Raw genomic sequence first — 56,870 nt, forward strand, 5'->3', positions numbered from 1 at the left:
CCGAAAAGGGCTATGGCATCGATCGCGCGACGGGCGGCGCGGACCTGTCGCATCCCGCGATCGCCCACGACCTCGCTTATCCCGATGCGCCCACCGGCCTCGCAGGTCTCTTGGTGCGGGCCCTGGCCCGCCGCCGTGACGCAGGTGTGGAACCGTTCACGGTGCTGAGTTGCGACAACCTTCCCGGCAATGGCGCGCTGACCCGCGGGCTGATCCTTGATTTCGCGGGGCGGCGCGATGCCCGACTTCGCGACTGGATCGCCGGCACGGTGGCTTTCCCTTCGTCGATGGTCGATCGCATCACACCGGCGCCCGGCGACGACCTTCCGGTGCGGGTTCGCCGGATGTTGGGTTGCGACGATCACGCCGCTGTCGAAGCCGAAACGTTCTCGCAATGGGTGATCGAGGACCGCTTTCCTGCCGGTCGTCCAGCCTGGGAGGCTGGCGGCGCCCTGTTCGTCGAGGACGTCGCCCCGTACGAAAGGATGAAACTGAGGATGCTGAACGGCACGCATTCGATGCTGGCCTATGGGGGCTTCCTTACCGGAAAGACCCATGTTCGGGACGTCATGCGGGATCCGGCGCTGTCCGCGATGGTGCGCCGGCATCTGGACGCGGCGGCCAGGACGCTCGATCCCCTCGATGGCATCGACTTTCACGAATACGCGCAGGAACTGGCCCGCCGGTTCGAGAACCCGAACCTCGCGCACGAGACCTATCAGATCGCGATGGACGGGACCGAAAAGCTCCCCCAGCGCATCCTTGCGCCCGCGATGGACGGACTCCGCACCGGAGGCGATCCGCGACCCTTCGCGCATGCGACGGCCTTGTGGATGCGGTACTGCCTGGGACGACATGACGACGGAGCGCGCTACGCCCTTCGCGATCCGCGCGAGAGCGAGATCGCACGCAAGCTCGAAGGCCTGGGCGATGCCGACGCGATCGCAGGCGCCTTGTTCGATCTGCCGGCGCTCTTCCCGAAGGGGTTGAGGCAGAGTGCGCCGTATCGCCATGAGGTGCGAAAGACCCTGAGCGAAATGATGGCGCAATCCGTCGCCGGCTGGCTGGCGCATCAGTGAATGTTATCCACCGAAGCTGGGCAGTATGGCCCCCGCATGAGAAAAATCGCCGTTCTATCGTGATCATCGGTCTGGCAAGTCACGCATAGGAGGAGACCTTTGCGCTGGTCCAGTGCCGTGGTCTCAATGAACCATCCCGGGCTGCACCTTGGCCCGCCGGCGCGAAATCGCGTCGGATTGCTTTCGGTGACCATGGGCGTCGCGGTCAAACCCGCGCGGTGCAATCGGTCCGGCCGCCGCCCCGGAACAGCGGCTCAGGTTCCTTCGCTCGTGGCTTATCGGCCCTCTTCGGCGGGTGGCGTGCCGCGGCGGCCCAACGCACGCTCCAGCGCCGGGCGGTCCCAGCCGGCGGTGTCGGCTGCCGCGTCATAGGTCGATTGCAGGAATGCCAAGAGCGTGCCAGCCGGATCGTCGGCCGTTCGCACGGCGTCATAGGGCAGAAGGAACTCGCCCAGTTCGGCGTTCCAGACCGCGGCCTTCGGCGTCACAGGTCGGTCCGACATGCCGCTCGGCGTCGGATAGGCGTAGGAATAGAACATCGCCTCGCCGGCGCCGGCGCCGGGCCAGAATCCCGCCGACGAGACTTCGTGGCTGTAGGCCTCGCGCGTGATGATGTCGGGAAGATAGGGCATGCCGCCCGGATGCGGCGGGGCCCTGCGACCCGAAAACCGCGTCACGGCAAGATCGAAGGACCCCCAGAACAGATGCACGGGCGAGACCTTGCCGTGAAACCCGGTTCGGAACCGCTCGAAGACGTCTTGGACGCAGAGCAGCGCCCGATGAAACCGCTGCACCGCCTCGGCGTCATAGGGCCGGGTCGCGGTGTCCTCCGCGAACGGGATCGGGTCGGGCAGTTCGTTCGGACGCCCGTGAATGTCGCAATCGCCGCCAAGCGCCTCGACCGCCGCCCCGAAACGGGCGCGGAATTCAGCGACGCTCATGGCCTCGAGGTCGAACGCGGACCTTTGCCCACCGGCCGCCTCGACGACCAGGTGATGATCGCAGAAATCGAAGGAGACCGTGACGGGAACTTGGCGGTCGGGGATCGGCCCGGTCGTCAGGCCCCGCGACGTGACATAGAGCGTGGCATGCCAAGAATGGTTGACCCAAGGGGCGTGCCGCAGCCGGTACTTGCCGACGATCTGACACCATAGGTGCAGCGCGCCGCAAGTCTCCTGCCATGCGTCGTACGGGATATCCGGCCACGGAGCGACAGCGTTCATCAATGGCTCCCCTTCTTCCGATCCACAGGCTGATGGGCGGGACATCGTCGTCACCGTATCACGTCACCCGCCCATTCGCCCATCGACACGCGTCACAGCACCCTGCCTCCGCGCGCCCGGCTTCGATTAAGTCACCGAGGCGGCGATCAGATCCCGGGTATACGGATGCGACGGCGTCATGTTGCGTAGCTGCGCGACGTCCATGACCTCCACGATCTCGCCGCCGCGCATGACCGCGAGTTCGTCGCACATGTGCCCCACCACCGGCAGGTCGTGCGAGACCATGAGGTAGGTCAGCCCCCGTTCCGCCCGCAGGTCGGTCAGCAGGTTCAGGACCTCGGCCTGCACTGACACGTCGAGGGCCGAAGTCGGCTCGTCCAGCAGCAGGATATCCGGCTCGCCGGCCAGGGCACGGGCAATGGCCACGCGCTGGCGCTGCCCACCGGAGAGCTGGTGCGGATAGCGGAACCGGAATCGGGGCCCGAGCCCCACATCGTCCAAAAGCTTCGGAACGCGACGGTCGATATCGGCGATGCCGTGCAGGTGCAGCGTCTCGGACAGGACCTGGTCGACCGAATGGCGGGGATGCAGCGAGGCATAGGGATCCTGGAACACCATCTGTACGCGCTTGTAGAAGTCCCGGTTTCGACGGGCGCCCGACAGCACAATCCCCTCGATCCCGATCCGCCCCGACCAGTTCGGCGCCAGGCCGGTGATCGCCCGCAGGATGGTGGACTTGCCCGACCCGCTTTCGCCCACCAGGCCGAAGCTGCGCCCCTCCGCCACCGTGAACGTGGCGCCTCGCACGGCATCGACGCGGTCGCGCCCCTCGCCGAACCAGACGTTCAGCCCGTCGATCTCGATCGCGGTCACGACGCCACCGACGGCGCGTCGGCCCAGGCCGCGTCGCGTTCCAGCACCGACAGTTTCGCAACCGGCCGATCCAGCCGCGGCAGGGCGTTCAGCAGGCCGCGCGTATAGGGATGCGTCGCCTCGTGCAGGTGGTTCGCATCGCAGGTTTCGACCACGCGACCGGCATACATGATCAGCACGCGGTCGCAGAAATCGGCGACCAGGTTCAGGTCGTGGCTGATGAAGATCAGGCCCATGCCCCGGTCGCGCACCAGATCGTCCATGATCGTCAGCACCTGCCGCTGGACCGAGACGTCGAGCGCGCTGGTCGGTTCGTCCGCGATCAGGATCTGCGGATCGGGGATCAGCATCATCGCGATCATGATGCGTTGGCCCATCCCGCCCGAGACCTCGTGCGGATAGGCACGCATGACGCGGTCGGGATCGTTGATCGACACCGCCTCCAGCATCTCGACGGCCTTGGCATGGGCGTCGCGACGGCTGCCACGCGCGTGCAGGCGGTAGGCTTCGATCAACTGGTCGCCCACCCGCATCACCGGATTCAGACTGAATTTCGGGTCCTGCATGACCATGCTGATGCGCTGACCGCGCACGCGGCGCATCTCGGCCTCGGACAGGTCCGGCAGGTTCATCCCTTCGAGTGCGATGCGGTCGGCCTCGACCCGGCCCGGCGGACGGATCAGGCGCAGGATGGCGCGACCGGTCATGGATTTTCCCGACCCGCTCTCGCCGACGATGCCCAGGCGCTCCCGCCCCAGCGTGAAGGAGACCCCCCGGACGGCGTCGAACAGTCCCTGACGGGTGGGAAAGCGAACGCGGAGGTTCTCTACCTCCAGCAGCGGATCGGCGGTCATGAATGCCCCCCGCTCTTGGGATCCAGGACGTCGCGCAGGCCGTCACCCAGCAGGTTGAAGGCAAGGCTGACCGTGAAGATGGCGAGCCCCGGCATGGTGGCCACCCACCAATGATCGAGGATGAAGCGCCGCCCCTCGGCGATCATGGCGCCCCATTCGGGGCTGGGCGGCTGCGCGCCGAGGCCGAGGAACCCGAGGCCGGCCGCGGCCAGGATGATCCCCGCCATGTCCAGCGTCACCCGGATGATCAGCGACGAGACGCAAAGCGGCCAGATATGCTTGGTGATGATGCGAAGCGGCCCCGCGCCCTGCAGACGGATCGCGCTGATGTAGTCCGACGACCGGATCGTCAGCGTCTCGGCCCGCGCGATGCGGGCATAGGGTGGCCAGGCGGTCAGTGAGATGGCGATCACGGCGTTCTCGATCCCCGCCCCCAGGGCCGCGACGAAGGCGAGCGCCAGCACGAGGCGCGGAAAGGCCAGGAAGATATCCGTGATCCGCATCAGCACGGTGTCCGTCCACCCGCCGACATACCCCGCGACGGTGCCGACCAGCAGCCCCGCGACCGGCGCGATCAGCGCGACCAGCGCGACGATGTAGAGCGTGATCCGGCTGCCGTAGATCAGGCGGCTGAGGATGTCGCGCCCCAAGCTGTCTGTGCCCAGCGGGTGGCCTGGCGTGCCCAGCGGCTGCAACCGGTTGCCCAGGTCCTGCGCCATCCAGTCATGCGGCGCCAGAAGCGGCGCGAAGGCCGCGACAGCCAGCAACAGGACAAGGATGCCCAGCCCGATCATGGCCAGCGTGTTCGACCGGAAGTTCAGCCAGCCCTGGTAGATCGCCGCCGCCTTCGCCTGCCTGCGCGAGGCGGGCGTGTCGGTCGTCAGCCAGGCACGCCATCCGGTATGGATCGTGGATACGTCGCTCATTTCGACCTCGGATCGAAGACCCGGTAGAGCAGGTCCGAGAAGATGTTGAGGCAGATGAAGATCAAACCGACCACGACCGTCCCGCCGAGCACCGCGTTCATGTCCGCCGACAGAAGCGCGGTCGTGATGTAGCTGCCGATGCCGGGCCAGGCGAAGATGATTTCCGTCAGGACCGACCCTTCCAGAAGGTTCGCATAGCTCAGCGCGATGACGGTGATCAGCTGGACGCGGATGTTGCGGAAGGCGTGGCCCCAGATGACGGACCATTCCGACATGCCCTTCACGCGGGCCGTCGTCACGTATTCCGCGCTCAGCTGCTCCAGCATGAAGGACCGCGTCATACGGCTGATATAGGCCAGCGAGTAGTAGCCCAGCAGCGATGCCGGCAGGACGATGTGGCTAAACGCGTTGCGGAAAACGTCCCAGTTTCCGGCGATGGCGCTGTCGATCAGGATCATGCCGGTCCGGTCGGGGACGATGCCCTGATAGAAGATGTCGAGCCGCCCCGGCCCGCCGACCCAGCCCAGGATGCCGTAGAAGATCAGCAGACCGATCAGGCCCAGCCAGAAGATCGGCATCGAATAGCCCACCAGCGCCACGACGCGTGCGATCTGGTCGATCCAGCTGCCTTGGCGCACGGCCGAGATCACGCCCAGCGGGATGCCGAAGACGATGCCGATGAGGACGCCGATCGTCGCCAATTCCAGCGTGGCGGGAAAGACGCGGGCGATGTCCTCAGCCACGGGGCGCGCGTTAAGGAGCGACATGCCGAATTCGCCGCGCACCACGTCCCAGATGTAGTAGGCGAACTGCACGATCATCGGCTGGTCGAGGCCCAGTTGCCGATAGACCTGGTCGTAGGTCTCCTGCGAGGCGCGCTCGCCCACGATGGCGAGGACCGGATCGATGGGCATGACGCGCCCGATGAGGAACGTCACGAAAAGCAGCCCCAGCATCGTCGCCGCGATGGATCCCAGCGTCCGCAACGCGCCGGTGAACCAGGGGGCGAGGGGCGCGCGCCTGCGTCGCGGGGCGTCGGGGGTGGCGGTCATGGGGCTCCGTCCCAATGGCGTCGGGAAAGGGGCGCGGACGCCCCCTTCGATGTCTGGAGTGGCGGGGGCCCCACGGCCCCTGCCCACGGGATCACTTCTCGATCACCCAATAGCTGACGGCGGTGGTCGCGCCGCCGAGGTTCACGTTCTCGACGTTGTCACGCATCGCGGCCTGTTCGATCTTCTGGAACATAATCGCGAAGGGCGAGGTCTCCCGGAACTCGGCCTGAATGTCCGCGTACATCTGTTGGCGCATCTCGCGGTCGTTCTCGACCACGGCGGCCTCGACCTTCTCGGTCAGCCCGCCCGTGTCCCAGGCGTTGCGCCAGGCCAGCAGGCCGGTGGCATTGGCCTCGTCGCTGTTGTCGGGATTGTAGGCGAAGGTGCCGGCATTGGTGTGCGGGTCCGGGTAATCCGGCCCCCAGGCGCCGAGATAGACGTCGAGTTCGCGTGCCCGGTAGCGGCCGAGGATCTGCTTGGCCGTCCCAACCGTGATGTTCAGCGTGATGCCCGCCTGCGCGAAGGTGTTCTGCAGCGTCTGGGCGATCTCGATCCGCTCCTGCGCCTCGCGAACGCCGACCTCCAGCTCCATGCTTTCGACGCCGGCCTCGGCCAGCAGTTCCTTCGCGCGCTCGACATTCAGGCTGAACGGGTTTTCGTCCACCGCGCCCAGAAAGGTCTGGGGCAGGAAGTTCTGGTGGATCGTGTACTGCCCGTCGAGGAAGCTGCCCTCCATGCCCTCGTAGTCGATCAGGTACTTGATGGCCTGGCGCACCTCGGGCTTTGACAGCTCGGGATGCTTCTGGTTCAAAGCCACGTACATCAGACGACCGCGCAACTCGTCGTGGATCTTGACGCCCTCGGCCTCGCGGGCGCCGGCGATGTCCTCGGGGTTGAGGTTGCGCGCCATGTCGATGTCGCCCCGCTCCAGCAGCAGACGCTGTGACGCGCTTTCCTGGACGTGGCGCACGATGACCCGCTCCATCGAGGGCGAGCCGAGGTAGTAATCGGGATTGGATTCGAGCGTTACGCTCTCGTTCGGGGTCCAGGAGACGAGCTTGTAGGCCCCCGACCCGGCGGAGTTGGTCTTGAGCCAGTTGTTGCCCAGGTCGCCGTCCTGCTCGTTGGCCAGCACCAGCTCCTTGTCGACGATACCGCCGATGGTCGCGGTCAGGCAGTTGAGCACGAACGACGTCGCGTAGGGCTTGTCGGTGACGATTGTCACGGTGTTGCCGTCCGCCACGATCGTCTCCTCGACGTTGTCGGCGGTGAAACCGAACTGCGTGAGGATGAAGGCCGGCGTCAGGTTCAGCTCGACCACCCGGCGCAGCGAGAACTCGACATCCTCGGCCCGGACCGGGTTGCCCGAATGGAAGGTCAGCCCGTCGCGGATGGTGAAGGTGATGGTGCGGCCGTCCTCGCTCACCTCCCAGCTCTCGGCCACCTCGGGCTGGTAGCCCGCGTCCAGGTCGCCGGGATCGAAGTTCACCAGCTTCTGGTAGATGTTGCGGCTGACGTCGGAGCCGGCGAACTCGAAGCTCTCGGCCGGGTCGAGCGACGTGATGTCGTCGATGCGGTTGGCGATGACCAGCATGTTGTCGGGCGTCTGCGCCAGCGTCAGCGTGGCCGTTCCCGTCAGAAGCGTGGCCGCCAGGCCGACCCCCGCGAGTGTGCGTGTGAAGAACGTCATTCTCTCTCTCCTTGTTGTTGGTCGCGTCCGGGGTCTTCGGTGCCCCAGGTCCGCGCGAGCAGCCGCAGCCAGTTGCCGTGGCAGATCTTCTCGATAAGGTCCTCGCCGTATCCGTGGTCGCGCATGGCTCGCCGCAGGATGGGCAGCGTCGAGACGTCGTCCAACGCCTCCGGCACCATCGCCCCGTCATAGTCCGAGCCGAGGCCGACCCGGTCTTCGCCCAGCCCGTCCAGCAGATGGTCGAGATGGCGCAACATCGTCTCGACCGGCGTGTCGGCGATCTTGCGGCCGTCCTCCCGCAGGAACGACACGGCGAAGTTCAGGCCCACCATGCCGTCGCTGTCGCGGATCGCGGCCAGCTGACCGTCGGTCAGGTTGCGCGAATGCGTGCACAGCGCGTGGGCGTTGGAATGGGTCGCGACCAGCGGCTTCGTCGAATGGCGTGCCACGTCCCAGAACCCCGCCTCGTTCAGGTGGCTGAGGTCGACCATGATCCCCAGCTCGTCGCAGCGGCGCACCAGGCGCAGGCCGTGATCCGTCAGGCCGGTGCCGATATCGGGGCCTGACGGGTAGCGGAAGGGCACGCCGTGGCCATACATGGTCGACCGCGACCAGACCGGCCCCAGCGACCGCAGCCCCGCGGCATGGAACACGTCCAGCGCGTGCAGGTCCACGTCGATGGCCTCGGCCCCCTCCATGTGCAGGATCGCCGCCATGACGCCCTGTGCCCGCGCCGCGCGGATGTCGGCGACGCTTCGGCAGACCCGCACGACGCCCTTGCGTTCCAAGGCGAACAGCACGGCCATCTGGCCCAGGACGACGGGCAGCGCGTCTTCGCATTCGACCGGGTCGGGCAGCGCGATATCGTAGGAGGGCTGGCGCATCAGCTCGAACAGGGCTTCGAGGTCCATCGCCGCCGGCGAAGGAACCCAGACGGCGAAGAACCCTCCGCCGAACCCGCCGGCGCGTGCCTTGATCGCGTCGATGGCGCCGTCACGCCCCGTCGACACCTCGTCGAGTGCCGCCATGCTGCCCGCGCGCCACAGCTTGGACAGCAGGTCATTGTGGCCGTCGAAGATGAATGGCGCCGTGTCGTCCATGGAATCCCCACCCCTCGGAGAGAGCCTAGACGACATTCGCCGCATAACGTCATAGTAAATGCCATGAGTTTTTATCATTGACCTAGTCGCCATGCCCGATCGTCACGACACGTCCGCCCCCCGTCGCTGGCACAGTCTGCGCGAATACGACGCCCTGCGCGCCGTTCTTCAGACCGGAACCACGGCCGAGGCCGCGCGTCGTCTGGGCCTGTCGCAATCGGCGGTGAGCCGGTCCATCTCGAACCTGGAGGCACGCCAGTCGGTGACGCTGTTCACCCGCGAGGCCGGCCGCCTGCAGCCCACGCAGGAGGCGGTGCGCCTGAACCTTCGGCTGGATCCGCTCTTCGAGGCGCTGTCGCGGATCGACGGCCCCGAGGAGAACGTGCAGGAGACGCTCCGCCTCATCGCGCCACCGAGCTATGCCCACCGCTTCCTGGTCGAGCAGATCGGGACCTTTCTGAAGGCCAACCGCAGCTTCTTCGTAAGCCTGGAGGTCGCCTCCTCGGACGATCTCGCCCGCGAGATCATCGCCGACCGCTTCGACCTCGGGCTGATCGGCACGGAACTGACCCGTGCCGACCTCAAGCAGGTGCCCTTTCGCCAGAGCAGCGCGGTCTGCGTGATGGCCGCCGGTCATCCGCTCGCCGGCCGGTCGGTCGTGACGCCCGCCGACCTCGACGGGCAGGACCTGATCGCGCTCGCCGCCCGTCACGCCCGCCGCGGCCAACTCGAACGCGTCCTCGCGCGCGCGGGCGCCACCCCCCGGATCGTGGCCGAGGTCACGACATCCTTCGCCGCCGCCGACCTGGCCGGCGCGGGGCTTGGCCTGTCCGTGGTCAACCCGTTTCCCCTTCACCTCTACCGCTCGCGGGACCTGGCCTTCGTGCCCTTCGACAGCCCGATCCGCTATCGCACCCATTTCGTCATCAGCAGTCGCCGCCCCCTGCCGCGGATCGCGCGCGCCTTCATCCGCCACCTCCGACTCCACACACCGACGGACCCGTATTCGCGACAGGTCGAACGGACGGAGGATCGCGACTGACCGGGCGTCGGGTCGCATCGGCATAGGGACCGGCATGCCATCGCGCCGGGCCGAACCTTGACGCTGCCGTCCGTCCGGGCCGTCCTGCGCCTGTCGATCATCCCCACGTGTCGTGCCGCTGCGGTTGTTCCCGGCCGGCCCGTTCGAACATACTGCATCCGTAATATCGCCCTGAACGCGTGGGGCCAATCGCGGAAGGACCGCCGTGCCGCAGCCAATCGACCTCTCGCCCGCCGAACGCGACATCTATGAACCGCTCGCCAATCTGCCGATCGTGTCGCCGCACGGCCATACCAACCCGGCCTGGTTTGCGCGCGATGCCCCGTTCGGCGATCCGGCCAGCCTGCTGGTGACGCCGGACCACTACGTGTTCCGCATGCTCTACAGCCGGGGCGTCGATCTGGCGGAGCTCGGCATCGGCGGCGCCCCGTTCGAGCCGCGGCGTGCCTTCGCCCGCTTGGCCGAACACTGGGACGCCTTCCTCGGCACGCCCAGCCGAAGCTGGATGGAACACGCCCTGCGCCAGTGCTTTAACGTGGATCAACCGCTGACCCCGGCGACTGCAATGGATATCTACGACCAGATCGACGCGCGCCTGAAGGATCCGGCCTTCCGCCCGCGCGCGCTCCTCGACCGGTTCGGGATCGAGATTCTGGCGACGACCGACGGCGCACTCGACGACCTGCAACACCACCGCGAGTTCGCCAGCACGGGCCACGCGACCCGGCTGATCCCGACCTTCCGGCCGGACGCCGTCCTGAACCCGGCACGGCCGGGCTTTGCCGAGGGGATCGTGCGGCTCGGAGAATGCGTCGGGCAGGACATCACGGACTACGACGCCTATATGGATGCGCTGCGCGAACGGCGGCGCCAATTTATCGAAGCCGGCGCCACAGCCACCGACCATGACGTGCCGGTCCTCGCGACCCGCTGGCTTTCGTGTGCGGACGTCACGGCGCTGTTCGACGACGCGCGCCGCGGCACGATCGATGCGAACGGGGCCGCCCGTTTCTACGGCCACGTGTTGATCGAGATGGCGCAGATGTCTTTGGACGACGGGCTTGTCATGCAGATCCACGCCGGATCGCGCCGATCCACCAACCATGCACTGCGCGACCGGTTCGGTGCCGACATGGGCGCCGACATTCCGCAGCGGACGGATTGGGTCGGGGGCCTGGACGCGCTGTTGAACCGCGTCGGCAACGACGCATCCCTGACGATCATCGCCTTCACCCTGGACGAAACCGCCTATGCGCGCGAACTGGCCCCGATGGCGGGGCATTGGCCGGCACTCCGGCTCGGTCCGCCATGGTGGTTCCACGACAGCCTGAACGGCATCCTGCGCTACTTCGACCAGGTCGTCGAAACGGCCGGCTATCGCAACCTCGCAGGGTTCAACGACGACACGCGGGCTTTCCTGTCGATCCCGGCGCGTCACGACCTGTGGCGGCGCGCGGTTGCAATCCACCTGGCCCGCCAGGTCGGGCGTGGCTTGTTCGATCGCAGGGACGCCGCACGATTGGGGCAGCTTCTCGCCCGCGACCTGGCCGTCGAGGCCTATCGCCTGGGGTCGCGCGCATGATCGCCTCAAAGGCAAGCGGGCGCGGACCGGATCGGCAGGTTGCGCGCGGAGGACGGACTCCCTGACACGGCGCCTCGCCGCAAGTCGGCGCGATAACCGCGCGACGCTCATCGTCCTGCTGGATGCGGTCCACGGGCGGGAATGGCCTGAAACCATCGTCGCCGGGATCGCGGATGCCCGCCCTGACCGCGCGCCATGCCCGATGCGTTATCCCGGCCGCCACGACGCATAGAGCGGATGCGCCGGCGTGATCGGCAGTGCGTGCGGAATGCCGTCGCGATGCGAGGCATAGGCCGCCGTCACCAGCTCCATCGAGGCGCGCGCATCGGCGATGGTCACCGGCGGCGGGCGGCCCCCGGCCAGCGCCTCGGCCAGAAGTTCGAACTGACGTGTATAGCCGTCTTCCTTCGCCTCGTACGTCGCCAGCGCGGCATCCACGCGTTCCTGATGCGCCGCATCGCCGCAGACGAAGGTCCAGGGATCGCGCTGCGCATGATAGGGCGCGCGGATGCTCTCGGCGGTCAGGTCGCGAAAGGCAAAGCGCAGGCGGCTGACCTCCTCGCGCGAGCCCAGTGTCATCGACAGCGCCGCCAGCGAGCCGTTCGCCATCCGGATCGACAACGCGGCGGTATCTTCCACCTCGATCTCATTCACCAGCGTCGCGACGTGTGCGAACACCTGATCGCACGGCCCGTGGATATAGGTCAGCATGTCATGTGCATGGATCGCGTGGCCCAGCAGCCCGCCCCCCAGCTCGCCCGCCCAATGGCCACGCCAGTCGACGGCATAGTAATCGGCGTCGCGCCACCAATGGGTCTCGATCGTGGTCAGGAAAGGCTGGCCCGTCAGACCCGCTCGGACCAGCATCCGCAGCTTCTGCAACCCGCTGCCGTAGCGGTACTGGAAGATCGGCATCAGGCGCCGTCCGCTCTCGCGCTCGATCTCGGACATCCGGTCGCATTCGGCCACCGATCCGAACAGCGGCTTTTCGCAGATGACGTGCTTGCCTGCGCGCAGTGCCTTCTCGCACATCGCGAAATGGCGATCGGGGGGCGTGCAGATGTCGATGACATCGATATCCGCACGCGTCAGAAGGGCGTCGAAATCCTCCACATGCTCGGGGATCCCGTATTCCTGCATCAGGCCGCCCGCCCGGGGGTCGTCGCGCGTGCACAGGACCCGCACGTCGAAGAACCGCTCGGTCCAGCGGAACGCGGCCAGGTGCAGCGCGGCGATGCCCGCGCCGACGACCGCGACGTTCAACCTGTCGGTCATGGAATCCCTCCGGTGATGACCTGCGCGCGGGCCTGCGCCTCCAGCGCGATGCGGCAGACGTCGAAGACGTGCCGCTGGGTCATCGCCGTTTCGGTCCGATCGCGCACATCGGCCAGAAAGGCGTCGAAATACTCCAGCGGGGTGTCCGCGCAATCCACGCGGTCAACACCTTCGGCATCGACGAGGAAGAGGTGATCGCCCCCTGCCCGCCCGCCGATATCGACGTATTTGCGCATCTCGATATACCCCTCCGTCCCAAGAATCGTCAGCCGCCCGTCGCCCCAGACCGACAGACCCGCAGGTGTGTACCAGTCGACGCGGACGTATCCCGTCGCGCGATCCGACCGCAGCACGAAATCCCCGAAATCCTGGAACCCCGGATGGTCCGGCGTGGCAAAGTTGCCGACCTGGGCCGTCACGACTTCGGCATCGTCCGAACCGGTGTAGTGCAGGAACTGGTCCACCTGGTGGCTGGCGATGTCGTTGATGATGCCGCCGATGGCGTCCATGTCCCAGAACCAGTCGGGCCGGGCGTTCATCGTGGCCTTGCGGTGGGGGCCCAGTCCGACGGTCTGGACCACCCGGCCGATCCGTCCCTCGGCCACCAGATGCCCGGCCTTCACCGCCGCGCGCACGCAGTGCCGCTCCGAAAAGCAGACCGAGAAGATGCGCCCCGTCTCGGCGACTGCCGCGCGCGCCTGGTCCAGATGGACGAAGGTGGTGACGGCGGGCTTGTCCAGCATCACGTCCTTGCCCGCCCGCATGGCCCGGACCGCTAGCGCCGTCCGATCGCGCGGTACGGCGCAGATGCTGACCACCTCGATCCCCGGATCGGCCAGCAGGGTCTCCGCATCGATCTGCGGCACGTCGGGATAGGCCTGCGCCAGCGCCGCGATCAGGTCGGGCGCCGTGCTGACCGGGTCGTAGCCCGCGAAGGTGGCCCCCGCCGCGACCAGGCCCGCGATATGGTTGAAGACGTGGCCGTGGTCGATGCCGATGGCGGCGAAACGGGTCATGTGATGTCCTGCCTTCGAAATGCGATCACCGGCGCCATGCGGGCCACCGTCATCTGGAACCTTAGCCAGCGAAGCCGCATGGACGCAAAGCATGCGTCGCGGCCCGGGCCGCACGATTGCCGCGTCCGGGCCGCACGGCTAATATGCTAGCATGTCGCGCGCGCCTCCCGCCTTCGATCCGACCGCGCTGCGGCGGTTGGACCACTATGACGGAACGCTTGCGCGTCGGACCTACCTTGCCCTGCGCGAGGCGATCGTGGCTTTGCGCATCGCACCGGGCAGCGCCCTTCGGAAGGAGGAAATCTGTCGACAGCTGGGCGTGTCCCGCTCGCCCGTCAGCGAGGCCGTCACCCGCCTCGCGGCCGAGGGCCTGATCGACATCGTTCCCCAGGCCGGCAGTTTCGTCGCCCGCCTGTCCATGCGCGAGATCCGCGAGGGCGCCTTCCTGCGCGAGGCGATCGAGGTCGCAGCGATCGAACACCTCGTCCCGATCATCAAAGAGGACCAATTGCGCACGCTGCGCCGCAACCTGTCGATGCAGGCGGTGATCCTCGACGATGGCGATATCGCGGGGTTCTACGAACTCGACGGCCGGATGCACGCGCTCCTGCTGGATTTCACCGGCTTCCGGCGCATCGCCCGCATCGCCGAGAGCGCTTGGGTCCATGTCGACCGCGCGCGTCAACTGATCCTGCCGATGGGCGACCGCGTCCGTCGCACGCTGGACGAACACCGCGCCATCCTGACCGCGCTCGAAGCCCGCGATGCCCCCGCGGCGCGCGAGGCGATGCGCAGCCATCTTCGGCAATTGATGACCGTCCTGGCCCCGCTGGAGATGGAACGCCCCGATCTATTCCACCCGGAGGACTACGGATGACCCTTGCAAATCGCCCGCGATACGCGGCGCGGCTCAACGCATTCAAGCCGCTGGCCGAGGCGCGGGGCGGCGGCATCGCGGGCATGATCGCCGCGGCGGGCGAGGTCAGCGGGCTGGACGCGGCCGACCTGAACTATCCCGACCATTTCCGCGATCACGATCCCGCCCGGATGTCAGACATGCTGGGCAGGGCGGGCCTGTCGCTGAACGGGCTCGCCATGCGTTATTATACCGAGCCGGCCATGATGATCGGCGCCTTCACCAACCCCGATATCGACATCCGCCGGAAGGCCATCGACCTGACGCGCCGGGGCATGGATGCCTGCCGCGCGATGGGCGGCACGGTCATGACGCTGTGGATGGGGCAGGATGGCTTCGACTACGCGTTGCAGGCCGACTATGCCCGGATGTGGGACGACACGATTGGGGCGCTGCGCGAGGTGGCCGACCACGACCCCGGACTGGACATCGCCGTCGAATACAAACCGAACGAGCCGCGCGCCTATGCCTTGATGCCGGATGTCGGCACCACGCTGCTGGGCGTGCGCGAGGCGGACCGCCCGAACCTCGGCGTGACGCTGGACTTCGCCCATGTCCTCTATGCCGACGAGATGCCGGCCCACGCCGCGCATCTGATCGCGCGGCATTCCCGGCTTCTGGGGGTTCACCTGAACGACGGCTACGGCAAGCGCGACGATGGGTTGATGGTGGGCACCGTCCACCCGGTCGCAACGGTGGAGCTGTTCGCGGAGCTGGACCGGATCGGCTATGACGGCGCGATCTATTTCGACACCTTCCCCGATCATGGCGGCCTCGACCCGTTGGAGGAAGCGCGCACGAACCTCGCCCTGGTCGAACGCCTGCGCACGCTCGCCGGCGAGTTGGGCAGGGACCCCGTCCTTCACGCCGCGATCGACCGGCAGGACGCAGCGACGTCGCAGCGGATCGTGGCGCGCGCCCTCTACGGCCTGTGACGGTTCTCGTCTTCGGATCGCTGCATTGGGATGCGATCGTCGCCGCCCCGCGCCTGCCCGCGCCGGACGAGACGCTGATGGGCACGGATGCCACCTACCGCTTCGGCGGCAAGGGCGGCAATCAGGCGCTCGCCGCCGCGGCGGCCGGCGCACGGGTCGCTTTCGCGGGCGCCGTCGGCACCGACGAGGCTGCACCGCGCCTTCTTGCGCGACTGGACGGGGCCGGCATCGATCGCAGTCGGGTGGCCACCGTCAACGGTCCGTCAGGCATGTCGGTCGCCATCGACACCGGCGCGGATTACGGCGCGGTGGTGGTGTCCGGCGCCAACCTGCACGCGACGCCCGGCGACCAGCCCACAGACCTGCGCGTCGCGCTGATCCAGAACGAGGTGCCGGCAGCCGCGAACCTCGCACTCGCCCGCGCCTTGCCTGCGCATGCGACGCTGATCCTCAACGCGGCCCCCTTCCGCCCGCTCGACCCGGCCCTACTGGCCCGGGTCGACATCCTGGTCGTCAACCGCGTCGAGGCCGCGCAGATGGGCGCCGACGCGTTCGGCGACCATGTCACCGTTGTGACCCGCGGCGGCGACGGCGCGGACCTGCATCGCGACGGCACCACGACATACCATCCCGCCGAAAAGGTCGAAGTATTCTCGACCCACGGCGCCGGCGACGTCTTTTGCGGAGTGCTGGCCGCCGGTCTCGCCATCGAACAATCGTTGCCCGACGCCATCGCGCGGGCCCAGACCGCGGCCGCGGTTCACGTCTCGAACCGGCGACGGTGACCCTTGCCTCATCTTGCCGGAAATACCTCGGGGTCCGGGGCAGCGCCCCGGTCGTCAGATCCGGTAGAACACCGCCGCCGTTCCACCGAATATCCGGTCGCGGTCCACCTCGGACAGATGCGCCGTCAAGTCCTCCGTCGCGCGCATCCAATCCCCGTATTCCGCCCGCAGACGGCAGACCGGCCAATCCGAACCCCACATCATCCGTTCCGGCCCGAAATGCGCGATCAGGTGGTCGACATAAGGCTGCAGGGCATCCGGCGACCAGTCGGGCGCGGCCTCCGTCACAAGCCCCGAAAGCTTGACGCAGGCGTCGGTATCGCGGGCCAGGCGCGCCATTCCTTCGGCCCATTCATCAAGAGCCTGCGCCGCAACGTCGGGCTTCATGCAATGGTCGATGACGGCGCGCATCCGGTGCCGCGTCAGGATCGTGTGAAAGTTGTCGAGGTGGCGCGGGAAGCCGAGCGCGTCGAAAGCCAGGTCCAGGTCGGCGACGGCCTCGAACCCCCATTGAACGTCGTCGCGCAGCATCCAGTCGGTGTCGACGATGTCCTGGATCATCGGGCGCACCCCACGAAACTTCGGATGACCGGCGAGACGCTTCAGCGTCGCGCGGTCGGACGGATCCTCGAAATCGATCCAACCGACCACTCCGGCGATCCAGGGCGTGGCATCGGCGAGGCCCAGCATGTATTCCGTCTCGGCCACGCTGGGGGCGGCCTGTACGATCACCGTTTTTTCAATTCCGTGCTCGCGCAGTGTGTCCGCCAGATCGCCGGGCCCATAGGCGCGGTTCAGGATCGGCTCGTCCTTCGGCATCCAGCCATAATCGCCCCGCCCCGGGTGCCAGAGGTGATGATGTGCATCGACCTTCACACCGGCGCGTCCTGCCGCAGAAGCCCTTCGGCCTTCAGATCGGACCACAACGCCGCCGGGATGTCCGCATCCGCTGCGGCGATGTTGCCTTCCATCTCGGACACGCCCTGCCCGCCCGGGATCACGCTGACGGTGCAGGGATGGAGCAGCGGGAAACGGAACGCCGCGTCGACGAGCTTCACGCCATGGCTGTCGCAGACCCGCTCGATCCGGGCGACGCGGTCCAGCACGTCCTGATCCGCCACCTCGTAATTATAGTAGGCACCCGCCTTCGGACCGGTCGCGAGGATGCCCGAGTTGTAGGGCCCGCCCGTCACGATGCCGATGCCCCGCGCCTCGCAAAGCGGAAGGAACGAGGTCAGCGCCTCCTGTTCCAGGAGCGTGTAGCGGCCCGCCAAAAGGAACAGGTCGTAATCCCCGCGCTCCGCCAGTTGCTGGCAGACCTCCCATTCGTTGACCCCGGCGCCGAAGGCCTTGATGGCCCCCTCCCGCCGCATCCGCTCCAACGCGTGATAGCCGCCGGCCATCAACTGATCGACCTTGGCGTCCACATTCGCGCGCGATCCCTGGTTCGGCACGTCGATGTCATGGGCGAACAGGATGTCGATCCGGTCGACGCCCAGCCTCTCGAACGACGCCTCGAGCGAACGCATCACGCCCTCATAGCTGTAGTCGTAGACCTCGCGCCGATTGGGCACTTCGAACCATTTGCCGTGGCCGTCGCGGGTTTCTGCCGTCGCGCGCGCCAGGTAGCGCCCGACCTTCGTCGACAGGACGTATTCGTCGCGCGGCTTGTCGCGCAGGAATCGGTTCAGCCGCGTCTCCGACAGGCCCAGCCCGTAGAGCGGGGCCGTATCGTAGTAGCGCACCCCCGCCGCCCAGGCCCGATCGAGGATCGCGTCGGCCTCCGCATCGGTGATGGCCCGATAGAGGTTGCCGAGCGGCGCCGTGCCGAAGCCCAGCTCCGTGAAGGTCAGCCCGCCATTGCCAAGCCTGTCCCAATGTCGCGTCGCCAGCATCCTGCATCCCCCTGCCCTGATGGCGACATGCTAGAATGTCGCGCGTCCCGGCGCTAGCGTCGCAGTCGGGGGGATCAATCGCGATGACCTATCTGCTCGGGATCGATATCGGCACGTTCGAGGGCAAGGCCACGCTGACGCGCCCCGACGGGGAAATCGTGGCACGGGCCACCCGCCCGCACCAGATGGACGTGCCGCATCCCGGCTGGGCCGAACACGATGCCGAAGCCGTCTGGTGGGACGGTCTGACCGCGCTTTGCCGGGACGTGCTGTCTGGGGTCGATGCGGACAAGGTGGCGTGCCTTGCCGTCAGCGGGATCGGCCCTTGCGTCCTGCCGGTCGACGCGGCGGGCGATCCGCTGGCGCCGGCCATCCTCTACGGCGTCGACGCGCGCGCAACGGCCGAGATCGCGGAGATGACCGAACGGTTCGGTGCCGATGCGATGCTGGCCAACTCGGGCAACGTGCTGACGACGCAGTCGGTCGGGCCCAAGGTCCTGTGGCTGGTCCGCAACCGGTCGGAGGTCTGGGCCCGGACCGAGGCGATCGAGACCTGCACGACCTTCCTCGTTCGGCGACTGACCGGGGCGCGGGTGCTCGACCACCATTCCGCCGGCCAATGGACGCCCTTCTACGACGCACGGGCGAACGCCTGGTCGCCGGCGATGTGCGACGGCATCGTCGATCCCGCGATGCTGCCCCGTCTGGTCTGGACGACCGATATCGCCGGCACGGTCACGCCGGATGCCGCCGCGCGCACCGGCCTCGTCCCTGGCACGCCGGTCACCGCAGGCACGATCGACGCGGCGATCGAGGCGGTCAGCGTGGGCGTGCGCGATCCGGGCGACATGATGCTGATGTACGGGTCCAGCACCTTCATGATCCAGGTCACGCCCGACCGCCTGGTCGATGCGTCGCTCTGGTCGGCGCCGTGGCTGACACCCGGCAGCTGGTGCAGCATGGCCGGTCAGGGCACGGCGGGCACGCTGACCCGCTGGTTTCGCGACACCTTCGCCCGCGAAATGGGCGACGACGCCTTCGCGCGCCTGACGGCCGAGGCACGGGACGTGCCGCCGGGGGCGCGGGGCCTTCTGTGCCTGCCTTACCTTTCGGGCGAGCGCACGCCGATCCAGGACCCGAAGGCCAAAGGCGCGTTCTTCGGCCTCGACCTGCGGCACGACCGGGGCGCGATGTTCCGCGCGGTCTGCGAAGGCGTGGCCATGGGGACGGTCCATATCGTCGAGGCATTCCGCGCCGGCGGCGCCGACCCTGCCCGGGTGCTGGCCGTCGGCGGCGGCGTCCAGAACGACGTCTGGTTGCAGGCGACGTCGGATCTGGCGGGGGTGGCGCAGTCGGTCTGCCGGTCCAGCGTCGGCGCGTCGTTGGGCGATGCGTTCCTGGCCGGCTGCGCCGTGGGCCTTTGCGCGCCGGGGGACATCGCGAACTGGAATCCGGTGGACCGGGTGGTGGAGCCCGTGGCGCGCAACGTCTACGCCCGGCAATACCCCCTCTGGCGCGCCCTCTACGAGACGACGAAGGACATCGCGCACGACCTCTGACGGCTCATTTCACCGCGCCCGCCGCCATCCCCTTGATGATGTAGCGTTCCAGCAGGATCCCGATGACGATCAGCGGCAGGATGGCCGCGAAGCTGAGCGCCGCCATCGACCACCAGGAAATGCCCTGCGACCCGGTCTGCGACGCCACCATCACCGGAAGCGTGTTCGCGTGGGTCGAGGTCAGCAGCGCCGCGAAGAAATATTCGTTCCAGGTCAGAACCAGCGCCAGGATGAAGGCCGCCACCATCCCCGGCAGCGCGATCGGCAGGATGATCGTCAGGAACGCGCCCCAGATGCCCAGGCCGTCGACCATCGCCGCCTCCTCCAGCTCGGTCGGAATGGCGCCGAACTGGTCGCGCATGATCCAGATGACGATGGGCAGCACGGTGAGGGTATAGAGGAGGATCAGGCCGATCCGGCTGTCGAGCAGGGCAAGCGACTTGTAGAGGACGAGGAACGGCAGCGCGAGCACCACCGGCGGCAGGATCAACTGACTGAGGAAGAAGAACGAGATGTCGCCGTTCTTCATCGGCCCGAAGCGATAGTCGAACCGCGACAGGCCATAGGCCGCGCAGGCGCCCAGCATCGTCGCCAGGATCGAGGCCGAGACCGAGATGATGGTGGAGTTCCAGAACCGCTTGAGGAACTCGTCGCGCACGGTGCTGACCTGGCCGATCGTGTCCGGCGACAGGCCGAGCGCGCGCCAGCCCAGGCGCTTCGGCTCGAAATCGACGTAAGGAATCATGTTGCCCTGCATCACGTCGGGCGCCGCCTTGAAGCTGGTGGTGACGGTCCAGTAGATCGGAAACAGGCAGACGACGGCCCAGGCGATCAGCAGGGCGTAGATGCCCAGCTTGCCCAGCACGAAGCCGGGGCGGAAGGCGCGGTCTACGGGATGGTCGTGGAATATCTGCGTCTCGGTCGTCACGGCATCCTCAGGTCTGGGGTCGGGTCCAGCGTTCGGTGACCTTCATCAACACGGTCATCGCGATGACGATCAGGATAAGGTAGATGAAGGCCAGCATCGTGCCATAGCCCACGTTCGAGCGGTCGCGGTATTCGCGGAATATGAAGCTGGTCACCGTGTCGGTCGCGCCGCCCGGCCCGCCCGAGGTGATGTTGATGATGATGTCCGCGAGTTTCAGCTTGAAGATGATGCGGATCAGGATCGCGGTGATCGACACCGGCAGCATCAGCGGAAACGTCACTTCCCAGAAGCGCCGCCAGCCGCTCGCGCCGTCGACCTTGGCCGCCTCGATCAATTCGCGCGGCACGGCCTGGAGGCCGGCCAGCAGCATGATCATCATGAAGGGGATGAAGGTCCAGGCGTCCATGACCATGATCATCAGGCGCGCGATCTCGGGCGATCCGAAGAAGCTGGGCGTGTCCCAGCCCAGTTCGCGCGCGAGCCGGGCCATCGGGCCGAAGCGCGGCTCGAACATCGATTTGCCAACCATCCAGGACACGGCGACGGGGCTCAGCATCAGGGGCAGCAGGAACGCCACGCGAAAGAACTTCCGCGCCCGGATCTCGGCGTTGAGCAGCAAGGCCAACCCGAAGGCGATCACGTATTCCACCAGGATGGCAGCGGTATAGAGGACCATGTTCCAGAGCGCGTTCAAATAGAACGGGTCCCGCCATGCCTGCCGAAAGTTGTCGAGCCCGTTGAACTGCCGCCCGTCGGGCGAGGCCAGGTTCCAGTCGCTGAGCGCGATCCCTACGCCGAAGATCAGCGGGAACACCACCATCGCGCCCACGAACAGCGCCGCCGGCAGGACGAACAGCGCGCGCTTGCCCTGCTCGCCGCGTCGCACCACCTGCGCCCAGCAAAGCAGCGTGGCGAAGACCATGAAGGCATAGAGCGTCGGGCGCCATGTCGTCAGGCCCAGGTCCAACCGGCCGGTCTGGTCGAGATATTGCGCCCCCGCCACGACGACCAGCAGCGCCAGCCCGCCCCAGACCATCGCCCGACCCGCCCGCATCCGCGCGGGCGTGATATTGTCATCGGTGACGATGTGAAGGCTCATGCGCGGCGGTCCGGTCCTGTATCGCGCCGCCCCACGGGGGACGGCGCGGCGTCTCTGGCGCGGGTCACATGCCCAGCGACGCCTTATAGAGCGCGATTTGACTGTCGCGGCCGATCTGATCGGTGATCTCCTCCCATGCGGCGGCGATGGCGTCGGCCGTCTCCTGCGCGCTGCCGTATTGTCCGGCATAGCCCTTGGCCAACTCGTCCTCGGCCACGGAATAATACTGGAAGATGCCGGGGATCCGCGGCTCGATGGCGCCGTTGGGGTGATTGTAGCTGTCGAGGTTCGCGCCCAGGAAGTCCTCGATATATGCGCGGTCGTAGCCCGCCGCCTCCCATTCCTCGTACTGGAAATGCGAGTTGCGGTAGGGCTGGAAGCCCGACGGATAGGCCGAAGCCCAGAGCGACAGGTCCTTGCCGCCCAGATGCGCCGCCGCCGACCAGGCCGCCTTGTTCTTCTTCGCGTCCTCCTCGGTCTTGGCCATCACGTAGACGCCCCAGCCGATATAGGCGAGGTTCGGGCTCTCGTTGCGCCCCTCTTCCCACTCGCCCGATTGCGCGTTGTAGACACGCTCCGCCGCCGGGTTGGTCGAGAAGGCCGCGACGTCGCCCACGACCGACGTGTCCGACGTCCGCGCCGCCGCGCCCACGTCGCCCCACCAGGTCAGCGCGCCGCCGGTGCCGGCGAGGAATTGCTGAAACGCGGTCGTGCCGGGATCGGCGTTGATCTGGTCGGCCGGATAGGCGCCTTCGGTCGCGATCAGGTCCATGACGTCCTGGATCGCCTGCACGAAGGCCGGGTTGTTGACGCGCGGCTTCATCGTGTCGGGGTCGAACAGCCAGGCCGGGTCGTCGGGATGCTTGGCATAGGGCGTCGCGCGGTCCTCCAGGAAGTAGAACCCGAACCCGCCCCAACCCTTTAACGGGTCGAGGAAACCATGCGCGGGCAGCCCGGTCAGCGGATCGGTCTTGCCAGCCAGGAACTTGGAATGGGCGTTCACCTGCTCCCACGTCTCGGGCGGGGCCCAGGGACCTTCGTTCCCGGCTTCGGCCCAGGCTGCGGCCAACTCCTCGCTGTCGTAGTAGTCCTTGCGGTAGGCGAAGGTGTGGCAGTCGCCGTCGATCGACACGCGATAGGTCTTGCCGTCCCAGGTGCCGACGGGGGCCTTCAGGTAATCGACGTAATCGTCCATGTCGATGATGTCGGCGACCCACCCGGGCATCTCGGACGCCATGCCGCGACCCAGCACGTCGCCCTCGAACGGTGCGCCCATCTCGATGATGTCGAAATCGACGGTGCCGGTGGCGATGCTCTGCTGCAGGCGGGCGTTGTAGTCGGCCTGCGCCAGATCGATCCAGTTGATCCTGGCGCCGGTGTAATCCTCCCACGACTTCAGGAAGCCGCGGAACAGGAAGTTGTGCGTGTTCTGGTTGTTCAGCCCCATGAAGGTCAGCTCGACCCCCTCGAACTCGCCTTCCTCCACCGTCTCGCGGGTGGAGCCGAGGCACATCTCGCCCACGCGCTGCCAGTCGGCGTCGGTCGGACTGCCGGACCCCACGCCGGGGATCTGCAGGATCTCGGCGCGCAGGTTGCCATGCGCGTCGGCCATGGCGGCGCGCGGCGCAAGCCCGCCCGCGGCGGCCAGGCCCGCGGTCGCCGCGGCCCCCCGCAGAACGGTCCGGCGGCTGATCTTGCCGGTGCGCAGCATGTGGTCGAAGATGTCATGTCTCATGGGTCTCGCGTCCTCCCTGACGATGCCCCGGGCGGGGCGTGACCGGCGCCGGACCCTCCTCCCCGAAGACCTGACGCAAGGGAACAGTCGCCGCCGCCCCGCCACCTGTCAAGGGACTGGCATGTTAGCATGTCGGGGCGTGACAGCCGGGGACGGGGCCGCTAGCGTCGGGCGCAGGACGGGGGAGCACATGGCCGAAGTCACGATCCGCAACCTGCGCAAGAGCTATGGCGCGGTGGAGGTCATCCACGGTCTCGACATCGACATCGCGGACGGGGAATTCGTCGTCCTGGTCGGCCCGTCGGGCTGCGGCAAGTCCACCCTGCTGCGGATGATCGCGGGGCTGGAGGGCGTGACCGGCGGCACCATCGCGATCGGCGACAAGGTGGTGAACAACCTCGCCCCCGCACGGCGCGACATCGCGATGGTGTTCCAGAACTACGCGCTCTACCCCCACAAGACCGTCGGCGCGAACATGGCCTTCGCGCTGCGCATGTCGAAGATGCCCAAGGCCGAGATCGAGGACCGCGTGGCCCGCGCGGCCGAGGTGCTGGGCCTGACGCCCTATCTCGACCGCTATCCCCGCGCCCTTTCGGGCGGCCAGCGGCAGCGCGTGGCCATGGGCCGCGCCATCGTGCGCGACCCGCAGGTGTTCCTGTTCGACGAGCCCTTGTCGAACCTCGACGCCAAGCTGCGCGTGCAGATGCGGGCCGAAATCCGGGAGCTGCACCAGCGCCTGGCCACGACCACCGTCTATGTCACCCACGACCAGATCGAGGCGATGACGATGGCCGACAAGATCGTCGTCCTGCAGGGCGGGAACGTGGAACAGATCGGCTCACCCCTTGATCTCTATGACCGGCCGGCGAACACCTTCGTCGCGGGCTTCATCGGTTCGCCGTCGATGAACCTGCTGCCGGCCGAAGGGACGGATGGCGGCGCGACCGTCGACGGCACCGCCCTGCCCGTCCCCGGCGTCGCACCGGGGCGGCGCGTGACGCTGGGCCTGCGCCCCGAACATCTGACCCTGGCCGACACGGGCCTGCCTGCGAAGGTCTCGGTCGTGGAGCCGACGGGATCCGAGACCCACATCATCGCCCGCGCCGGCGACCGCGAGGTCACCGCCGTCACCCGCGACCGGCCCGCCGTCCGGCCGGGCGAGACGATCCACCTGATGCCCGCCCCCGGCAGCGTCCACGTCTTCGACGGCGAGACCGGCGCGCGCATCGCCAACTGAGAGGAGACCCGGATGCTGAAAGGTCTGGACCCGATCCTGAACGCCGACGTGCTCTATGCGCTGCGGGCCATGGGGCATGGCGACATGCTGATCCTGGCGGACACGAACTTTCCGTCCGACGCCATCGCACAGGCGACCGTGCATGGGGAGCTTTTGCGCATCGACCGCCCCATGGCCGAGGTCGCGCGCGCCGTCCTGTCGGTCCTGCCGCTCGACACGTTCGTCGACGATTTCGCCGGACGCATGCAGATCGTGGACGACCCCGACGCCATCCCCGACGTGCAGACCGAGGTGCAGGACGCCATCGCCGCGACCGGCGAGACGCGGCCCATGGTCGGGATCGAACGCTTCGCCTTCTACGACCTCGCGCGCGAGGCCTATGCGGTGATACAGACGGGCGAGCGGCGGTTCTACGGCTGCATCATGCTGCGCAAGGGAGTGATCGCACCCGATGAGTGACATCGTCATCCTGGGCGTCTTCGTCGCCGACACGTCCTATCGCGCCGACCGCCAGCCCCGCATGGGCGAGACGATCATGGGCCGGTCCTTCGCGCTCGGCCCCGGCGGCAAGGGGTCGAACCAAGCCGTCGCGGCGGCCCGCGCGGGCGGGGCCGTGACCTTCGTGTCGAAGCTGGGCCGCGACACGTTCGGCGACATGGCCATGGCCGCTTGGGCCGAGGCCGGCGTGACGCCCGCCGTGGAACGCGGCGACGGCTATACCGGTGCCGCCTACATCTTCGTCGAGGAGTCGACGGGCAACAACGCGATCATCATTGCCCCCGGCGCTGCGGCCGGAATCGACGCGACCTTCATCGACGCACATGCCGACGCGATCCGGCGGGCGAAGGTCTTCGTCACGCAGCTGGAGCAGCCGATGGACGCGGCCCATCGCGCGCTGCGCCTGGCACGCGACGGCGGGGCAACCACGATATTGAACCCCGCACCGGCGGCGGAACTGCCGGACGGGATGTTGGCGCTCTGCGACTACGTGACTCCGAACGAGACCGAGGCGGAGGCCCTGACCGGCATCGCCGTCACCGACGTGGCGAGCGCCCGGCGCGCGGGCGACGCGCTGCTGGCGGCGGGGGTGGCGCGCGCGGCCGTCCTGACGCTCGGCGACAAGGGCGCGCTCTACCATGACGGCGACACCAGCCTTCTGGTCCCGCCCTACAATGCGGGCGCCGTGGTCGAGACGACCGGCGCCGGCGATGCCTTCAACGGTGGCTTCGCGACCGCACTGGCCGAAGGCATGGACCCGCAGGATGCCGTGCGCTTCGGCTGCGCCACCGCCTCGATCAGCGTCACGCGGCCGGGGACGGCGCCGTCGATGCCCGACCGGTCCGAGATCGACGCCCTGCTGGCGGGCTGACCGCCGCCTGCGCGGGGCGACGGCCGCACCGGCCTATTCCTCCGACAGGCCGATCCGCGCGATGAAATCCCGATGGCTCTGCACGATCTCGGCCGCCTCGGGCGTCTTGGAGGCCCAATCCTCCCACGCCGTCTGCGCGGCCTCGCGGAAGGCGGCGCGGTCCTCGGCCGACCAGTCATAGATCGTCACGCCCTGTTCGGGCAAGTCGCGCAGCGCCTCGCCGTTCTCGACCAGGGTCAGCATCATCAGGTCCATCGCCATGGCCTTGTGCGCCGTCTCGATGATCGCGCGATGGGCCTCGGGCATACCTTCCCAGACGTCGGTGCGACAGGCCAGATGGTCCGACGACATCGAATGGAAGCCCGGAAACGTCGTGTGCTTGGCGATGTCGTAGATGCCCAAACCGACGTTCACCGCAAGCGACGAGGCATCCGCCCCGTCGATGATCCCGGTTTCGAGCGCGGTGAAGATCTCGGTGAAGTCCATCACCACCGGCGAGGCACCGAGCGAGGCGAAGATCTCGGTCTGCATGCCCGGGGGTGAGCGGAACTTGAAGTCCTTCAGGTCGTCGATCCCGTTCAGCGGACGGGTGGAGTTCAGCGATTCCTGACCCCCGATCGCGGCACCGATGAAGGTCATCCCCTGGGGGTTGTACAGCGAATTGATCACCTCGCGCCCGCCGCCCACATTCACCCAAGCCTGGTACTGCAAGGGCGTGTCATATCCGCCCATCGTGTCGGCCACGAACTGGAACGCCGGGTTCTTGCCGGTCTGATAGCTGCCGTTGGTCATGTCGCAGTCGAGGATGCCACTGGCCGCCGCGTCGAACGTCTCGACCGACTTCACGACGCTGGCGGAATAGAACATCTCGATCTCGATATCGCCGCCTGACATGGTGTGCACGTCCTCGACGAAATCGGCGATCACCCGGCCGGAAGTGGATTCCGGCGACTGATGGTTCTGGATCCGCAACGTCGTGGTCTGCGCGACCGCACCCCCCGCCGTCAGGACAAGCGTCAGAACGGACGCACCTGCGAGTCGATTGCCGAATGTCATGTGATTTCCTCCCTGGATATCGGTAATGGGCCACGCCGTGCGTGATCCTGCCCGCCCCAGCGGGGCGGGTCACCCTCAGGCTAGCCCATGCAAGGCGCGAGGCACCCACAAAAAAGCGGGGGACCTACTTCAATCGACGGAACGCCCCGCGCGCACGCGGGCCAACACGCCGGCGATGGTCTCTTCGTCCAGGCCATAATCGCGTGCCGCCGCCTCGGCCGAGATGTAGCCGCGCGCCAGGTCCCGCCGGATGAGCGCCGGATCGCGGTCGCGCGCCGGACCATAGCCGCCGCCACCGGGGAACGCCATCAGGACGCGTCGGCCATGCGGCACGAACTGCTTTCCCTTGCCGCGCATGGCGGCGCCGTCTTCGCGGGCGATCGTGGTCGGCGCACCCGCCGCCCCGCCCTGGCGCCCGCGGGCCGGATGATCGACGCGGTCGAACATCGCCTGCAGGTCGAATTCGTGTCCGTCGCGCGCGCCCACCTCCATGAACTGCCCCAGCCCGCCGCGCAGACGCCCCGCGCCGCCGGAATCGGGGCGCAATTCCTTGCGCCAGATGACGACGGGGCCGGCATGTTCCGTCGCCTCCACCGGCATGGTCATCACACCCGAGGGGAACGCGGTCGCGTTCAGCCCGTCGCATGTCGGCCGCGCGCCCGAGCCGCCCGAATTGAACGCCAGCACTTCGGCCCGTACGGCACCCCGCGGCGCCGGCGCATCCCTGCGCGGTCGCAGCGAGACCTGGAAGTTGCACAGACAGCCCGCCCCCTCGGCCGGGACGGTATCCGGCAGGATCCGGTCGAGCGCGTCATAGACGGCGTCCGGCACGAAATGCCCGACGATATGGCGCAAGGCCACGGGCGCGGGGTGGACGGCATTGACGATGGTGTCCCGCGGCGCGGTGACGCGAAACGGCGCCAGCGAGCCCGCGTTGTTCGGAATCTCGGGCGCGATCGCGCATTTCAGAGCATAGCAGGCATAGGCCTTGGCATAGACCATCGGGCAGTTGATGCCCTTGGGATCGATCCCGCTGGTGCCGTCGAAATCGCACAGGATATGGTCGGCCGCCGTCGTCAGACGCACCGCCAGCGTGATCGGCGTGTCGAACCCGTCGATGGTCATGCTCCCCTGCGCGGTGGCGCGGGGCAGCGCGGCGATGCGTTCCAGCGTCGCGCGTTCCGAGTTCTCCAGGATGAACCGGGCGATCCCCGACAGGTCGTCCAGCCCGAATTCGTCCATCATGTCGGCCAGCCGCCGGTCGCCGATGCCGTTGCAGGCGGCCAGGGCATGGATGTCGCCGATCAGCTGATCGGGCTGGCGCACGTTGCTGCGCAGCATCCGCACCAGGGTCACGTCGACCTCGCCCCGATCGGCGAACTTCATGATCGGGATATGGATGCCTTCCTCGTAGACGCTGGCCGCGTCGGCGCCGAAGCCCCGCCCGCCGATATCGACGACATGCGCGGTGCAGGCGAAGAACCCGACAAGCCGTCCGGCACGGAACGACGGCGTGACCATCGTGATGTCGTGCAGGTGGCCCGTCCCCTCCCATGGATCGTTGGTGATGTAGACGTCGCCATCGTGGATATCGTTGCGCCCGATCCGGCGGATGAAATGGGCCACGGCGTCCGCCATCGCGTTGACGTGGCCGGGCGTGCCCGTCACCGCCTGCGCCAGCATCCGACCGCCTTCGTCGTAGACGCCGGCCGACAGGTCCCCCGCCTCGCGCACGGAGGTCGAGAACGCGGTTCGGATCAACGCCTGCGCCTGCTCCTCCACCACCGAGATCAGGCGGTTCCACATGACCTGATACGCGACATCTGTGGTCATGGCGTCCCCTCCGGCGTGATGTCGATGCAGCCATCGGCCTGGCACAGCGCATGGCGGCCCGGCGGCACGACGATGGTGGTCTCGTCCTCGGTGATGACGGCGGGACCGGCGACGGTCGCCCCCGGCGTCAGGGCGTCGCGCGACACGACCCGCGCCTCGGCGAAGGCGCCCGCCGCCGGGTCGAACAGCCGGCGGCGTCCCTGCTCGGGCGCGGGCTTGCCCCGTGGTGCAGGCGTGACCGGGTCGACCGGTGCGGGGCGCGTGGTGGCGTTGACGGCCCAGACGGTGATTTCGACATCCAGCCCCGCGACCGGCCGGCCGAACAGATGTGCGTAGTCATCCTCGAACAGCTGCCGGAACATCGCGGCATCAGGCTCCGCCGCCTGTTCGGGCGTCAGCGCGACGGGAATCTCCCACCCCTGACCGACATAGCGCATGTATGTCTTGAACTCGGTCAGGATCTCCTCGGTCGTCTCGCAGCTTCGCACGAAATCCACCGCCTCGGCCCGCAACTCCGACAGGAGCGCGGTGACGCGCGCGGGCTCGAATTCCGACAGGCGCATGTAGACGCTGCGGTTCGCCTCGAAGCTGAACGGCGCGCGCAGGAAACCGATGGCCGAGCCGACGCCGGCCCCCGGCGGCACCAGCAGGCGTTCGATCCCCAGCTTCTGACACAGGCGCGCGGCATGCAGCGGCGCGGCGCCCCCGAAGGCGATCATGGTATAGCCTGCCAGGTCCTCGCCATTCTCGACGGCATGAACGCGGGCGGCGTTGGCCATGTTCTCGTCCACCACCTCGGCCAGACCGAAGGCGGCCGTCTCTTCGTCCATGCCCAGCGGTTTGCCCAACGCCTGCCCCAGCGCCTCCGTCGAGGCCCGGGGGTCGAGCGTGATGGCCCCGCCCGCGAACCCGTCGGGGTCCAGCTTGCCGAGGATCAGGTCGGCATCGGTGACCGCCGGCCGGTCGCCGCCCCGGCCATAGCAGGCGGGTCCGGGTTCGGACCCTGCGCTTTCGGGGCCCACGCGGATCTGGCGCATCGCATCGACATGCGCCAGCGAGCCGCCGCCCGCCCCGATCTCGACCATGTCGATCACCGGGATGGAGATCGGCATGCCGGACCCCTTCTTGAAGCGGTAGGTGCGCGCGACCTCGAACACGCGGCTGGTGCGGGGGGTGCGGTTCTTGATGAGGCAGATCTTCGCGGTCGTGCCCCCCATGTCGAAGGACAGGACCCGGTCCAGCCCGTGCCGTGCCGCGATATCGGCCGCGAAGACCGCACCCCCGGCGGGACCGGATTCGACGAGGCGCACCGGAAATTCGGCCGCGCTGTCCAGTGAGATGATCCCGCCCCCGGAATGCATCAGGAAGACCGGGCATTCCGCCCCTTCGGCGGTCAGGCGCCCGCGCAGGCGCCCCAGATAGGACCGGATTAGCGGTTTGATATAGGCGTTCGCGACGACGGTGTTGAACCGTTCGTACTCGCGCATCTGCGGGCTGACCTCGGCCGAGAGCGAGACCATCGCCTCCGGCAGGCGCTCGGCCAGCACGTCGCGGATCATCCGTTCATGAGCGTCGTTCAGGTAGGAATGCAGCAGACCCACGGCCACGCTCTCGACGCCCGCCTCGGCAAGCCGATCCGCGACCGTTTCCACCTCGGCCCGATCCAGCGGGATCAGGACGGCACCGGTGGCGTCGACGCGTTCGCGAACGGTATGGCGCATCTGCCGCTCCAGCAACGGCTCGGGCAGGACGAGGTTCAGGTCGTATTGCTCGAACCGCGACTCGGTGCGCATCTCGATCACGTCGCGAAAGCCCTGCGTCGTGATCAGCGCCGTCTTCGCGCCGCGACGTTCGATCAGCGCATTCGTGGCCAGCGTCGTTCCGTGCACGATCTGGGCGATGCCGGAGGGCGCGATGCCCGCCCGGTCGCAGACCTGGCGCATCCCCTCGACGATCGCATTCTCGGGCGCGGCATAGGTCGTCAGGACCTTGGTGGAATGGATCACGCCATCCCGTTCCAGCGCGACATCGGTGAACGTCCCGCCGATATCCACGCCCAGCCGCGCCGTGCCGTCCGTCATCGCCACCCCCTGCAATCGTCGCCGACTAGAGGATATCGGCGCGGCAGTGCCAACCCGGAAAGTGCCGCGCCCGCATCAGCGGGCCAGAAAGCCCCGCGCCGCACGTCCGCGCAGGTCCGACGCGGCCGCGGGACCATAGGCCATCGGGTCGTGGCGCAGGCGCGGGCAGCGATCGAGAAGCGATTGCCGCGCGGACCCCGTCAGCGTGGGAAGCGACGTCGCACCGGGCTGAAAGCTCTCGGTCGGGACACCTTCGGACAGGATCACATTGTGTCGGTCGAACAAAAGGTGATGATACGTGACGGTGCCGCCCGAGCGGATCCGCGCCTGGCCGGCGCGCGCGAAATCCCGGGCCGGGATCAGGACCGCCTCGGCGCCCTGCAGGACCTGCGCGCGCCAGTCCGAAACCCAGATGCGATGCTGTGGCGAGACGAGCAGCGGACGGGCATTTCCGAAGGTGCCCGGCGCGAAGACGATGGGCGCGTGGTCGCCCAGGGCGGGGACGGTGCGCCGTGCCGTCCAGCGCAGCGGCTGCGGCCCCTGCCCCAACGTAGTGACCATGTCGCCGGGGCTGAGCATCTCGACGGGGATCGCACCGGAGGGTGTCGCGATCAGCGTTCCCGCGGCGAAGCAGATCGGCGTGGCATAGGACGAGGCGGCGAAGTTCGGGCCCTCGATCGCCTGCGTCACGGTCAACGGGACGCCGGCCGGTGGGAACCCGCCCGCCGGGCCCAGCACCGCCAACCCCTCGACCGTCCCGTAGGCGGGGCTGGAGTTGTTCACGTTGAAGCCGATCAACGTGTATTCGTTTCCGTCCGGATCCTCGACGATCAGGGCGTATTCCGCCTCCACCCGGGTGCCGTCGGGATAGGTTACCCCGTCGATGGTCTGCGCACCGTCCAGGGTCTGGCTGGCGTCGCTGTCCCCGAAGGAGGCATCGTTGTCGTCAACCTCGACCGCCCCAAAGTCGCGGTTCGCCAATGTCAGCGTCTCGCCGACCAGATGGCTGCCGTCGCCCTGCGTGACGCCCGACAGCTGGGCGCCGCCGCTGACGGCGACGTCACTCTCGCCAAGGGTGTAGATCGTATAGGGCATTGGGTCCGGCCGGGTCCGTTCACGTACAGTTTACACGGCCCCAGTAACGGCGACATATGGCAAAAGTTGCAAAGGTTAACGGAATGTTAATGTCCGTGACCTGTCGGCATCGGATCGCCCGTCGCTTCGCCGTTCAGCGTGATCGAGATGCGCCGGTTCGCGCGACCCTTGTTCTCGATCTTGCCCACGCTGACCGCGCCGATCTCGGCCGTGGATCGCACATGCGTCCCGCCGCAGGGCTGCAGGTCGACGGGCACGGGGCCGGAGCCGATGCGCACCAGCCGGATATGCCCCGCACCGCGCGGGGGCTGGACCGACAGCGTCTTGACGAGGTTGGGGGACGCGTCCAGCTCCGCCTCGGTGATCCATTCGTCCGACACCGGGTGGTCCTGTTCGATCAGTTCCGTCAAGCGTGCCTGGATCGCCTCGCGTTCGAATGTCGGCTCGGGCATGTCGAAATCGAGCCGCGACTTCTCGGCCCCGATCTGGCCGCCGGTGACCGGCAACGGTACCACGGCCGACAGCAGGTGCAGCGCGGTATGCATGCGCATGAACCTGTGCCGCCGTTCCCAGTCGAGGCGGGTTTCCACAAGCGTTCCGATTGGGGGCAGCGGCGCCTCTTCGGCCGGTACGAGGACAATCGACGTCTCGTCCGCCTTGGTCGCGCCGGCAATGTCGCAGGCACCGCCGTCCCAGGTCACGCGCCCGCTGTCGCCCGGCTGTCCGCCGCCCTTCGGATAGAAGATGGTCCGATCCAGGACGATCCCGCCCTCGGGCGTGAGCGCGGTCACCGTCCCGCCGGCGGAGGTGAGGTACGGGTCGGTGCGGAACAGGCGCTCGGTCATGGATCATCGGCCTTTTCGGGTCTCAGGGCTTCGGGATTTCGCAGCCAGATGTCGCGCTGCGCGAAGGGTATCTCCAGCCCCTCGGCCGCGAAACGCTCGGCGATGGCGTGGTTGAGTTCGGAGGCGACGATGACCTTGAAGAGGATGTCGCGCAGGACGACGCGGACCGTGAAGTTCAGGCTGTCCGCCCCGAACCCGTCGAAGGTCACGAGCGGCGGCGGGTTCAGGATGACCATCGGATGCGCCTCCGCGACCTCCTGCAGGATCGCCTCGACCCTGCGGGTGTCGGTGCCGTAGGCGACGCCCACCGTCAGGACGACCCGCCCCGAGGAATTGGCCAGCGTGTAGTTCGTGACCACGCCCGAGATCAGATCCGCGTTCGGCACGATCACGTCCTGGCGGTCGAACGTCTCGATCCGGGTGGAGCGGACGCTAATCTCGCGCACGAAGCCCTCGGTCCCGCTGGCCTGGACCAGGACCCAGTCCCCGATCTTGATGGGCCGCTCGATCAGCAGGATGATGCCCGAGACGAAGTTCTGCACGATGTTCTGCAGACCGAAGCCCAGACCCACCGACAGGGCGCCGGCGATGATGGCCAGCCCGCTCAGGTCGATGCCGGCCGCCGTGATCGCGATCAGCGCCGCCAGCGTGATGCCGACATAGCTGGTGCCCGAGAGGATCGCGTTGGTGCCGCCGGAATCGAGCTTGGTCTTTGGCAGGACGCTCGTCCGCAGCACGCCTTTGATCAGCCGAACCGCCAGCCAACCCAGCAGGAAGATAACCGCGAAGATCAGGAAGACCTCGGGCGAGATGCGCGTCTCGCCGATGGTAAAGCCGCGCAGGAAAGTGGCCCACCATTCACCCAGTCGCGACGCGCGGATACCCCAGATCAACGCCACGACGGGCAGCGCCGCGATTGCCAGTGCAAAACCGACCAGCGTGGGCGTCAGCGCATCGCGCCCCGCATCCGCACGCCGGGTCACGGCGGCGTAGATGTCGAAGACCACGCCCTGCAGCACCCCGATCAGCATGATGAGCGCGAGCGTCAGGACGGAGGACCACAGGACCGCGTTGCCCAGTGTCACATATCCGAAAGCGGCCGCGAGCGGCGCGGCCAGGCCGACGAAGAACAGCGCCCGCCCGAGCAGACGCAGGATCTGGGCCCAGAAGCCGTCGTCCTCCTCGCCCCGCGCGGCCTGTCCTTCGATCAGGAAGATCCGACCCATCCGGACCATGCTGAAGCCCGCGGCGATCAGGATCACGAAATGCGACACCGCACGGCTGACGACCGGGTCGTCGGAGGAGGGCGCGATCACCTCGACGGCGAAGGCGCAGGCCAGAAGCACACCCAGCGTCAGCGCGTGCCGTCGCCCGGCGGCCCGCCGCTCGGCCGCGACGGGCAGGAAGGCCGGCGCGGTATCGCGTTGCGGCAATGCCTGCAGCGCCAGCCAACGGGCGGCCAGGATGACGAAACCCATGATCGGCAGCAGCACCGTCGCCGCCTCGACGCGCAGACCTTCGGCCCCCATCAGCTGCAGGATGCGGACGATGGCGACCAGACCCAGGACCGGAAGGCCCAGCCGACCCAGCGAGATCGCCAGCAGGGTCAGGCGGATCACCGCGCTTTCCCCCTCGCGTCCGGCAATGCGGTCGCGCAGACTGCTGAGCCAGACGCCCGAGCGCCAGAGCAGAAGCGTGGCCACCAGGATCAGGACGCCCAGTTCGACCCCGCGCGCCTGCCAGACCGCCCGTGCCGTGGGCGAGGCAAAGGGCGCCCAGAGTTCCCGCCCGAAGGCCGCCAGCCACGCGCCTATGGCCCCCAGTGTCGGCAGCCAGTGAAGCGGATTCAGCGGCGCGGGCGCCTTGGCCAACAGCTCGTCGGCGCGCGCCGCCTCGATCAAGCGGTCCGTTTCGGCGATCAGGCCGTCGGCGGTGCTGAACGCGGTCTGCGCCTCGCGCGAGGGTTGGCGCAGATCGTCCAGGCGGGCCTCGATCTCGGCACGCTGGGCGGCCGTCGCGGGCGTCTCCGTCTCCCCCTCGGCGGGCGGCGGGCCCAGGGCATCGAGCTGCGCCTCCAGCGTTTCAATCCGCGTGTCGTTGGTGCTAAGCCCCTCCTCGAACCGGGCGCGCCAGCCGACCAGTTCCTCGCGCAGCGCCTCGAGCGCGTCGACCGAGGCGGCACCGTCGGCCAGCACCTCCTCCGTCCGGGTGACGACGACCGGCCATTCGGGGTCGACGACCTGTGCCAGGGCCGGCATGGCCGCCCATAGCGTCAGGAGAAGGACGGCAAGGCGGATCATCCGAGACTCACTCGAAGACCGCGGGAACCTCGGGCGACGGCCCGTCGAGCCAATGTGGCACCGGAAGGCCCTTGTCGCGCAGGAAATCCGGATCCCATAGCTTCGACTGATACCGCGATCCGTAGTCGCACAGGATTGTCACGATCACATGCCCCGGCCCCATGGCCCACGCCATCTTGACGGCGCCGCCGATGTTGATGCCGGTCGATCCGCCCATGCACAGCCCCTCATGCTCCAGCAGGTCGAAGACGATGGGCAGCGCCTCCGCGTCGGTAACCTGACAGGCGAAATCGGGCGTGAACCCCTCCAGGTTCGCGGTGATCCGGCCCTGCCCGATCCCCTCGCTGATCGAAGACCCCTCCGACGCCAGCTCGCCATGTTCGTAGAAATTGTAGAGCGCGGCCCCCATCGGATCGGCCAGCCCGACCTTGACGCCCTTGGGCTGAAGCACCTGCGCCACGCCGGCCACGGTGCCACCGGACCCGGCGGCGCAGATGAAGCCGTCGATGCGGCCGTCCGTCTGCTCCCAGATCTCGGGTCCTGTCGTTTCGACATGCGCCTGCCGGTTGGCGGTGTTGTCGAACTGGTTGGCGAAGATCGCGCCGTTCGGTTCCGTCTCGGCCAGTTTCCCGGCCAGACGCGCGGCGTATTTGATGTAGTTGTTGGGGTCGCGATACGGCTTCGGCGGCACTTCGACCAGCGTGGCGCCGGCCAGACGCAGCATGTCCTTCTTCTCGCGGCTCTGGCTGTCGGGAATGACGATGACCGACTTGAAACCCATGGACGCGCCGACCAGCGACAGGCCGATGCCGGTGTTGCCTGCCGTCCCCTCGACGATGGTCCCGCCGGGGCGCAAGGCGCCCGACGCCATGGCCTCGCGGATGATGTAGAGTGCGGCGCGGTCCTTGACCGACTGCCCGGGGTTCAGAAACTCCGCCTTTCCCAGGATCTCGCAGCCGGTTTCGTCGCTGACGCGGTTCAGCCGGATCAGGGGCGTGTTGCCGATCGCCTCGGCAAGGTTCTGGTGGATGGTCACGGGTGGCCTCCGGGCGCGCTGTTCCGCTCAGGTCTATTCTCCGCCGGGTGGGCCTTCAACCGCGCAGGCGTTCGGCATGATGCGCCAGCCAGAGTGCCGAGACGATCAGCGGCGCGTTCGCCGCCTCGCCCGAGGCGACCATCGCCATCAGGTCCGCGCGCGGGACGAGATGGGCCCGGATGTCCTCGTGCTCCTCGTCCAGGCCGTGCAGGCCGTCGCTCCCGTTTGGCAGATCGCAGAGCGCGACATAGGAATTGATGACCTGCGCCAGACCGCCCGGACTGGGATAATAGCGTCCGACGAAGTGCAGCGCGTCCGGCGCAACGGTCAGCCCCGCCTCCTCCTCCATCTCCCGAAGGGCGGTGGTGGTGGGCGTCTCGCCCGCGTCGATCAGACCGGCCACAGGCTCCAGCATCCAGGGCAGCGGGTCGCCCTTGGCCAGAGCACCGATGCGGATCTGCTCCACCACCAAGACGCGGTCGCGCGCCGGATCCCAGGGCAGAACCGTCGCGGCATCGGTCACATGGCTGATGGCGCGTTGCATCCGCTCGGACCGGGTGCCGTCGAAACGCGGGTGGTCCAGGTGCCATTCCTCGACCCGGTGAAACCCTTCGTAGGGATAGTCGACGCGGTGCACGGCGACTTCGGTCGCGTCATGTTCGCCGCCCACGGTCGCCGGCCGCCGCGTCCGCCGGGCGGTGACGATGCCCTGGGCACGCGCATGGATCACCCCGCGGCGGGCCGCGATCCCCTGGGGCGCGACGCGACCGTGCCCGCGCATCACCTCGGCGGCGGCGAGCCGTGTCCGCTCGCCGTGCCGGGCGATCCAGTCATCGAGCGACCATGCCTCGCCCGATCCGCCCGACGGTGCCGCCTCGCGGTAAACGAGCGCCGCGACGGGCCCGTCCGGCCCCGCGACCTGCACCGCGTCGGGGACGTAGCCGAACGCGGTCTCGTACCAGTCGAGTCGGGCCTTGGCGTCTTCGGGCAGATCCCCGGTCAGACCCCCCTCGCAGCGCCCGCCCTCGACCAGAACGGGCCAGTCGCCGGCGGCCGCCCGCTCCACCCGCCACCCGGAAAGGGTCGCGGGCACGATGTCGACGGCGCGGCCCGCCACATCCGCCAGTAGCGAATCCCAGACCAACGTGCCGAACAGGAAATACCGGCTCACCGGGTGACGCGGCCCGTGATGCCCGCGATCAGGCCGACCACCGCCGCGCCCACGAAGAACACGCCCAGAACCAGCGGGTCGGCGATGGTCAGGATGTCCTTCCACAGGAAATCCATCCAGGCCGACGCGGCCGTGCCCACGGCCGTGTACTTCCGGTCGAGCGAATTCATGATCATCACCCCGAAGGAGTGCAGCAGGACCGCCAGCACCAGCAGGATCGCCGCACCCGCGATGCCCGCGGTGACCGACCGTGTCATCGTGGTGCCCCGCCCCGTCGGGCCCGTCGCCTCACGTCCGATATAGCGCCAGCCGACGATCAGGGCGCCGAAGGCCAGGATCTCGCGGAAGCGTCCGACGCGCACGCCCTCCTCCAGGACGGTCCGGACGATGACCTCGGCGGTGAACCACGCCAGGGCGGCGAACAGCAGGGCGGCGACGAGCTTGGCGGGTGTAGGCATCAGGCGGGCTTTCGTACCGTCATCTGGATCACGTCACACATGCCATACTCGAACGCGCCCGCACAGCCCGTCAGGTAAAGGTTCCACATCTTGCGGAACCGCTCGTCGAAGCCCTGCGCGGCAACCTCGGGCCAGCGACGGTTGAAGCGGTCGTACCAGCGGCGCAGCGTGATCGAATAGCTCTTGTCGATGCTGAACGATCCGCCGTGTTCCAGCCCCGCGCGCGAAAGCTGTTCGGTCAGCTTGTGGGGCGCGGGCAGCATGCCGCCGGGGAAGATGTACTTCTGGATGAAATCGACCTGCTTGGAGTAGGTCCGCCAGCGTTCGTCCGGCACCGTGATGATCTGGAGCGAGGCCTGGCGGCCGGGCCGCAGGCGATCGCGCAGCGTATCGAAATAGATCGGCCAATAGGCCCGCCCCACCGCCTCGAACATCTCGATCGAGGCGATGCCGTCATAATCCCCCGTCTCGTCGCGGTAATCCTGCAGCTTGAAATCGACCTGGCCGGACAATCCGGCCCGATCAATACGTTCCCGGGCGAAGTTCAACTGCTCGCGGCTCAGCGTCAGGCCGGTCACGTTCAGGCCCCGCTCGCGCGCGGCGTATTCGGCGAAGCCGCCCCAACCGCAGCCGATCTCCAGCACGTGCTCGCCGGGGCGCACATCCATCCGGTCCACGATCGACTTGTACTTGGCGGTCTGCGCGGCCTCCAGATCCTCCTGCCCGGTCTCGAACAGGCCTGCGGAATAGGTCATCGTGTCGTCCAGCCACAGGCCGTAGAAGGCGTTGCCCAGATCGTAGTGGCGCGAGATGTTGCGCCGGGCCTGCGACTTGGTGTTGCGCTGCAGCCAGAAGCGCAGCTTCTCGTAGGCCTGGATGAAGACCAGACCGGGGAACTGCTGGATCAGCATGTCCCCCTCCTTGTTGATGTAGTCGAACACCGCCTGCAGGTCGGGCGTCGTCCATGACCCGTCCATGTAGCTTTCCATGAAACCGATGTCGCCCTCGCGGACCAGGCGGGCGAAGACGTCGGCGTTGTGGACGTCGATCTCGGCCACGGGGCCGGGTTCGGGGCCTTCGTGGCGGAACCGGCGCCCGTCGGGCAGGCGCACGTCCATCCGTCCCGATCGCGCGCCCTGCGCCATCGCGAAGGCCTGCTTGAAGTACCGCGGCAGGTCGGCCTGCCCATCGGTCGTGGTCATGACGTCCATGCGTCCCCCGTCAAATTGTCGCGAAGAAGACCACCCCCATGGCCCCGCAGGCAAGTCCCGTCGCGATGTTTACTCTGCGTCGCGTGACCGATACGCCTCCAGCGCGCGCGTGCGGCCTTCGGCCAGGCCGACCACGGGCGCATCCGGATAGGTATCGCCCGGTGCCATGTCCCAGCTTCGCGGGATCGCGTCGTAGAACGACGCATCCTCCAGCCACCTACGGCGATAGCGCGCCTTCGGATCGAACTTTTCGGCCTGCGTCTGGGGATTGAAGATGCGGAAGAACGGCGTGGCGTCCGGGCCGGACCCCGCGACCCATTGCCAACCAAGCGCGTTCGAGGCCGGATCCCAGTCGACCAACGTATCGGCGAACCAGTCGCAGCCGATCCGCCAGTGCGTCATCAGATGCTTGGTCAGATAGGAGGCGACGAGCATCCGCGCGCGGTTGTGCATCCGCCCCGTGACGTAGAGTTCGCGCATCGCCGCGTCCACGACCTCGACCCCCGTGATCCCGCGGCGCCAGGCCTCGGCCTCGGGGTTGTCGTCGCGCCAGGGGAACGCGTCCCATTCCTCGCGCCAATTCGACGTGGTCAGGCGTGGCGTGTGATAGGCCAGGTGATGGGCGAAGTCGCGCCAGACGAGTTCCTTCAGAAAGGTCTCGGCGTCGCCCACCCCGTCATGCAGGACCTTCTGTCCGGCGAACCAGCATTCGCGCGTGCTGATCTCGCCATAGGTCAGGTTCTCGCTCAGCCCGCTGGTGCCGTCCACGTCCAGGCGGTCGCGTCCGGTGACGTAGTCCTGCGCCTTCTCCTCGATGAAGGTGACAAGCCGATCCCGCGCGGCCAGTTCGCCGACATGGACGTGGTCGGCCACCACTTCGGCTCCGCGCCGCATCGCGTGCCCGAGATTCCAGTCGCCGAGGTCGTCCGAGGCGGGCCAGTCCGACGGGGCCGCAAGTGTCGCCACCGGGGCCAACGGCGTGTCCAGCGCCCGATCGCGCACGTTCTTCCAGAACGGCGTATAGACCTTGTAATAGCCGCCCGTGCCGGTCTTGACCGTCCATGGCTCGAACAGGACGTGGCTCTGGAAGGAATTCGCCGTCAGCCCGTCCTCGCGCAGCGCCTCTTTGACGCCGGTGTCGCGCGCGCGCTCGTCCGCGACGTAGAGGCGGTTCCACGCCACGGTATCGGCCCCCGTTTCCGCCACGAGGTCGCGCAGTACATCGAGTGCCCGGCCCCGCCGCAGGATCAGGCGCGACCCGATCCCTTCCAGCCGGTCCGCGATCGTCGTCAGACCCAGCCCCAGTCGCCAAGCCGGCGCGGCGCCCCAGCCCTCGACCACCTCGTCCAGGATAAAGACGGGAACGACGGGTCGGTCCTGCGCGGCGGCCCAGTCCATCGCCGGGTTGTCGGTCAACCGGAAGTCCCGGCGCATCCACAGAAGTATCGGTGCCATGCCGCGTCATCTAGGACGGGTCCGATCAAGGCAAGCCCGGAACGGAAACGGGGGCCCGAAGGCCCCCGCTCGCATCGGTCGGTCGCGGCCTATTCGGCGGCGACGGGGTCCTTGGTCACGCGCCGCTCGGACGCGAGGCCCATGGCGATCGCCACGCACATCACCAGCAGCACGGCGCAGAACAGCAGGCCGGTCGAGATGACCATGGCCTGAAGGCTCTGCAATCCGGCGGTTCCGGTGGCGCCCAGCAGCAGCACCGCGGCCACGAGCCCCTCGAAGATGCACCAGAAGACCCGCTGGATCACCGGCGCATCGACCTTGCCGCCCGCGGTGATCGTGTCGATCACCAGCGACCCCGAGTCCGACGAGGTGACGAAGAACACGATCACCAGCACGACCGCCAGGGTCGAGGTGATCGCCGCCAGAGGCAGATCCGCCAGCATCGCGAACAGCGCGATCTCGGGCTTGTAGGACGCGATGACGTTCTGGAACACACCGCTTTCGGCGCCGTTGCCGATGACCTGGCTGATCGCCGTGCCGCCGAAGGTGGACATCCAGAACACGCAGACGAGCGACGGGATCAGCAGGACGCAGACCACGAACTCGCGCACCGTGCGCCCCCGGCTGACGCGGGCGATGAACATGCCGACGAAGGGGGACCAGCTGATCCACCAGGCCCAGTAGAAGGTCGTCCAGCCATGCAGGAAACCCGTGTCCTCGCGTCCGAACGGGTTCGACAGCGGCACGATGTTCGCCGCATAGGCGCCGAGGCCCCCGAAGAAATCGGCCAGGATGTCGCCGGTTGGCCCGACCAGGAACACGAACAGCAGCAGCAGACCCGCCAGGACCATGTTGATCTCCGACAGGACCTTCACGCCGCCGTCCAGCCCGCGCACGACCGACACCAGCGCGATGAGCGTGATGCCCGCGATGATCAGCGCCAGCAGGGCCGAGCTGTCGTTCGTCGTCTCGACATTGCCCCAGAGGAAGCCCAGGAAGTTGCGCGTCCCGTCCTCGGGCACGCCGCCGCCGAACACCTCGGTCAGGCCGGATGCGACCTGCGTGGCGCCGATGCCGAGCGACGTGGCCAAGCCGAACAGCGTGGCGAAAGCCGCGATCGTGTCGATGGCGTTGCCCCAGAAGCCCCAGATCCGTTCACCCAGGAGCGGATAGAAGGCCGAACGGAGCGTCAGCGGCAGGCCTTTGTTGTAGGCAAACAGCGCCAGCGCCAGCGCGACGATGGCGTAGATCGCCCAAGGGTGAAGGCCCCAGTGGAAGATCGTTGCGGCCATCGCCATCGAGCGCGCGGCCTCGACCGTGGCGGCGTCCTGCACCGCACCGTCGACCACGCCGACGGAGCCCAGAAGCGGCTGATCGCCCCAGGGCGTACCGAAGTAATAGACCGGCTCCAGCACACCGAAGAACATCAGGCCGATGCCCATGCCGGCGGCGAACAGCATCGCGAACCAGGCCGGATAGGTATAATCGGGCGTCGCCTCGCTGCCGCCCAGCCGGACAGAGCCCCAGGGCGACACGATCAGCAGCAGCGAGAAGATCACGAACAGGTTGGCCGACAACAGGAAGAACCAGTCGAACTTGCTCTTCACGAAATTGCGGATGGCCGTGAACGTTTCCTGCGACCAGTCCGGAGCGATCAGGGCCAGTGCCACGAACAGCACCACCATGACGGCCGAGATGATGAAGACCGGGTTGTGGATGTCCAGCGCGAAAGGCCCGACCTTCGGCTCGATGTTGTCTTGGCCGATCTCGTAGTCGGTGTCGATCACCGCGGCCTGACCTTCGGGTTCCGGGATCCCCGGATCGTCGGCCGTGTCTGTCGTCGTCATGTCCCTACTCCTCGTTCCCCTGACGCGGGGTCAAGCCACCGCGTTCGCGAATTCTGACGCGAGACTAGGGGAAGGAGGAGCGGATTGCGACGATTCAATGACGATTACGCCCTGACGTCCGTCATTCGTTCCGCACGTGGAAAACGAAAGCCCCGGAACGGCTGGCCCGCTCGCCGTCATCCGGCGGTCCTCCACGATCGGCGGGGCCGGGGTGGTCATCGACACGAAGGTGACGTCCGACCCGATCTCGCGCGCAGGGGTCGCGGACGCGGTCCGCGCCTTCTCCATGGCGTCGATATGCCGACGGTCGACCGGGGTCATGATCCCGGTGAACATGGCGTGCGCTCTCCCTCTGGTGGTGGGGCGGACGCGCGTTGTGCGCCGCCCTTCGCCGGCAGACTAGCGGGCGCCCGATCCGCGGACCTTGACCCAGGACAATCCCCGCTCAGCCGCCGAGATCGACCACCACGCGGCCACGGACCTGCCCTTTCAGGATGTCGGCGCCCAGTTTCGGCAGATCGGCCAGCGTGGCGGGCACGACCATCGCGTCGAGCTTGTCCATCGGCAGCAGGTCGGCGATCCGCGACCAAGCCCGGATACGGTTGTCATAGGGCTGCATCACGCTGTCGATACCCAGCAGGTTCACGCCCCGGAGCAGGAACGGGATCACCGTGGCCGGCAGGCCGGCGCCGCCCGCAAGGCCCACCGCGGCGACGCTCGCGCCGTATTCCATCTGCCCCAGCACCCGCGCCAGCATCGCGCCGCCCACCGCATCGACGCAGCCGCCCCACGTCTCGCCTTCGAGCGGCTTCTTGACCGTCTCGGCCAGGTCCGCGCGGGGCACGATGCGCGATGCGCCGAGGTCGCGCAGATACGCCTCCTGCTCCGGGCGCCCGGTCACGGCGGCGACCTCATGGCCCATGGCGGCCAGCAGGGCCACGGCGACCGATCCCACACCACCGGCTGCGCCCGTCACCAGTTTCGGGCCGGGCTTCAACCCCTGATCTTCCAGTGCCTGGACCGCCAGCATCGCGGTGAACCCCGCCGTGCCGATCGCCATCGCCTGGCGCGTCGTCAGCCCGTCCGGCAACGGCACCAGCCAGTCGGCGCGCACGCGGGCCTTCTGCGAATAGCCGCCCCAATGCGCCTCGCCCACGCGCCAGCCGGTCAGGACGACCTTGTCGCCAAGCCTGTAGCGGTCGTCATCGCTGGCCTCGACCGTGCCGGCGAAGTCGATGCCGGGCACATGGGGGTAGTTCCGGACCAGGCCGCCCCCCGGCCCGATGCATAGCCCGTCCTTGTAGTTCACCGTCGAGTACTCGACCGCGACCGTCACCTCGCCCTCGGGCAGGCGGTCGAGCGTCAGGTCCTGGACTTCGGCGCGGGTGCCGTCATCGTCCTTTTCCACCACGAGTGCCTTGAACGTCATCGTCTATCCCCCTGTATCGAAACGCATCATGCCCAGAAATTCTCGCGCAGGCGCGCCGGGCGCGGCCCGTCCTGCGTCTCGACCGTGACCGCGGCTCCGGGCGCCCAGTCGCGGTCGATCATGCCGATCGCCACGCCGCAGCCGAACTCGATCGAATCCGCGGCCGAGGTCACGTGACCGGCCCGACGCTCGCCATCCATCACCGGCCAGCGGCGGTCGCAGACGGGGACCGGCCCCTCCATCTCGACCGCCATCAGCCGCCGGTCCGAGACATGCCGCTTGAGCGCGGCGCCCCCGATGCAATCATAGCGCTGGACATATTTGTCGAGGCCGACCTCGAACGGCGTCTCGGCGTCGGTCATGTCGTTGCCGTAGCTCAGCATACCGCCCTCGATCCGCTCGACCAGGTTGGGGCAGCCCGCCCGCACCTCCAGGTCGGCGCCGACCGCGAACAAAGCGTCCCAGAGCGGCATTGCAAGCCGTTCCTCCTCGACGAAGATCTCGAAGCCACCCTGCTTGGAATATCCCGTCCGGCTGACGATCATCGCGATACCGTCGAAATCGTACCGTCCGAAGCCGAAGAACGGCAGGTCGCGGACGGCCGCGCCGAAAACCCGGCCGGTCAGTTCGTTGGCCAGCGGCCCCTGTACGGCCAGGGGCTGCGTCTCCGCCTCGAAGACGCGGACGGAATAGCCGCCCGCCGCCGCCATCCCCTCGATCCATAGGCGCAACTCCCCGTCGGCGAGCGAGACCCACCATTCGTCCTCGGCCACGCGCATCGCGACCGGATCGTTGAGCATGCCGCCATCGTTCTTGCAGATCGGCACGTAGGCGCAGCGGCCCGGCCTGACCCGGCTCAGGTCGCGCGGCGTCAGCCGCTGCATCAGCGCGTCGGCATCGTGGCCCGCGATGACGACCTGCCTTTCGCACGCCACGTCCCAGACCTGCACCGCGCGTTTCAGATGCGCGCAATCCACATCCGTGCCGCCGAAGGACGCCGGAAGCATCATCCGGTTATAGACCGTGTAGGCCGTGCACCCCGCCGCATCGACTGCGTCGGTCCACCAGGTCCGCCGGACCCGGTTGGAGCGGGCGAGCGTCGTCATTGCGGGTCGGGCATGAAGGCAAGGTCCGTCAAGGGGGTCTTCACGCCGGCGGCGGTCAGCATCGCGTGGACCTGTCCCCGGTGATGCGTCTGGTGGTTGAAGAAATGCACGATCAGCCGGTCCAGCGGCCGGGACACGTCCGCGTTTACCACACCGGAATGCCAGGTCAGGGCACCGTCGCAGCTTTCAAGGGTCTCAGCCCAGTTGGTGATGCCGGCGTCGGTGGCGCGGCGACGCGCGGCCCAGGCGGCCGCGTCACGCTCCAGCGCGGCGGAATGGGGGATGCCCCCCTCGGGCGGCGGAGTGCCGGCGAAGCGCGACAGCCAGATCTCGTCGCCCCACAGAAGGTGGTTCGCCGTCCCCAGGATCGAGCCGAAGAACGCGCCCCGGTCCGCCGTCAGCGCGGCTTCGTCCAAGCCTTCGATCGCCTCGATATGCCAGGCGTTCTGCCACGCTGAATAGCGTGCCATCATCCGCACGAAGTCGGGCGTGATCACGACGCCGGTCATCGCGGCACCTCCGGCCCGGACCAGTCGATCTGGCAGATCTCCGCGCTTCGGCCGTCGAAATCCCAGACGCGGCCAAAGGCGCGGACGCGGCCCTTGGTGGCGGTCGCCACGGTGATGTCGCTGCCCATCCAGTATTCGGTGTTGGTTGCGACGATGTCCCGCTCGGGGTCCTTGCCCCGGACCGGCACGACCTCGCCCTGGATCTTCTTGCCGACCATCAGGCGACGGGCCTTGCCCTCGGTCTCGTAGGTGATGGTGGCGCGTTCGGCGCCCAGGAACTCGCTGACCAGCAGCTTGAACAAGCCCGTCGTCCCCTTCGCCCGGCCCGAGAATATCTCGATCAGGCCCAGATAGGCGGCCTGGCTGGCGCGGTCGTCGATGAACGCCGCGGCCTTCCAGTTGCCCCGCGCCATGAGGCCCGGGATTTCCAGCAGCAGGCCCACGTTGAGACCGGACAGATCCTCGTCGCCGTAGTGTCCTGCGTCAATGCGGATGCCCGACCAGGCCTGGCAGTACCCTTCGGTGGGCGCGTGCTTGCCCAGGCTGACGACACAGGGGCAGAACACGGTGCAGTTGCAGTTCAGGATCAGTTCGCCCTGGATCGCCCAAGGCGTCATGCCCCCTTTCGGCGCGGGCGACATGCGGCTGGAAACGACGGGTGCGGCGATCTTGACGTTCATAGGTATCCTCCGATCAGGAAGCCCGCACCGGACAGGCAGGCAAGGCCGATGGCGCGCGGGATCACCACCCCGCGCGACAGCTTTTCGACGGTCATCAGGACGGTGGCCAGCGCCATGAAGCCGAGCGACATGGCCCCGCCGATCAGGCCAAGCGCCATCAGCGCCCAGCAGCATCCCAGGCACACCGCCCCGAGGCGAAGGCCCATCCCCAGCGGCCCGCGGGCCCAATGCTCCAGAAAGAATACCAGCGGGCGGCGGCACCGCGACAGGCACGCATCCTTGAAGGTCGAGAACTGGTAGGCCCCTGCCAGCGCCAGCAGCAGCGCCGCGATCCAGGTCGACTCGGCCTGGCCGCCGATCGCGGTCTGTGCGCCTGCGGCGGCGGCGGCGAACCCGATCCAGACGATCGCATATCCGGCGACCAGGCGGCCACCGCCCGACACGCCCTGCGCGTCCGCTAGATGATCGTAGGTCGCCAACGCCGGCAGCGCCGTGGGCAGCATCATCGCCGCCGCCATCAGCAGCCACATTCCGAAGAGGCCCGGAAACCCCATCGCGACCGGTGCCGACAGGCAGATGTCCCGCCAGAGCGTGCCCCACGCCAAGGGCGGCGCCGTCATTGCCCAGACCCCGGCCCAGGCGGCCAGCAGCAGTGCGTACAGCGTCAGCCAGTGCGGGGCCGTCATGCGGTCGAAATGCCTCATGCAAGCCTCCCCTCGCTGCCGCCCATCGCAATCGCTCCGGTCCTTCGGATGCCAGACAATGCGCGTTCGGACAATCCGCTTTCGCGGGCCGGGTCCCGGCCCGGCAGATCTTCGACCGCTGGACGCCGCCCGGTGGCCGTCCTAACGTCCTGCCAAAACCAGACAACGGGAGAGATTGCCAATGACCCTTAGGACCCTGCTGATGTCGGGCGCCGCGACGCTGATCGCGCTGCCCGCCGCCGCCCAGCTGACCGTTTTCGATTATGCCGGATTCGAGAACCCCGCCTTCCACACGGCCTATACCGAGACGCACGGCGAGGGGCCCGACTTCGCGTTCTTCGGCGACGAGGAGGAGGCGTTCCAGAAGCTCTCCTCGGGCTTTCGGGCGGACGTCACCCATATCTGCGCCGGGTCCGTGCCGAAATTCGTCGAGTCCGGCCTGCTGGAGCCCTGGGACCTGTCGCGCATCGACGCCTGGGACGACCTGAGCCGCGACCTGACCGGCCAGGACGTGGCCAGCGGCGACGACGTCTATTTCGTGCCCGTCGACTATGGCTCCACCGCCATCGCCTACGACACCGAGAACGTGCCGGAGGAGGATGTGGCCACGCTCGACGTGTTTACCAACCCCAAATACCAGGGCCGCATGACGCTGCCCGACAATGTCGATGACGCCTATGCGCTGGCATATCTGGCGACCGGCACGACCGACTGGTCGAACGCCACCGACGCGCAGTTCGAGGCGGCGAGCGACTGGCTGCGGCAGGTGCATCCGAACCTGCGGACCTACTGGACCGACCCGGCGGAGCTTTCGCAGCTTCTGGCCTCGGGCGAGGTGCTGATCGCCTGGGCCTGGAACGAGACCTTGCCCACCATGGTCCAGGAGGGCTTTCCCATCGGGTTCCAGCGCGAAGCGGCCGAGGGGTCGTCGCTGTGGCTGTGCGGATACGTTAACATGAAGGAGGCCGACGGCGAGGAGGACCGCGCCTACGACTACCTGAACGCGATGCTCGACCCGTCCTCGACCGAGGCGCTGCTGGATGCGGGCTACGGCCAATCGAACCAGGCCGCGATGGAAGGCCAGGGCGAGGAGGCGCTGACCGCCTCGGGCCTGGGACCGATCGACGCGCCGGTGCTGGCCCAGCTTCCGATGGACGGCGCGCTGCGGCAGAGGCAGGCCGAGACGTTCGAGCGGATCAAGGCCGGCTTCTAGGCGCGCAAGACGTTCATTGAAGTTGCTCCGTTCTTCGCGTGTGAATGGAGCAACTTAAACAACGTGCCGCGACAGCACATCCTAACGATGGATCTAGGCCGACCCACTCGGTTCAATCCATATCGTACCCGCTAGGCAATTGGCAACTACAGGAAATCAAAATTATCGTCATTGAAGAAATCGCTCCAATTCACATCTTCAGCAACGTCTACCAAGATTCTTTCGTTAGTCTCCCTGACACGAATGGTGAAATGCGCGTCATTACCTATATACGTTTTAAACGCGCTGAGGTCGCCACGATCCACGATCGATTGATGATTCCTAAATAGAATGCTGTCGACACCGACGACGAAATCCTCCACAAGGTCTAACTGTCCTAGCTTTTCTTCTTCCTCTCCTTCAAGACCACCCCAGTCGACGAGATCTCCGGCTCTGAAGTCGAACACATCGGCACCGGATCCCCCTTCTAGTCGGTCCCGCCCAGCGCCGCCTCGTAACTGATCATTGCCAGATCCACCGTGAAGCACATCATCAGCCGCATCGCCATACAGCTCGTCGCTTCCCTCACCGCCCCACAGACGATCGACTCCAGAGCCGCCTCTCAGAAAATCGTTTCCGGAGCCACCATCAATTTCATCATCGCCATCGTTTCCGCGGATCACATCATCACCCAATAACCCAGAGATCGAATCCATGTCGTTGCCACCTCGGATCACATCATTTCCCGTCCCCCCCTCGATGGTGTCATCTCCGGCAGAACCGTTCAATGAATCGTTTCCACTTCCACCCCAGATCTTATCTGAGCCACGATTTCCGTCTACGAAATCATCGTTCAAGCCCGCAGCGATCAAATCGCCATCCGCCGACCCCTCGATACCCTCTAATACATCATCCCTATCGACATCGGTATCGTTGATTGTCACACCGCCGTCTGGGATTAAATCCGACGGCACGAAATTCTTTGGATCAATGAAATCAACTTTCGTCATAGACGAAAAGTCAGGAGCATTCGGCAGGAAATGGGCCTCGTGATCTCCGAAGTTGGCTAGCCCATCTCCGTCCATATCGATGCGGGCCCCCTCCAATGCGTAAAAAACGCTGCCGGACCCCGTGTTGATTAGCAACCATTGTTGGGCGACTGTCCCCGGGTCATTATGTACCCCATTGTGCAGAACTACGTGAACGTTCTCGGGCAGTTCGTACAAATCCAATTCCACTCCATCAATCTGAAGTTCATCTTCGGATGGATCGAAGTCTTCAATCCGACCAACGACCACGTCGTTAACCTCGTCGAGGCTCTGAAAATTGAATACATCATGACCCGAACCGCCGCGCGAATGATGGCCATGCGAAAAACTCAGGATGTTGTGAAACGACATGTTCGTAACGTCATCGCCAGAACCTCCGTAAGAGTGGATCTGCCCCGCATAGCGCTGAGCTGTGACATTTAGGATATCATTACCACCGCCGGCGAAGACGCCGCCGGACGTACCGGAAAGAATGTCGTCCTGATCAGTTCCGAACACCCTATTCATAGATTACCTCGTGTGCTGCGCATTACAAAAATCTTGGAAGCACCATTGGGGGACGTGCGGGCGTCTTTGGAGAAAGTCGGCGCGGCCCCATACATAAGAATGCAAATTTCCATAGATCCGCAGCCCAAAATAGTGGCATCTCAAAGTTGGCATGCCCATCCACAAGCACCCTCTTCTACATCTATGGAGCTAGCACTAACAACGCCCTGCGGGAATTTCAGTTCCAAAGGAATTTGGCTAAACTAGGATGGTATGGCACCAACGAAACGCTGAGCAGCCGAAGCAGTTGCCATTTGACCATTGTCGAGGCAAGTGGGGCAGTCGGCGATGCTGAATGGCCGCATCATGTAAAAACTTCGAACTAGTATGGTTTCCGCGATCACCTTTGCGAGATATTTACTTTCTTTGGATCGAATCTTGATCCGACCGGATAATCCAGTTGCGCTCCCATTGGCATCGGGCCCCGCAGGTCTAGGTCGTCCCCCGACCCTGCACCTGCCGGAGATGCACCGATGGATTTCGTCCTCATCCTCAACGTCCTGCTTGCCCTTGCCACCATCGGCTTCGGCGCCGCCGGATGGCTCGCCCCCGACTGGACGATGAAGAAGGTCGGCCTGGCCGATACCGGCAGCACCATGGGCAAGTCCGAGGTGCGCGCCGCGTCGGGGGCGCTGTTCGTCGTGGCGGGTCTGGCGGCGATCCTGCTGGGTGGGCCGGTGGCCTATGCGATGCTGGGTTTCGTCTGGCTGGGCGGCGCACTGGGACGGGCGACGTCGCTGGCGCTGGACGGGACGACCACACGCAAATGGGGCTTCTTCGCAACCGAGATCGTGACCGGGGCGGTTTTGGTGCTCATCAACCTCTACTGATCCGCACCGCGGAACGACCATGGGGGCCGGACGCGGACGCCGGCCCCCACGCTGTCGCATGATCGCGCCAACCTAGCTCGTGGGTGCGAACTCGCCGCCGGCGTGCCGGGCCCACCACTCCTCGCGATAGTCCTGCCATTCGCCGCCGGGGCGACGGACATGCACGTCGGCCGTGCAATCCCCGCCGCCATGGACGATCACGCAGTCGCCGTCGAAGCTGGTCAGGCGCATGGACATCGGGTCGGAATAGGTCAGCGCCTGTTCCTGCAGGATGCCCACCGCCAGCCGTTCGCCCATGCGCAGGCTGTCGTAGTAGTCGGTGTAGTAGTGCACGCCCGCCATGTTCCGCCCGATCGAGATGTTGGCGGCCAGCTTGTCCAGTTCGCCCGTGATGGTCAGGTCGCCCGGCGGCGTGCCCGCATCCTCCAGCGAGAGGCGATCGGCGCTGGCGCGATAGGTCCGGTCGATCCCGGCCAGGCTGTCCATGGTCGAAGGCTGCCACCAGGCATCGGACTTGGCCTCCTCCAACGTCAACGGCTGCCCGGTCATCTTGGCGGCCGGCGGCACCCGCCCCGTCGACAACTCGAAGAACGCCTTGAGGATCGTGACGCAGGCCCCGGCCACGGTGGCATGCCCGGCCCCATAGGCCGCGTGCATGGGCGAACCTTCGGGGAAGGCCATGGGCAGCAACAGGTTATGCGCCGAGATGTCCGGCAGATCCGTCGCGCAGGACGCATCCGCCACACGCGGATAGGCATGCGGGTCGGCGGCAGTCGCGGCGTTGGCCTGGGTGTTGATCGCATGGATCGCCGCCAGGGTCTTGGGCATCCGCTCCTTCAGTTCGGCATGTATCGCTTCCAGCGGCCCGGCGGCATTGCCCAGGGCGGCACCGTGGCCGTTCGCGGCCAAGGTCACCATCGCGGCCAGTTGTTCCGGCCGTCCACGCAGGTGGCGCTGGAACTTCTGATGGCGCACGGCCTTCAGCGCCCGGCTGGCCACCTCGGTCATCAGCGACAGGATATGGGGCCCGCCGAAGGTGGCGAAGCTGCCGCGGGTCGGATGCGCGCGTCCGGACGGGAACCCGTGGTCGAACGGAACCCCGCCCACGAACATCAGCAGGCAAGCATTGAAATACGCCTGATACAGCTCGTCGAAATGGACGTAGGTGGCCATGTCGCGCAGCCGGCCGACGAACCGGGGCTGCAGGTCGGACTCGAACAGGTCGAGGCCGCGAAGGTCGGCGCCGTTCTGCGCGTCCAGCCAGATCGGCCAGTCGGTCAGGTGATCCACGCCTTCGCGCTGGGCGTTGATGCGCTGGTCGATGCGCTGCGCGCCGAACACGATATAGCCGTCCTCGGCCCCGTCGGTCAGGCCGCCCGCCGGGGCGATGTTGGCCTTCATGACGTTGCGCGCATCCTTGGCGCCGGGCGAAACACCCCGCGCGGCCGTGCCGATCAGCATGAATTGCGACACGTAGGGCCCGACACGCGCGCCTTCGGTCGATCCGCGGAACAGCGTGGTGCCGTCGACGGGACCGCCCCGCCCAGTGCGGCGCGTGGCCTCATGCGTGGTGCCCTGGTCCTGGACGGGCGCGTTCGGGTCGAACCATGGCAGACCGGCCAGTTCGGCCGTCACCTCACCCACGGTTACGCCACCGCGCGCGGGCGCGGCCGGATTTGCCAGGTCGACGAAATGCGTGTCCCGCAGGACGGCCATCGCATAGACCTCGGCGAGTTCCGCGCAAAGCTCGCTGTCGCCCAGCCGGGGGGCGGGCGCCATGGCCAGTTCGGACGGCGCGGGGCCCTGCAGGTCGCCCTGGTGCCCGGCCAGGGGGCTTTCCCAGTTGCGCACCGTCGGCGCACCATCCTCCAGCACGGACGCGAATGTCGTCCGCGCGCCCGGTGCTTCGGCATGGCCCGCGGGACGGTGGCGCTGCGTGGCATCGACCGGGCCCAGGGCCACGTCGAATTCGGCGTAACCTTCTGCGTTCTCAGGCCCTTCGAGGTTGTCGAGGAAGCCCTGGAAAGCCACCGGATCGGGCCGGCCGAAGCCGTCATGCGGCAGGCCCTTGTGGAAGGCGGTCACGGGCGGCTGCAGGCCGGCCTTTTCGCCGTTGTCGATGGTCGGCAGAGGGCCGCGCGCGTCGGCGATGTCGGCCGCGGTCTCGCGGATCTTGCGGGACCGGGAAATCGCGGTCTCGGATCGGGAATGGGAACGGTCGAGCATGGTGTCTCTCCGGGTTTGAAATGGATTGCGACGATGGGTGTCGGCCAGGCGGGCATCGGGCGCCCGCCCCGTTCTCGGGCGACACGCACATCATGCCAGAGGTGGCCGAACGGACGTAGGCAGGGAAACCTTACCCTGCGTCAACCTTTAAGCGGCGCGGTCCACCCCCTTGCAACGGCCCCGATCCGGCCCTATCTTCGGGACGTCCGCAGCGATGTGGACTATGGCGATAAACGCACCCGTAATAAGCGGATCGGACCCGGGGGCGGTACCCGGCGACTCCACCAACCTTCCGTTATTGGCGGATCATGGGGTCGAAACAGGATCGACGGACGTCTAAAGGGGCCAGCTTTCGCTCGGTGAGATACCACCGTTATCGGTTCACAATGTACAGTTGCCAATAACAACCGTGCTCCGGTCGCGCTGGCTGCGTAAGCAGTCCGCAAGATCGAAATCTAAGTCCTTGCGCCTAGCAGCGTAAGGCGGGGTTCGCAGGCACCTGGCAACAGAAGCCTGCACTTTTCTCCTAGACATTTCGGTACCTTGCGCGCGCCTTTCCCGGCCTTGGCAACGCCCCGCCGCCCAACCGCCCTCCACCCCCTTGCCGCCCGCTGGCACGTCTGGTCTATCTTGGATGAGCAAGCCTTGGGAGCCCCATGTCCGAGACGTCCGCGAGCATCGATTACGGCACGCTGATGCACGACGCCATGCGCGGTCTGATCGCGCGCGTCCTGCGTCGTGTCGCCCGCGAGGGACTGCCGGGCGATCACCACTTCTTCATCTCGTTCGACACCAATCACCCGGGCGTGCAGATCGCCGACTGGCTGCACGAACGCTACCCCGAGGACATGACCATCGTGCTGCAGCACTGGTTCGATGGGCTGGACGTCCGCGACGACGGGTTCACGGTGACGCTGAACTTCGGCGACCAGCCCGAGCCTTTGACCGTTCCCTGGGCGGCGATGAAGACCTTCGTCGACCCGTCGGTCGAATTTGGCTTCCGGTTCGAGCGGCGGCTGGACGACGAGGGACCGGACGACGACCCCGACGGCGAGGAGGCCCCCTTCGCCGAGCTGGAGGAGGAACCGGTGGAGGCACCCCGCAAGGATGCCGAGGTCGTCAGCCTGGACCGCTTCCGCAAGTAGGTCGCTTGCGGTCCGCCGGCGGCGCGGGGTAACCCTGCGACGCGCTAAACGACGGAGCCCGCCGCCATGACCGACACCCGCACCGAGACCGACAGCTTCGGCCCGCTCGAGGTCCCCGCCGACAAGTACTGGGGCGCGCAGACGCAGCGCTCGATCCGGAATTTCCCCATTGGATGGGAACGGCAGCCTACCGCCATCGTGCGCGCTTTGGGCGTCATCAAAAAGGCGGCGGCGGCCGTGAATGTCGATTTCGGCGATCTCGACGGCGAACGCGGCGCCGCGATCCGCCAGGCCGCGCAGGAGGTGGTCGACGGCAAGTTCGACGACAACTTTCCGCTGGTCGTCTGGCAGACCGGGTCCGGCACACAGTCCAACATGAACGCCAATGAGGTCATCGCGAACCGCGCGATCGAGATCATGGGCGGCGAGATCGGATCGAAGGATCCGGTCCACCCGAACGACCATTGCAACATGGGTCAGTCGTCCAACGACACGTTCCCGACCGCGATGCATGTCGCCATCGGCATGATGGCCCGCGACACTTTGCTGCCCGGCCTGCGCAAGCTGCATGCGGCACTGGAGGCGAAGTCCGAGGAATTCGCCGACATCATCAAGATCGGCCGAACCCACACGCAGGACGCCACGCCGTTGACGCTCGGCCAGGAATTCGGCGGCTACGCCCATCAGGTCGCCAAGGGGATCGAGCGGGTGGAGATGTGCCTGCCCGACATCTACGAGCTGGCGCAGGGTGGTACCGCCGTGGGCACCGGCCTGAACACACGCAAGGGCTTCGCCGAGAAAGTGGCCGTGCAAATCGCCGAGATCACCGGCCTGCCCTTCGTCACCGCCCCCAACAAGTTCGAGGCGCTGGCCGCGCATGACGCGATGGTCATGTTCTCGGGCGCCCTCAAGACCGTGGCCGCCAGCCTGTTCAAGATCGCCAACGACATGCGCCTTCTGGGGTCCGGCCCCCGCTCGGGTCTCGGGGAGCTGATCCTGCCGGAGAACGAGCCGGGATCGTCGATCATGCCCGGCAAGGTCAACCCGACCCAGGCCGAGGCGTTAACCATGGTCTGCGTTCAGGTCATGGGCAACGACGCCGCCGTTGGCATGGCCGGCAGCCAGGGCCATTTCGAGCTGAACGTCTACAACCCGATGATGAGCTACAATGTCCTGCAATCGATGCAGCTCCTCGGCGATGCCGCCGGCAGCTTCACCGACAACATGGTCGAAGGCACCCAGGCCAATGTCGAACGCATCGACAAGCTGATGAAGGAGAGCCTGATGCTGGTCACCGCGCTGGCCCCCACGATCGGCTACGACAACGCGACCAAGGTCGCCAAGACCGCACATCGCAACGGCACGACGTTGCGCGAGGAGGCGATCAACCTCGGCCTCGTGGACGCCGAAACGTTCGACCGCGTCGTCCGCCCCGAAGACATGATCGGGCCGAAGTGAAGAAGGTCGTCAGCCTGTCGCGCGCCCGGAAGGACCGGGCGAAGGCTTCGAAGCGCGCGCGGGCGGACGCGAATGCCCATCGCTTCGGGCGCAGCAAGGCCGAGAAGGCGCGGGACGAAAATGAAACGGCAAAGGCGCGTCGCGACCTCGACGGACACGCGCGCGAATGACCGACGCGCGCCCTCGGAAGCGGTCCCTCACCCTGCACGGGCACCGCACGAGCGTCTCGCTGGAGGACGCGTTCTGGGTTGCCTTCGTGCAGATGGCGCGAGCCAGAGGCCTGTCGGTCAATGCGCTGGCCGCGAGGATCGACCGCGACCGGGGCGTCAGCGCCGGTCTCGCCTCGGCCATCCGTGTCGCCGTGCTGAAGGATCTTCAGGCGCTTACGGAAGATTAACCTGTCTGTGCTGAAAAAGACGGCATGGACAGCGGATTTCTCCTGATATGGCGTGGCCAGAACTGGCTGCAGCAGATCTTTTCGTCGCAGGCGGCGCGCAAGGGCGGCATCGTTCGCCGCGCCAAGGATGACATCGACCGAATGATCGGCCCGCAAGCGTTCCTGGCCGAGATGCGCCGCCGGGGATATTCGGTGGCTACAGGGAAGCAAGGTCGCACTATCATATTCCCATTAGCCTGACGAACTAAAAAGATTGAAGGCGTCAACCATATCTGCGATGAGACCCGTTTCCACATAAACTAGCTATATCGCTGCATTGTCGGACTGCCGCGAAAGTACTAAGATGCTGCACTCATCACCCAGGAGGCTCCTAACGGCAGAGTCTCCTAGGACTAGTTTCTAAGAGCTAGAGCTATGCATGAACGATATCCGTCGCTCTGACTAATCGATGGCATATTCGAGCGACTAGTACCGCTTGTCGAGCTCTGAAAGAGTATGCGCTTGAACAATGGTTATCCTTGCCGCTTCGAAAGCAATGGCGCTCTCGAAGCCACCCATGATTCTAGCCCAACTAGGACCGATTTGGCTTTGAGCATCGCGGTATGAAACCCATTTCCGCTGCGCATCGCGCAATATATCTTCACGGAAGTACATTCCATCTTCTACGTCATCTTGGCGTGCCTTCTCAATTACACGAGCATAGACGCGGTTTAAGTGGAGATCAGCCTGAACAAGCGTTTCAGCATAGCACATATACCTCCCTTCCCCGGTCCCCAAATGTTCAAGCTGGATGTCACATGCATGAAACTCTCGATCAAAGCATAGCAGTTGCTCCGGAAGTCCCCCTTCCCAGCACTTTTCCAAGTTTAGAAGGCGCGAGGGATCTTGTGCAACAGCCGGATTTGAGAGCAACAGCAGAAGTGAAGAAAGAAGAAGGGTGATTTTCATAGTTTTCATTCATTAGAGATTACATCTAGAGGCGCTCGATTGCCGGGAGGGACTGCTGCTTCAAGCTCCAACAGTCAAACTCCACGCCCTCTA

General features: G+C 67.0%; 52 protein-coding genes and 1 other RNA gene (1 of these 53 running past the window's edge). 18 read left to right on the top strand and 35 right to left on the bottom strand.

Annotated features, from left to right (window positions below; genetic code table 11):
- Positions 1-1,079, top strand: partial view of a mannitol dehydrogenase family protein gene (locus tag MWU52_RS04325; RefSeq protein ID WP_246949824.1) — the 3' portion only. Its footprint begins 382 nt before the window's first position; the window shows 1,079 of its 1,461 coding nt (coding positions 383-1,461); its start codon lies beyond the left edge, outside the window; the stop codon is at positions 1,077-1,079.
- 275 nt (positions 1,080-1,354) lie between these two features.
- On the opposite strand, the gene MWU52_RS04330 is transcribed toward MWU52_RS04325, so the two are convergent.
- The 7 genes from MWU52_RS04330 to MWU52_RS04360 all read right to left on the bottom strand — a co-directional run bounded on the left by MWU52_RS04330 (position 1,355) and on the right by MWU52_RS04360 (position 8,797).
- Positions 1,355-2,302: a DUF5996 family protein gene (locus MWU52_RS04330; protein ID WP_246949826.1), complete on the bottom strand. Its 948-nt coding sequence runs from the start codon at positions 2,300-2,302 to the stop codon at positions 1,355-1,357.
- Positions 2,303-2,428: 126 nt separating this feature from the next.
- Positions 2,429-3,175 carry an ABC transporter ATP-binding protein gene (locus tag MWU52_RS04335; RefSeq protein ID WP_246949827.1) on the bottom strand — a complete coding sequence of 249 codons (747 nt, stop codon included), beginning with the start codon at positions 3,173-3,175 and terminating at the stop codon, positions 2,429-2,431.
- Positions 3,172-4,029 (bottom strand): ABC transporter ATP-binding protein, encoded by an 858-nt coding sequence (locus MWU52_RS04340; protein ID WP_246949828.1) that lies wholly within the window; start codon positions 4,027-4,029, stop codon positions 3,172-3,174. The genes MWU52_RS04335 and MWU52_RS04340 overlap by 4 nt, the downstream gene beginning before the upstream one ends.
- Positions 4,026-4,955 (bottom strand): ABC transporter permease, encoded by a 930-nt coding sequence (locus MWU52_RS04345; protein ID WP_246949830.1) that lies wholly within the window; start codon positions 4,953-4,955, stop codon positions 4,026-4,028. Before MWU52_RS04345 ends, MWU52_RS04340 begins: the two co-directional genes overlap by 4 nt.
- Complete coding sequence (locus MWU52_RS04350) at positions 4,952-6,007, bottom strand: ABC transporter permease (protein ID WP_246949832.1); 1,056 nt, start codon at positions 6,005-6,007, stop codon at positions 4,952-4,954. The genes MWU52_RS04345 and MWU52_RS04350 overlap by 4 nt, the downstream gene beginning before the upstream one ends.
- A 91-nt stretch (positions 6,008-6,098) precedes the next feature.
- Positions 6,099-7,697, bottom strand: coding sequence for an ABC transporter substrate-binding protein (locus tag MWU52_RS04355; protein ID WP_246949834.1), 1,599 nt, complete (start codon positions 7,695-7,697; stop codon positions 6,099-6,101).
- A complete protein-coding gene (locus MWU52_RS04360) occupies positions 7,694-8,797 on the bottom strand; it encodes a dipeptidase (protein ID WP_246949836.1) in 1,104 nt (367 codons plus the stop codon). The genes MWU52_RS04355 and MWU52_RS04360 overlap by 4 nt, the downstream gene beginning before the upstream one ends.
- A gap of 91 nt (positions 8,798-8,888) precedes the next feature.
- Here MWU52_RS04360 and MWU52_RS04365 point away from each other — a divergent pair, with 91 nt between their 5' ends.
- Positions 8,889-9,839, top strand: a complete 951-nt coding sequence (locus MWU52_RS04365) for a LysR family transcriptional regulator (protein WP_246949838.1) — start codon at positions 8,889-8,891, stop codon at positions 9,837-9,839.
- Between the two features lie 205 nt (positions 9,840-10,044).
- Positions 10,045-11,421 carry a glucuronate isomerase gene (gene uxaC / locus MWU52_RS04370; RefSeq protein ID WP_246949840.1) on the top strand — a complete coding sequence of 459 codons (1,377 nt, stop codon included), beginning with the start codon at positions 10,045-10,047 and terminating at the stop codon, positions 11,419-11,421.
- Between the two features lie 207 nt (positions 11,422-11,628).
- On the opposite strand, the gene MWU52_RS04375 is transcribed toward uxaC, so the two are convergent.
- A complete protein-coding gene (locus MWU52_RS04375; protein WP_246949842.1) occupies positions 11,629-12,696 on the bottom strand; it encodes a Gfo/Idh/MocA family oxidoreductase in 1,068 nt (355 codons plus the stop codon).
- Positions 12,693-13,712, bottom strand: a complete 1,020-nt coding sequence (locus MWU52_RS04380) for a Gfo/Idh/MocA family oxidoreductase (RefSeq protein ID WP_246949843.1) — start codon at positions 13,710-13,712, stop codon at positions 12,693-12,695. The genes MWU52_RS04375 and MWU52_RS04380 overlap by 4 nt, the downstream gene beginning before the upstream one ends.
- Positions 13,713-13,863: 151 nt before the next feature.
- Here MWU52_RS04380 and MWU52_RS04385 point away from each other — a divergent pair, with 151 nt between their 5' ends.
- The 3 genes from MWU52_RS04385 to MWU52_RS04395 are packed head-to-tail and all read left to right on the top strand — an operon-like array spanning position 13,864 to position 16,348.
- The gene (locus MWU52_RS04385) at positions 13,864-14,589 is read left to right on the top strand and encodes a GntR family transcriptional regulator (protein WP_246949844.1); all 726 of its coding nucleotides are present in this window, start codon (positions 13,864-13,866) and stop codon (positions 14,587-14,589) included.
- Positions 14,586-15,563 (top strand): sugar phosphate isomerase/epimerase family protein, encoded by a 978-nt coding sequence (locus MWU52_RS04390; RefSeq protein WP_246949846.1) that lies wholly within the window; start codon positions 14,586-14,588, stop codon positions 15,561-15,563. The genes MWU52_RS04385 and MWU52_RS04390 overlap by 4 nt, the downstream gene beginning before the upstream one ends.
- Positions 15,560-16,348 (top strand): PfkB family carbohydrate kinase, encoded by a 789-nt coding sequence (locus tag MWU52_RS04395; RefSeq protein WP_246949848.1) that lies wholly within the window; start codon positions 15,560-15,562, stop codon positions 16,346-16,348. Before MWU52_RS04390 ends, MWU52_RS04395 begins: the two co-directional genes overlap by 4 nt.
- A gap of 54 nt (positions 16,349-16,402) precedes the next feature.
- Here the strand turns inward: MWU52_RS04395 and MWU52_RS04400 are convergent, their stop codons facing one another.
- Positions 16,403-17,224, bottom strand: coding sequence for an amidohydrolase family protein (locus MWU52_RS04400; protein WP_246949850.1), 822 nt, complete (start codon positions 17,222-17,224; stop codon positions 16,403-16,405).
- Positions 17,221-18,243 carry an aldo/keto reductase gene (locus MWU52_RS04405; RefSeq protein WP_246949852.1) on the bottom strand — a complete coding sequence of 341 codons (1,023 nt, stop codon included), beginning with the start codon at positions 18,241-18,243 and terminating at the stop codon, positions 17,221-17,223. Before MWU52_RS04405 ends, MWU52_RS04400 begins: the two co-directional genes overlap by 4 nt.
- A gap of 83 nt (positions 18,244-18,326) precedes the next feature.
- Here MWU52_RS04405 and MWU52_RS04410 point away from each other — a divergent pair, with 83 nt between their 5' ends.
- On the top strand, positions 18,327-19,802 hold the full coding sequence (locus MWU52_RS04410) for an FGGY-family carbohydrate kinase (protein ID WP_246949855.1): 1,476 nt from the start codon (positions 18,327-18,329) through the stop codon (positions 19,800-19,802).
- Positions 19,803-19,806: 4 nt separating this feature from the next.
- Here MWU52_RS04410 and MWU52_RS04415 read toward each other — a convergent pair whose 3' ends face one another.
- The 3 genes from MWU52_RS04415 to MWU52_RS04425 all read right to left on the bottom strand — a co-directional run bounded on the left by MWU52_RS04415 (position 19,807) and on the right by MWU52_RS04425 (position 23,564).
- On the bottom strand, positions 19,807-20,730 hold the full coding sequence (locus tag MWU52_RS04415) for a carbohydrate ABC transporter permease (protein ID WP_246949858.1): 924 nt from the start codon (positions 20,728-20,730) through the stop codon (positions 19,807-19,809).
- Between the two features lie 7 nt (positions 20,731-20,737).
- On the bottom strand, positions 20,738-21,829 hold the full coding sequence (locus MWU52_RS04420; RefSeq protein ID WP_246949861.1) for a sugar ABC transporter permease: 1,092 nt from the start codon (positions 21,827-21,829) through the stop codon (positions 20,738-20,740).
- Between the two features lie 64 nt (positions 21,830-21,893).
- Positions 21,894-23,564 (bottom strand): sugar ABC transporter substrate-binding protein, encoded by a 1,671-nt coding sequence (locus MWU52_RS04425; RefSeq protein ID WP_246949863.1) that lies wholly within the window; start codon positions 23,562-23,564, stop codon positions 21,894-21,896.
- A 190-nt stretch (positions 23,565-23,754) separates the two neighbouring features.
- On the opposite strand from MWU52_RS04425, the gene ugpC reads away from it, so the two are divergent.
- The 3 genes from ugpC to rbsK are packed head-to-tail and all read left to right on the top strand — an operon-like array spanning position 23,755 to position 26,170.
- On the top strand, positions 23,755-24,801 hold the full coding sequence (gene ugpC, locus MWU52_RS04430; protein WP_246949866.1) for a sn-glycerol-3-phosphate ABC transporter ATP-binding protein UgpC: 1,047 nt from the start codon (positions 23,755-23,757) through the stop codon (positions 24,799-24,801).
- Positions 24,802-24,813: 12 nt separating this feature from the next.
- Positions 24,814-25,260 (top strand): RbsD/FucU domain-containing protein, encoded by a 447-nt coding sequence (locus tag MWU52_RS04435; protein ID WP_246949869.1) that lies wholly within the window; start codon positions 24,814-24,816, stop codon positions 25,258-25,260.
- Entirely contained in the window at positions 25,253-26,170 is a 918-nt protein-coding gene (gene rbsK / locus MWU52_RS04440; protein WP_246949872.1) for a ribokinase, read from the top strand. The genes MWU52_RS04435 and rbsK overlap by 8 nt, the downstream gene beginning before the upstream one ends.
- Positions 26,171-26,203: 33 nt before the next feature.
- Here rbsK and MWU52_RS04445 read toward each other — a convergent pair whose 3' ends face one another.
- From MWU52_RS04445 to MWU52_RS04530, 18 genes are all read right to left on the bottom strand, one after another.
- Positions 26,204-27,226 (bottom strand): TRAP transporter substrate-binding protein, encoded by a 1,023-nt coding sequence (locus MWU52_RS04445; protein ID WP_246949873.1) that lies wholly within the window; start codon positions 27,224-27,226, stop codon positions 26,204-26,206.
- Between the two features lie 129 nt (positions 27,227-27,355).
- Positions 27,356-29,059, bottom strand: a complete 1,704-nt coding sequence (locus tag MWU52_RS04450; RefSeq protein ID WP_246949876.1) for a hydantoinase B/oxoprolinase family protein — start codon at positions 29,057-29,059, stop codon at positions 27,356-27,358.
- Positions 29,056-31,140, bottom strand: a complete 2,085-nt coding sequence (locus tag MWU52_RS04455; RefSeq protein WP_246949877.1) for a hydantoinase/oxoprolinase family protein — start codon at positions 31,138-31,140, stop codon at positions 29,056-29,058. Before MWU52_RS04455 ends, MWU52_RS04450 begins: the two co-directional genes overlap by 4 nt.
- A 75-nt stretch (positions 31,141-31,215) precedes the next feature.
- A complete protein-coding gene (locus MWU52_RS04460) occupies positions 31,216-32,235 on the bottom strand; it encodes a Hint domain-containing protein (protein ID WP_246949879.1) in 1,020 nt (339 codons plus the stop codon).
- A gap of 86 nt (positions 32,236-32,321) precedes the next feature.
- The gene (locus MWU52_RS04465) at positions 32,322-33,080 is read right to left on the bottom strand and encodes an alanyl-tRNA editing protein (protein WP_246949882.1); all 759 of its coding nucleotides are present in this window, start codon (positions 33,078-33,080) and stop codon (positions 32,322-32,324) included.
- On the bottom strand, positions 33,077-35,380 hold the full coding sequence (locus MWU52_RS04470; RefSeq protein ID WP_246949884.1) for a DUF3772 domain-containing protein: 2,304 nt from the start codon (positions 35,378-35,380) through the stop codon (positions 33,077-33,079). Before MWU52_RS04470 ends, MWU52_RS04465 begins: the two co-directional genes overlap by 4 nt.
- Before the next feature lie 7 nt (positions 35,381-35,387).
- Positions 35,388-36,416 carry a cysteine synthase A gene (locus MWU52_RS04475; protein WP_246949886.1) on the bottom strand — a complete coding sequence of 343 codons (1,029 nt, stop codon included), beginning with the start codon at positions 36,414-36,416 and terminating at the stop codon, positions 35,388-35,390.
- 55 nt (positions 36,417-36,471) lie between these two features.
- A complete protein-coding gene (locus tag MWU52_RS04480) occupies positions 36,472-37,587 on the bottom strand; it encodes an NUDIX domain-containing protein (protein WP_246949888.1) in 1,116 nt (371 codons plus the stop codon).
- A complete protein-coding gene (locus MWU52_RS04485) occupies positions 37,584-38,045 on the bottom strand; it encodes a TrgA family protein (protein WP_246949889.1) in 462 nt (153 codons plus the stop codon). Before MWU52_RS04485 ends, MWU52_RS04480 begins: the two co-directional genes overlap by 4 nt.
- Positions 38,045-39,256 carry a cyclopropane-fatty-acyl-phospholipid synthase family protein gene (locus MWU52_RS04490; RefSeq protein WP_246949890.1) on the bottom strand — a complete coding sequence of 404 codons (1,212 nt, stop codon included), beginning with the start codon at positions 39,254-39,256 and terminating at the stop codon, positions 38,045-38,047. The genes MWU52_RS04485 and MWU52_RS04490 overlap by 1 nt, the downstream gene beginning before the upstream one ends.
- A gap of 69 nt (positions 39,257-39,325) precedes the next feature.
- Entirely contained in the window at positions 39,326-40,711 is a 1,386-nt protein-coding gene (locus MWU52_RS04495; protein ID WP_246949891.1) for a deoxyribodipyrimidine photo-lyase, read from the bottom strand.
- An 89-nt stretch (positions 40,712-40,800) separates the two neighbouring features.
- Entirely contained in the window at positions 40,801-42,558 is a 1,758-nt protein-coding gene (locus MWU52_RS04500; RefSeq protein WP_246949892.1) for a BCCT family transporter, read from the bottom strand.
- A gap of 30 nt (positions 42,559-42,588) precedes the next feature.
- Complete coding sequence (locus tag MWU52_RS04505) at positions 42,589-42,894, bottom strand: hypothetical protein (RefSeq protein WP_246949893.1); 306 nt, start codon at positions 42,892-42,894, stop codon at positions 42,589-42,591.
- A gap of 109 nt (positions 42,895-43,003) precedes the next feature.
- Positions 43,004-43,987 (bottom strand): acryloyl-CoA reductase, encoded by a 984-nt coding sequence (acuI, locus tag MWU52_RS04510; protein ID WP_246949894.1) that lies wholly within the window; start codon positions 43,985-43,987, stop codon positions 43,004-43,006.
- Positions 43,988-44,013: 26 nt separating this feature from the next.
- A complete protein-coding gene (locus MWU52_RS04515; protein ID WP_246949895.1) occupies positions 44,014-45,093 on the bottom strand; it encodes a dimethylsulfoniopropionate demethylase in 1,080 nt (359 codons plus the stop codon).
- Entirely contained in the window at positions 45,090-45,602 is a 513-nt protein-coding gene (locus MWU52_RS04520) for a DinB family protein (protein WP_246949897.1), read from the bottom strand. Before MWU52_RS04520 ends, MWU52_RS04515 begins: the two co-directional genes overlap by 4 nt.
- The gene (locus MWU52_RS04525) at positions 45,599-46,243 is read right to left on the bottom strand and encodes a DUF1326 domain-containing protein (RefSeq protein ID WP_246952757.1); all 645 of its coding nucleotides are present in this window, start codon (positions 46,241-46,243) and stop codon (positions 45,599-45,601) included. Before MWU52_RS04525 ends, MWU52_RS04520 begins: the two co-directional genes overlap by 4 nt.
- A 35-nt stretch (positions 46,244-46,278) precedes the next feature.
- Positions 46,279-46,986, bottom strand: coding sequence for a DUF2182 domain-containing protein (locus MWU52_RS04530; RefSeq protein ID WP_246949898.1), 708 nt, complete (start codon positions 46,984-46,986; stop codon positions 46,279-46,281).
- Between the two features lie 181 nt (positions 46,987-47,167).
- On the opposite strand from MWU52_RS04530, the gene MWU52_RS04535 reads away from it, so the two are divergent.
- Positions 47,168-48,199 carry an ABC transporter substrate-binding protein gene (locus MWU52_RS04535; RefSeq protein ID WP_246949899.1) on the top strand — a complete coding sequence of 344 codons (1,032 nt, stop codon included), beginning with the start codon at positions 47,168-47,170 and terminating at the stop codon, positions 48,197-48,199.
- 146 nt (positions 48,200-48,345) lie between these two features.
- Here the strand turns inward: MWU52_RS04535 and MWU52_RS04540 are convergent, their stop codons facing one another.
- Complete coding sequence (locus MWU52_RS04540; protein ID WP_246949900.1) at positions 48,346-49,734, bottom strand: calcium-binding protein; 1,389 nt, start codon at positions 49,732-49,734, stop codon at positions 48,346-48,348.
- Between the two features lie 512 nt (positions 49,735-50,246).
- On the opposite strand from MWU52_RS04540, the gene MWU52_RS04545 reads away from it, so the two are divergent.
- Positions 50,247-50,603 (top strand): DUF4345 family protein, encoded by a 357-nt coding sequence (locus MWU52_RS04545; RefSeq protein ID WP_246949901.1) that lies wholly within the window; start codon positions 50,247-50,249, stop codon positions 50,601-50,603.
- Between the two features lie 72 nt (positions 50,604-50,675).
- Here MWU52_RS04545 and MWU52_RS04550 read toward each other — a convergent pair whose 3' ends face one another.
- Positions 50,676-52,829 (bottom strand): hypothetical protein, encoded by a 2,154-nt coding sequence (locus MWU52_RS04550; protein ID WP_246949902.1) that lies wholly within the window; start codon positions 52,827-52,829, stop codon positions 50,676-50,678.
- A gap of 165 nt (positions 52,830-52,994) precedes the next feature.
- On the opposite strand from MWU52_RS04550, the gene ssrA reads away from it, so the two are divergent.
- The 6 genes from ssrA to MWU52_RS04580 all read left to right on the top strand — a co-directional run bounded on the left by ssrA (position 52,995) and on the right by MWU52_RS04580 (position 56,069).
- Positions 52,995-53,349: a transfer-messenger RNA gene (ssrA, locus tag MWU52_RS04555) on the top strand.
- A 136-nt stretch (positions 53,350-53,485) separates the two neighbouring features.
- Positions 53,486-53,974: a ClpXP protease specificity-enhancing factor SspB gene (locus tag MWU52_RS04560; protein WP_246949904.1), complete on the top strand. Its 489-nt coding sequence runs from the start codon at positions 53,486-53,488 to the stop codon at positions 53,972-53,974.
- Positions 53,975-54,040: 66 nt separating this feature from the next.
- Entirely contained in the window at positions 54,041-55,432 is a 1,392-nt protein-coding gene (fumC, locus tag MWU52_RS04565) for a class II fumarate hydratase (protein ID WP_246949905.1), read from the top strand.
- On the top strand, positions 55,429-55,602 hold the full coding sequence (locus MWU52_RS04570; RefSeq protein ID WP_246949906.1) for a DUF4169 family protein: 174 nt from the start codon (positions 55,429-55,431) through the stop codon (positions 55,600-55,602). Before fumC ends, MWU52_RS04570 begins: the two co-directional genes overlap by 4 nt.
- Positions 55,599-55,829: a ribbon-helix-helix domain-containing protein gene (locus tag MWU52_RS04575; RefSeq protein WP_246949907.1), complete on the top strand. Its 231-nt coding sequence runs from the start codon at positions 55,599-55,601 to the stop codon at positions 55,827-55,829. Before MWU52_RS04570 ends, MWU52_RS04575 begins: the two co-directional genes overlap by 4 nt.
- Before the next feature lie 24 nt (positions 55,830-55,853).
- Positions 55,854-56,069 carry an N-(5'-phosphoribosyl)anthranilate isomerase gene (locus MWU52_RS04580; RefSeq protein ID WP_246949909.1) on the top strand — a complete coding sequence of 72 codons (216 nt, stop codon included), beginning with the start codon at positions 55,854-55,856 and terminating at the stop codon, positions 56,067-56,069.
- A 225-nt stretch (positions 56,070-56,294) separates the two neighbouring features.
- Here the strand turns inward: MWU52_RS04580 and MWU52_RS04585 are convergent, their stop codons facing one another.
- Entirely contained in the window at positions 56,295-56,777 is a 483-nt protein-coding gene (locus tag MWU52_RS04585; protein ID WP_246949911.1) for a lysozyme inhibitor LprI family protein, read from the bottom strand.
- Positions 56,778-56,870 lie beyond the last annotated feature (93 nt).

It is taken from the genome of Jannaschia sp. S6380 (assembly GCF_023015695.1).
In the GTDB taxonomy this organism is placed as follows: Bacteria; Pseudomonadota; Alphaproteobacteria; order Rhodobacterales; family Rhodobacteraceae; genus Jannaschia.

What these genes read in the sequence shown, in the direction of transcription:
- MWU52_RS04330 (WP_246949826.1), bottom strand. Translation starts at nt 2,302, where the DNA reads ATGAACGCTGTCGCTCCGTGGCCGGATATCCCGTACGACGCATGGCAG.
- MWU52_RS04340 (WP_246949828.1), bottom strand. Translation starts at nt 4,029, where the DNA reads ATGACCGCCGATCCGCTGCTGGAGGTAGAGAACCTCCGCGTTCGCTTT.
- MWU52_RS04345 (WP_246949830.1), bottom strand. Translation starts at nt 4,955, where the DNA reads ATGAGCGACGTATCCACGATCCATACCGGATGGCGTGCCTGGCTGACG.
- MWU52_RS04350 (WP_246949832.1), bottom strand. Translation starts at nt 6,007, where the DNA reads ATGACCGCCACCCCCGACGCCCCGCGACGCAGGCGCGCGCCCCTCGCC.
- MWU52_RS04355 (WP_246949834.1), bottom strand. Translation starts at nt 7,697, where the DNA reads ATGACGTTCTTCACACGCACACTCGCGGGGGTCGGCCTGGCGGCCACG.
- MWU52_RS04360 (WP_246949836.1), bottom strand. Translation starts at nt 8,797, where the DNA reads ATGGACGACACGGCGCCATTCATCTTCGACGGCCACAATGACCTGCTG.
- MWU52_RS04365 (WP_246949838.1), top strand. Translation starts at nt 8,889, where the DNA reads ATGCCCGATCGTCACGACACGTCCGCCCCCCGTCGCTGGCACAGTCTG.
- MWU52_RS04375 (WP_246949842.1), bottom strand. Translation starts at nt 12,696, where the DNA reads ATGACCGACAGGTTGAACGTCGCGGTCGTCGGCGCGGGCATCGCCGCG.
- MWU52_RS04380 (WP_246949843.1), bottom strand. Translation starts at nt 13,712, where the DNA reads ATGACCCGTTTCGCCGCCATCGGCATCGACCACGGCCACGTCTTCAAC.
- MWU52_RS04385 (WP_246949844.1), top strand. Translation starts at nt 13,864, where the DNA reads ATGTCGCGCGCGCCTCCCGCCTTCGATCCGACCGCGCTGCGGCGGTTG.
- MWU52_RS04390 (WP_246949846.1), top strand. Translation starts at nt 14,586, where the DNA reads ATGACCCTTGCAAATCGCCCGCGATACGCGGCGCGGCTCAACGCATTC.
- MWU52_RS04405 (WP_246949852.1), bottom strand. Translation starts at nt 18,243, where the DNA reads ATGCTGGCGACGCGACATTGGGACAGGCTTGGCAATGGCGGGCTGACC.
- MWU52_RS04410 (WP_246949855.1), top strand. Translation starts at nt 18,327, where the DNA reads ATGACCTATCTGCTCGGGATCGATATCGGCACGTTCGAGGGCAAGGCC.
- MWU52_RS04420 (WP_246949861.1), bottom strand. Translation starts at nt 21,829, where the DNA reads ATGAGCCTTCACATCGTCACCGATGACAATATCACGCCCGCGCGGATG.
- MWU52_RS04425 (WP_246949863.1), bottom strand. Translation starts at nt 23,564, where the DNA reads ATGAGACATGACATCTTCGACCACATGCTGCGCACCGGCAAGATCAGC.
- ugpC (WP_246949866.1), top strand. Translation starts at nt 23,755, where the DNA reads ATGGCCGAAGTCACGATCCGCAACCTGCGCAAGAGCTATGGCGCGGTG.
- MWU52_RS04435 (WP_246949869.1), top strand. Translation starts at nt 24,814, where the DNA reads ATGCTGAAAGGTCTGGACCCGATCCTGAACGCCGACGTGCTCTATGCG.
- rbsK (WP_246949872.1), top strand. Translation starts at nt 25,253, where the DNA reads ATGAGTGACATCGTCATCCTGGGCGTCTTCGTCGCCGACACGTCCTAT.
- MWU52_RS04445 (WP_246949873.1), bottom strand. Translation starts at nt 27,226, where the DNA reads ATGACATTCGGCAATCGACTCGCAGGTGCGTCCGTTCTGACGCTTGTC.
- MWU52_RS04450 (WP_246949876.1), bottom strand. Translation starts at nt 29,059, where the DNA reads ATGACCACAGATGTCGCGTATCAGGTCATGTGGAACCGCCTGATCTCG.
- MWU52_RS04455 (WP_246949877.1), bottom strand. Translation starts at nt 31,140, where the DNA reads ATGACGGACGGCACGGCGCGGCTGGGCGTGGATATCGGCGGGACGTTC.
- MWU52_RS04460 (WP_246949879.1), bottom strand. Translation starts at nt 32,235, where the DNA reads ATGCCCTATACGATCTACACCCTTGGCGAGAGTGACGTCGCCGTCAGC.
- MWU52_RS04465 (WP_246949882.1), bottom strand. Translation starts at nt 33,080, where the DNA reads ATGACCGAGCGCCTGTTCCGCACCGACCCGTACCTCACCTCCGCCGGC.
- MWU52_RS04470 (WP_246949884.1), bottom strand. Translation starts at nt 35,380, where the DNA reads ATGATCCGCCTTGCCGTCCTTCTCCTGACGCTATGGGCGGCCATGCCG.
- MWU52_RS04485 (WP_246949889.1), bottom strand. Translation starts at nt 38,045, where the DNA reads ATGCCTACACCCGCCAAGCTCGTCGCCGCCCTGCTGTTCGCCGCCCTG.
- MWU52_RS04490 (WP_246949890.1), bottom strand. Translation starts at nt 39,256, where the DNA reads ATGGACGTCATGACCACGACCGATGGGCAGGCCGACCTGCCGCGGTAC.
- MWU52_RS04495 (WP_246949891.1), bottom strand. Translation starts at nt 40,711, where the DNA reads ATGGCACCGATACTTCTGTGGATGCGCCGGGACTTCCGGTTGACCGAC.
- MWU52_RS04500 (WP_246949892.1), bottom strand. Translation starts at nt 42,558, where the DNA reads ATGACGACGACAGACACGGCCGACGATCCGGGGATCCCGGAACCCGAA.
- MWU52_RS04505 (WP_246949893.1), bottom strand. Translation starts at nt 42,894, where the DNA reads ATGTTCACCGGGATCATGACCCCGGTCGACCGTCGGCATATCGACGCC.
- acuI (WP_246949894.1), bottom strand. Translation starts at nt 43,987, where the DNA reads ATGACGTTCAAGGCACTCGTGGTGGAAAAGGACGATGACGGCACCCGC.
- MWU52_RS04515 (WP_246949895.1), bottom strand. Translation starts at nt 45,093, where the DNA reads ATGACGACGCTCGCCCGCTCCAACCGGGTCCGGCGGACCTGGTGGACC.
- MWU52_RS04520 (WP_246949897.1), bottom strand. Translation starts at nt 45,602, where the DNA reads ATGACCGGCGTCGTGATCACGCCCGACTTCGTGCGGATGATGGCACGC.
- MWU52_RS04525 (WP_246952757.1), bottom strand. Translation starts at nt 46,243, where the DNA reads ATGTCGCCCGCGCCGAAAGGGGGCATGACGCCTTGGGCGATCCAGGGC.
- MWU52_RS04530 (WP_246949898.1), bottom strand. Translation starts at nt 46,986, where the DNA reads ATGAGGCATTTCGACCGCATGACGGCCCCGCACTGGCTGACGCTGTAC.
- MWU52_RS04535 (WP_246949899.1), top strand. Translation starts at nt 47,168, where the DNA reads ATGACCCTTAGGACCCTGCTGATGTCGGGCGCCGCGACGCTGATCGCG.
- MWU52_RS04540 (WP_246949900.1), bottom strand. Translation starts at nt 49,734, where the DNA reads ATGAATAGGGTGTTCGGAACTGATCAGGACGACATTCTTTCCGGTACG.
- MWU52_RS04545 (WP_246949901.1), top strand. Translation starts at nt 50,247, where the DNA reads ATGGATTTCGTCCTCATCCTCAACGTCCTGCTTGCCCTTGCCACCATC.
- MWU52_RS04550 (WP_246949902.1), bottom strand. Translation starts at nt 52,829, where the DNA reads ATGCTCGACCGTTCCCATTCCCGATCCGAGACCGCGATTTCCCGGTCC.
- MWU52_RS04560 (WP_246949904.1), top strand. Translation starts at nt 53,486, where the DNA reads ATGTCCGAGACGTCCGCGAGCATCGATTACGGCACGCTGATGCACGAC.
- fumC (WP_246949905.1), top strand. Translation starts at nt 54,041, where the DNA reads ATGACCGACACCCGCACCGAGACCGACAGCTTCGGCCCGCTCGAGGTC.
- MWU52_RS04575 (WP_246949907.1), top strand. Translation starts at nt 55,599, where the DNA reads ATGACCGACGCGCGCCCTCGGAAGCGGTCCCTCACCCTGCACGGGCAC.
- MWU52_RS04580 (WP_246949909.1), top strand. Translation starts at nt 55,854, where the DNA reads ATGGACAGCGGATTTCTCCTGATATGGCGTGGCCAGAACTGGCTGCAG.
- MWU52_RS04585 (WP_246949911.1), bottom strand. Translation starts at nt 56,777, where the DNA reads ATGAAAATCACCCTTCTTCTTTCTTCACTTCTGCTGTTGCTCTCAAAT.